This is a genomic window from Nonomuraea sp. NPDC049400 (assembly GCF_044466425.1).
In the GTDB taxonomy this organism is placed as follows: Bacteria; Actinomycetota; Actinomycetes; order Streptosporangiales; family Streptosporangiaceae; genus Nonomuraea.
Window position 1 is genome coordinate 1 of the sequence record NZ_JBITMP010000052.1, and the last position, 53329, is coordinate 53329.

Sequence of the window (53329 nt, forward strand, 5' to 3'; positions counted from 1 at the left end):
CCTCGGTGGGCAGGTTGAGCTTGAACAGGTCAGGCGCTGGCACGGCTTCTACCCCCTCTCTGGGTCATCAGGTGTGCGTGGTGCTGGTCGTTGAGGCCGCGGGCGAACGCCGCGAGTTGCTCGGCCAAGGCGAGTCCCTGCTCGTGCGCCTTCGCCGCGTCCCGGCGGCTCAGGTGCTTGAGTTCGGCTGCCGCCCACCAGGCCGCCCACCAGAACCGCATGACGCCGTTCTTCTCGCGTCCGATGCGGTTCTCGTGGAAGTCGCGGCGGGCCTGCGGGCCGGTCTGGCGCTTCTCGGACAACGACTCTCCTTGGTCACAGATGGTGAACTTGACTTGTGGGGTTACACTCGCGCGCGTGTTACGGAGGCGTGCGCGTTACGTAACACTGGGCGCGTAGAGCGCCCCAATCGCGGTCCTCTCTCTCAGAGGGCGACGCTGCGGCTTCGGGCCAGCCGACAACACGTTCCGTGACGAGAATGGGTTCTCACTGACGGTTCGTTGAGAGACGATGCGCTCATGCGACCGCGACGGATAGCCGCATGGATCCGCCGAGTCTTCCGCCGCAGGGCGGACTCGCTGACACGCCAGTTCCACGATCTCGAGGTGCCGCCTCACGGCTGGGATGCTCCTCTCGCCCGCCGGCGTCTGCATGCAGCCATGTCGCTTCTCGCGAAGGCCGCCAAGGACGTGTACGCGGAAGCTCGGGAGCGAGGCGACGACGACATGATCAGGCGCGTCGATGCTCTGCACGAGGAGTTGACCTACGAGGTGCTTCGCATCCGCGCCAAGATTCAAAACCATGCGGACGTTCGCGGGTACGGCGACGAACTGAGCTAGGAGAGCATGCATCACGCCGACACCTCCGCCCGGCCTGAAGCGTCCGTGTCGGCGACCGATCGCGTCGGTGCGTTGACCGTCCCATCGGACTCGAATGTGTAGCCCTGAGCCGTCATCCGCTCCTGCACTTCCTGGATGCGGCTGAAGGCCCACGTTTCGCTGAATCCGAAGCGCTTCGAGACCTCGGTTTTCGACGGCTTACGACCGACGCCGTTTCGACCACGGCACCGGACACGGATCCACTCCCGAGCCTCGCGATTGTCCTGCTCATCGGGCCTTTCACGGTCGCCGTCCTGGTCGCCGTCTCGGTCGCGGGTTCGGTCGCCGAAATCGTCGTCGTCCGCGACTGGGATCGCGACCGGATTGACGACCGTGAGGGGGGCAGCCGGAGCGGCCATTTCCGGTCGCGTGATCGGTCGCGTCTCGGTCGCGCCGAAGGCCGGGGAAGCGACCGTCGGCGCGACCGAAGTTGTCGGCGCAGGCTCCGCCATGTCGGGGACGGGACGGCCTTCCATCTGCGCGATGTAGGCGGCCATCGACGTGACCGCGGCGGACACTTCGGGGTCGCGCTGCTGCTTGAGGGTGTCGCTCCACTCGCGCATCGCCTCGGCCAGCTGGACGGCTTCGTGGTGCTTGGCGGCGCCGGTCACGAGCGGGTGGTCTGTGAGAGCCCACGGCCCTTGGGCGGTCTCGAGGAGGTTGCACAGCGACTCGGCGCCGCCCAGGGTGCCGACCTGGTCGAGGAGCGCCCACTTCATACGGTGGTCGCGGGCGAGCCCGGTGTGCTCGACGGCCTGGTCCAGGCGCTTGTCGAGCTTGGCGGCGGCCTTGCGGATCTTTCGCTCGGATGCGTTCACGGCGCGAAGCATGTGGACCTGCTTGGCGGCGAGGGCGACTCTGGTCAGCCGGCGGTGTGCGTCCACTTCGGAAGCGGTCCGGTCGGTCGCCTCGGCCAGGCCGATCCTGACGAGCAGCCGTTCGGGTGTGAGACGCCAGTGGATGCCGGACAGGCCGCGGAGCTTGCGACGCTCGAGCCGCATGCCGCGCTCCCACAGCCAGGCTGCGACCATCGGGGCGGCGAGCCGGAACACGACCTCGCCGGGGTGGGCGGCGTCCAGGCTCGCCAGGACAGCGGTCAACGCTGCGAGCGCCCACACGGCGATCCCGTCGACGCCGGCGGTGTAGTTCTCCCGCATGCTGCGGCGGGCGCGAAGTGCGGAGATGACGATGGCGCCTTCGATGAACGCGAAGAACAGGACGCGGAAGAAGCCGTCAAGGCCGAGGACGTCGCCGGCGAACTTCCACATGCCGGACGCGGACACGCCGGTGGCGATGGCTGCAATCGCCCACGTGAGGACGTCTTCGAGCTCGGTAGGGCGGCGGTTCGTGTCGCTCTCGCCGTTGGTTCTGCCGTGCAGCGCCTTGAAGGCGTAGCGGACGCCCGCGACGGCGGCCCGCGTGGTGATCCACGTGGCGACCAGTGAGCAGGCTCCGCCCACGAGCCACCACACCCATGTGGGCGGTAGGTAGTCGGTGAGATTGTCGATGCTCACGGGGTGCTCCTGGGGTTCTGCTCGTCGCCCTCATCGGGCTCGTCCTCTTCGTCGGTGGGTTGCATGGCGGCGTGCATCGCGGCGGCTTGGCGGTTGAGTTCCGCCATGATCCGGTCGAGGCGTCTGCGGCGCCGCTCCTCGGGGGTCATGACGGCGGTGTCTCGTCGTCCTCGGCCGCGTTGTCGTGCTCGCTGGCGGCCAGCGCGAGACGGCGGATGAGGTCGGCGATCACACCGTCGATGGTTTGCCTCACGCTGCTCATCGCGGTCTCCTCTGATGGTTGGAGTGCTGTCGTGCCCGCTCAGGGCTTGCTCCCTGAGATGCCGGCGGCCCATGCGGGTCCGGTCGGGCTGGTGGGCTACTTGTGCTTGCTTGCTGGGTCATCCATCAGGCGGCGGGCTTTGGCTGCAGCAGCATCGAACGCCTCGTTGTCGTCCGTGATCAAGGCTTGGAGTAGTCGGCCGATCTCTCCGGCGATGCTTCTGGCGGCGTCGTCAGTCCAGGTGCCGGGCTGCACGTTGTCGCTCATGTCGTTCTCCTCGGGGGTGTCGTTGTGAGCCCCGTCCGGGGGCGAGTCGGGTCGCGATTCGGGGATGTCCCCCGGACGGGGAGAGTGGTGGGCCCGGCCGCCGCAGACGGCGCTCGCACGGCAGCCGGGCCAGCTCATGCGATCACCGCGGGGTGAACCGAGTAGTGCAGGACGATGCCGTCGCGGCGGTGCTCGGGTACGCACTCCGTCATCACGTAGTAGAGGAGGTCGACGTGCTTCGTCCCTGCCGGGACGGTGAGCTCGTGCGAGGTCGTCCCGGCGTCCCCGTCGGCGTTCTGCGTGGTGATGACGATGAAGAGGCTGCGCTTGTCGGTCACCGCTGGCTCCCCTGAGAGCAGGAGCAGCGGCGGTCAGAGCAGGACGGGTTGGTGCAGACGCTCGTGTCGATCCGGGGGCGGTCCGCGAAGCCTCGAAGGGCGGGCTGGTGAGTCATCCTGCTGTTCACTTCGGCGGTCACGGCCTGGATCTCGGCAAGGGTGCGGGTCTTCATCGGGACGACACCGCCTGACGGGGGAGCAGGTACGCGTACAGCTGGGACGCCTCGGCCGGCAAGGGCAGGCCCGCGGCCTCCCGCAACCGGTCCGCGCTGCGCAGCTGGAGCAGGCACTCCTGATACACGTTGCCGACGATCTGGACGACCTGGGCGCGATCCGCGTCGGAGAAGGTGATGGAGTCCAGGGCGTGTGACATCATGAAGGGGCTCCTGTCTTTTGGGTGGGAGCGCGTGGAGCGGCCGGAGTCTTGGCGGATGAGGGCCGCTTTTGCGCTGTCTGGGCCGGTATTCGCAAACATCAGACCGCTACCTCGACGTCGGCAGCGGTGTCGTCCTTCAGCAGTGCGTCTACCTCGACGGGGTCGAAGCGGTAGTGGCCGCCCGGGGTCCTCTTGGCGCTGAGCTTGCCCGCCTTCCTCCAGTCGCGGACCGTTTCATCGGTAACGCCACACCGGCGCGCGACGGCCCTGGTTGACATCCAGGGCCCACGATCCATCAGGTCCGTGTGACTGGCCGTCAAAGCAAACCTCCCGAAAGCGGACATTCGTGAGTTGGTGCGGGATCCCCGGGAATACCAGGGAAAGCATCCTATGATGAACCATCCTATGATGCTTGAGAGCTGTCAAGAAGATTGGCCTAGGATGCTTAAAGAATCTTGAAATTGGCGTACGACAATTTGTTATCGTTGGCCCATGAGTCCTGAGCCGCAGACTGGTTCTGCCAGTCGTATCGCCGCAGACCTCCGCGCAGCCATCGCCGACGGGCGGTTCGGTCCTGGCGCGAAGCTGCCCACCGTGCGAGATCTCACTGAGCAGTACGGCGTGAGCCGCAACACCGCATCAAAGGCCATTGCCCAACTCGCCGCCGAGGGGCTGATCACCACCCGCTACGGCTCCGGTGCGTACGTCCGCGAGACCCACCAGGTGCGGCACGTGGGCCCGCACCGCTACGCGCGGTCACGCTGGGCCGCCACCACGACCGAGGCCCACCAGGACGAGAGCAACAATGGCGACACGATTACGCGCCAGGGCGGACAGACTCAGACAGTCAATCGGGTACCCGCCGATGAACGAGTCGCGGCAGCACTCGGTGTTGAAGTGGGAGCCGAGGTGGTCGAGCGTGACCGTTTGATGACCAGCGATGACACACCCACCCACACCATGACCAGCTACTACCGACCCGAAGACGTCGATGGCACAGCCATCGTCGACCCTCGTCCCGGGATCGCAGGGCGGGGAGGTGGGTACGCGATTCTCGCGGAGCGGGGCCTTGAGCCCCAGCGGATGGTTGAGGACCTGTTCGCCCGCATGCCGACCACCGAGGAGGCCGAACGCTTGAAGCTTCCGCCCGGCGAGCCCGTCGTGGAGGTGCATCGCATTACCCGGACGGCCGAAGGCAGGGTGGTCGAGTATGCGGAGGGCGTTCACGCGGCGTCGCGGTTCGTATGGTCCTACCCGTTCGACATCCCAGACTGACGGGTCGCGTCAGAGCTTCCGGCCGAGGAGTCGCGCACCGTAACGCAGGTGGTGGCCGATGCCTTTGCAGGCTGGGCATGGACCGAACGCACCCTTAAAGAGGGTGGAGTGCGACTCCTTCGTTCTGTGGCAGGCCTTGCATGCTCGGTACGGCTTGACGATGCATGAGCCCATATAGACGATCGCGGCGCCGACTAAGAGCGACAAGACCGCCGCGTTGCTGAGGATTGCGCCGATCAGGTTGATCAGGGCGTCGGCCACGGGGTCCTCCCGGCTATGGCTGCACTCTGCGGTTGAGCTGTGCGCGATATTCGGCCATGAGCCGCTCATTGCGGTTGCGCCTCGTCCACTGCTGCGCCAAATCCTCGATGGTGCCGCCGGCCTCCTCGATCGCTGCCTTCAACTTGCGGTCCAGCATGCGACGGTTACCGCCAGCGGCGACGGCATCCTTTATGGCGAGCCTGATGTCTTCTGGCGTGACCGTGTCCTCGTCGAGCCACGACGGGTCATGATCGTTGCTCACGGCTTGTCCTCCAGGTCGGGCACGATCTGCGGTACTGAATGCGGACGGCCAGTGCGAGGGCACGTCGTCGAGCCATCGGGGCCTGCCCAGCCGTCCGGGGTGAGCTCCAGCTCGTCAGCACACGTGAGACAAAAGGGAGCGGTCACCGTAGGTCTCCCGTCTTGAACTCAGGCCCTCGTGGTGCAGGCGTGCGGCCACGCAGACGCTCCTGGTCTATGACGAGGTGTTCCAGCTCGTCCGCGGTGTCGGCGTCGACAGCTATGCGGCACTCGGCCGGTACGCGCTCGTCGCGGCTGGTTGCCCAGACGCGGCCAATGTCGGACAGCCAGAAGATCCAATGCGGGTAGCGACTGGTCAGCATCTCGACGGCTGTCGTTGGATCCACAGGAAGAGCCATATGCGCAGGCTACTGGACTTGTTATTACAGGTAAACAGATAGCCTGAAAGCATAGGTAGACAGCTTTACAAGATCACAGGATACTTAGCTTTCGTCTACCTTGAGCGTGTGGAGATCAACCCGAGGAGCTACGTGCCCGTCTATCAGCAGCTCGCTGACGTGCTCCGAGAGAAGATCCGCGCCGGAGAACTGGCGCCCGAGACTGCGCTGCCAGCCGAAGACAAGCTGGCCCAGCAGTACCGCGTGAGCCGCCCGGCAGTGCGCCAAGCCTTGGGAGTCCTAAGGGCAGAAGCCCTCATCGTCACTCAACGAGGAGAAGGCACAAAGGTGCGCACGCAGCCACAGCGGCGGGAGATCAAGGTCGGACCCGAGACGAAGGTTTGGTTCCGGCAGCCGACGCCGGCAGAGCGGGTAGATCTCCGGATCGACGATGGCGTGGGCTTGGTTGTCGTCGAGACCGAAGGGGAGGAACCCCGCCTGCTGCCCAGTGATGAGGTCATCATCACCGGCAAGAAGACATCACGGGGGAGCGGGTCCTCCTGATGGGACTGCGGCCGGCTCGTGCTTAGAGGCCGATCCCGTACAGCGGGTTGTCCTCCCATTCGTCGATGACCTGCATGTAGCCGAGCATCTCGCGGCTGTGCTTGGTCCAGCCGCCCTGGCGGGCGATGGCCACGGCGTCGTGCTTGGCTCGGCGGCCTTCGGTGGCCATGCCAGAGCGCAGCCCATGTGCGGTCCGCTTGCCGAGGCCGGCGCGGGCGGCGAGTTCGGTGATGGCGTCACCGACACCTTCGGGGGTGATGGATGCGCCCAGGTTGCCGTGCCTGTCGATGCGGCGGAACGCGGGCCCCTCGGTGATGCCGGCCGCGGCTAGCCATGCCTTCCATGCGCGCACGGGACAGGTCTCCAAGTGCTGCCCGTATGGAACCTTGGGCCGACGCTCCTCGCCGACTTTCGACCAGCGAATATGTACCTCCAGTCCGGCGGCGACGTCGGTCACGTCGGCCACGTGCAGGTTGGAGAGCTCGCTGCGGCGGGCGCCGATGGCGAAGCCGAGCAGTGTCAGGGCGCGGTCGCGGACGCCTCGGAGGGTGTCGGGGCAGGCGTCGGACATGGCACGCAGCTCTGGCACGGTGAAGGCGCGCGCCTTGCCGTTGCCGCGGGTGCCTGGCTCTTTCATGATGCGCTTGCGAGCGACTGTAAGGGCGGTTTGGGCTGCTTCGACCGTTTCGGGGGAGAACGGGTATCCTACGGCCTTCATCGCCGCGCGTAGCCCGTTCACGCGCCTCTGGATGGTGCTGAGTGCTCTGCCCTCGTCTACGAGGTATTCGATGTAATTGACGATCGTCACGTCATCCACTGGATACGTGCCGAGTCCATAGGTGCGGCAGTAACGCTCCCAGGCATTGCAGTCGTCCCGATAGGCACGTTTCGTGTTGTCTTCGAGCTTCTCGGAGAGGAATGCGGTTTTTGCCCGTATACGCTGCTCGAGCGTTATTGGGCTGATCATCTGACGACCGGATGAGGGGATTAAAGCGCCTGATTCCTCGTTCTGGCTCCGCATAAGGCGATGCTATCGGGAGTTAGCGTCCTCATGGGTACGTAGCCATGATCCGTACGTACCCATGTCACTCCTACGCTCGCTTCCATGATCGATCCGGACTCGGGTGTGCCCGTCTACCGCCAGCTGGTGGACGCTGTCCGAGCCGCGATCGAAAGTGGCGAACTCCGCCCAGGCCAGCGGTTGATGACCGAACCTGAGTATGTGGACGTGCTCGGCATCAGCCGGGAATCGGTCCGCAAGGCCATGGCCGCTCTACGCGCGGAGGGGTTGATCGTCACGACCAAGCAGGGATCCCGCGTGCGTCCGAAAGTGGACGTGGCGGAAGTGGTTGTCGAGGGGGACACTCGGGTCAGCAGTCGCATGCCGACCCTGCAAGAGCGGCGAGCGCTCGGCATTCCCGAGGGAGTTCCGGTGTTCGTCCTTGAGAAGCCAGGAAATGATCCACAATTGCTTGCGGCCGACAGGACGACTCTCGTTGTCCGGTAGTGCCGCGCGGAACAGGGGACCTCGGCAATTGTCCTGTCGAGGTCCCCGCCCCCTCCGAGGAGGGGCCGCACCGGCCCGGACTTGCCGAGCCTCGGGAGGGACTCTCCGGGCCGGTGCGGCGATCGTGCCCCACGCCCTCGCCTAGAGAGTGCCGATCTCGGATCGTAATCGACTAACCGCCTGCTGTCACTGGGGTATGGCAGGAATTTTCGGGATTCGGGAAAGACCGAAATCTGGCGCCAGGCCAACCCCTGAGACGGCCGCCTACACCCGATCCGACGGTGAGAACCGTGCGTGCGCCGATCTCGCCCGTTCATCGCCGAGTTCTTCGGTGTAGTGCCGCAACATCGAATCCGACAGCCACCCGAGGATCCGCTTCACATCGTCCGGCGACGCCCCGGCCGCCAGCAGCTGGTGCGCGCTCGACCCTCTGAACCGGTGAGGGTGCAACCCCTTGATCCCGGCCTGCTCGCCTCGCCGCTTGACCATGCCCTGGACGCCGTCAATCCCCAACCGTGTGGGGTGTCGGGCGGCGAGCCACAACCACGGCGACTCTGCCAGATTGTGCCGGGCTCGCACACGTAGGTATCGGTCGATTGCCTGCGCCGTACGGTTGCCGATCGGTACCCACTTCTCCATCCCGCCCTTGAGCCTGATGCGGAGCCGGTGGCCTTGCAGGTCCACATCGTCGAGGCGCAATCCGGTGAGCCCGCCCACGCGCATACCGTTGTCGAACAGCACGTAGAAGATCGCTGTGTCACGGCGAGATGTGAAGTCCGAGCCCTTGCAGACCTCTATGAGAAGGCGCATCTCCTCCACGGAGACATACGTGCGTGCCTTCGTGGGTATCTTTGGCCGGTCCTTCGCTAGAACGGGGGAGACTGTGGTGCGCTCGTTCTCGTCGATGAGCCACGAGAAAAAGACGCCAAGGTAGGCGTGTGCCGACTTCGCGGTCGATAGGCCGCGCTTCTCCTGTTCGTGCACCAGGAAGGCGCGTACCTGTTCGGCGGCCACGCTTTCGGCGTCGGCCGGCTCGCCATGCTCTGCGAGGTAGGCGACGAAGCGGTCGGCGGTGCGGAGGTACATGGTGATGGTGTTCAGGCTCTTGTTCGCCGATTGGAGTGCCAGCTTCCATGACGGGATGAGGTCGGCGAGAGGGATGCCGGCCGGGATGGCGGGCGCGCGACGGCGGCCTGCGGCTCGCCGGCGGCCGGTTCCTGCGGTGATGGGGACGACGTTGGTTTCGGACATGCGGATGCCTCCGTGCTCGATCGATGGCGCCCAATCGTGTTATGCCGGACGGGACCGATTAAACGGCCAATCACCTGTGTACAAAGCTTGGGAAGATCTGTTAAGATGCCTCGGTTGCGGCGATGGCCCCCTTCACCTGCGGTGATAAGCGATCCGTGAACGGCTTCATGCGACACCGATCAACGGCTTAACCAGCTCTTACGCGAGTCTTGGCACCCTTGAGTCATCGGGATTCGAGGGAGATGACAGATGAACGCCAATGAGCCTCACGAGCAGGGCACCGGCGGGTGGAGCCAGTTCGGCAGCACCCCGCCGGCCCCCGGGGGCTTCCCCCGCAGAGACACACAGATCCTCGGACAGCCGCTTCCTCCGCCCCCGCCACCGAGGAAGCCCGGCTTCTCCTCCATGGGGCGCAAGGCCATCGCCGGCCTCGCCCTGGCGGCCACGGCCATCGGCGGCGGCGTCGTGGGGGCCGTCGTCGCCAACGCGTTCCAGCCCGAGCCGCTCGCCAGCAGCGCCACGCCGAGCCCCGTCTTCAAGTCGGCCTCCAACCAGCTCACCATCGCGCAGGTGGCCGCCAAGGTGCAGCCCAGCGTCGTGATGATCCAGGGTCAGACCGGCGAGGGCTCCGGCGTCGTGCTGTCGGAGGACGGTCTCATCCTCACCAACAACCACGTGGTCGAGGGCGCCGGCCAGGGCGGCGGGCAGATGACCGTCAAGTTCAACGACGGCAAGACCGCCAAGGCCACCGTCGTCGGCACCGACCCGGCCACCGACCTCGCCGTCATCAGGGCCGAGGGCGTGTCCGGGCTGACCAAGGCCACACTCGGCGACAGCGACATCGTCAAGGTCGGCGACCCCGTACTCGCCATCGGAAGCCCGCTCGGTCTGGACGGATCCGTCACCGCCGGCATCGTCAGCGCCCTCGACCGCACGCTCACCGTCGGCGGCGAGCAGCGCCAGCAGATCCCGCCGGGCTGGGGCATGGAGCAGCAGAGCCAGGGGAGCGGGACCACCACGATCGGCGGCGCCATCCAGACCGACGCCTCCATCAACCCCGGCAACTCCGGCGGCGCGCTGGTGAACGCCGCGGGCGAGCTGATCGGCATCAACACCGCCATCGCCTCGGACGCCGCGGGCGGCGGCGTCGGCTTCGCGATCCCGGTCAACACCGCCAAGCAGGTCTCCGAGCAGCTCATCAGCAACGGCAAGGTCAGCCACGCGTTCCTCGGCGTGAGTGTCACCGACGCGACGGGCGACGTGCCGGGCGCACTCATCCGGCAGGTCACCGACGGAAGCCCGGCGGCGAAGGCGGGACTTCAGCAGGGCGACCTGATCACCAGGATCGGCGACAAGGCGGTTGACGGGGGGGATACTGTAGTTGGGCAGGTCAGAGGTTTTAAACCGGGCCAACAGGTCAAGATCACATATATGAGGGACGGCAAAACCCACGACGTCGCCGTGACTCTCGAAGAGAAGAAATAACAGGACCCCCTCCCGGACGGGTGTGCCGTCGAGATCGCTGCGGACTCGGCGGCACACCCCCCATATTTTTGGGAGAAGCTTTAGACACCTAGAGCTCGGCGGCGATGGCGGCGATCGCGCCGAAGTGGCGCGAGCGCCAGCCGCCGCCCATGATCCGCCGCGAGAGCTGCTGCAGCTCGTCGTCGGGGTCGAAGCCCTCGTGGTCGAGGAACAGCCTGGTGCCCTTGCCTTCGGGCTCCAGCCGCCAGGTGACCGTCCAGTCGGCCCGCTTGCGGTCGCTCCAGCTGATCTTCAGCAGCTTCTCCGGCTCCAGCTCCAGCACCTCGCAGTGGACGATCCCGTCGAAGCCCACCTGCGGCTTGGGCTCCGTGGTGAACGTGAACCGGTGCCCCACCTCCGGCTTGAAGTCGTTGGGCATGAGCCAGCGCGCGACCAGCTCGGGCTCGGTGAGCGCCCGCCAGACCTTCGCGGGCGGGTGCGCGATGAACTGGTCGAGCCTGATCGCGCGCAGGTCTTCAGCCGTCTTGTCGTGGGGCATGATCGTCGTCTTCCATCTCGTCGAGCAGGGTCGTGAGGTCGGCGAGCTTCTCCCGCCAGAACCGTTCGTACGGGCTGAGCCAGTCGCGGATCTCCATGAGCGGCGCCGCCTCCAGCCGGTAGTGCCGTTCCCGCCCCTTGCGGGTCTCGGCGACCAGCCCCGCGTCCCTGAGCACCTTGAGATGCTCCGACACGCTGGGCCTGCTCATGTCGAACCGCTCGGCCAGCCGGCCGGCGGGCTGGGCGCCCTCGTCGAGCAGCAGGCGCAGCAGCTCCCGCCTGGCCGGGCTGGCCAGCGCGGTGAACACGTGGTCGGCGGTCATCCCTGGCTGACCACGAACCCGTTGCCGAACGGGTCGTGGAACAGCAGCTGCCGGCCCCACGGCTCGTCGCTCGGCCCGTCGAAGGCGATCTCGTGCTCGCGCAGCCGCGCGGCGAGCGCGTCGAGGTCGGGTGCGGCCACCACCATGCCGCCGATCGGCGCCATGTCGGGGAACCAGGAGGCCAGCAGCAACGTGGTCTCGGCCCCCTTGGGGGCGACGGTGAGCCAGCGGCCCATCGGGAAGGGGTTGTCGGTGCGTACCTCGAAGTCGAGCACGCCGGTGTAGAAGGCCAGCGCCCGCTCCTGGTCGGCGACGGGCACGGTGACGGTGAGGATCTGGGATATCGGCATGCCGTCCACTATATGTAGGATTTTTCCTACACATCAACCTGGCCCCCCGAAAAATCGGGGAATTCCCCGATGGGACCCCGAGATCGGTCTCCGTAAACTGGGTCTCATGCGTATCGACGACTACGTGGCCGAGCTCGACCGTGCCCTGGCCGGGCCCCACGGGCCGAAGCGTGACCTGGTCGTCGAGGCGCGCGACAGCCTGACCGACACCGCCGACGCGCTGGAGGCCGAGGGGCTGGACCGGGCGGAGGCGGAGCGGGCCGCGGTGGCGGAGTTCGGAGAGATCGCTGAGGTCGCCCCCGGCTACCAGTCCGAGTTGACCGCCGTGGCGGGGCGCCGCCTGGGCTTCCTGCTCTTCATCAGTGTGCCGATCACCACCCTGATGTGGTCGGTGATGTGGCGCGTCTATCCCGGCGACGCGGACGCCTGGCGGCACGCGCCCGTCTGGTTCGTGGCGGTCGCGCGGCTGCTCGACATCCTCCAGCTCTGCGTCGGGCTGTACGGCGGGCTCGCGCTGTTCGCCCTGAGCCGGGGGGCCCGGTGGATCCGCCGGCCGCGGCTGGTGACCAGGTCGCTGGGCGTGCTCGTGTGGGCCATGCTGCCGGTCACCGGGGCGCTGGGCGTGGTGCTGACCTTGGGTGCGAACGGGGCGAGCCGGCTGGACGCCCTGCCCGCGCTGCTCGCCAACATGGTGACCTCCGCCTTCTGGGGCATGCAGATCTACGGCGCCACGCGCTGCCTGCGCGTCAGCCGTTCGCGGCTCGTGCGGCGCTGACCTCGGCGGTCTCGGCGCGCAGCACGCCCCCGATCACGGTGGCGAACTCGCGCCATGCCGAGCGCTCCCCTTCGAGGTGCTTCCTGCCCGAGTCGGTCAGTCGGTAGGTGCGGCGCCTGCGCCCGCCCACCGTCGCCCACTCGCTGGACAGGTAGCCGATGCGCTCCAGCCTGCGCAGGGCCGGATAGACGGTGCCGGTGGGCACGTTGAGCGCGCCTCCGCTGCGCTCCAGCAGCGCCTCGATGATGGCGTAGCCGTGCAGCGGCTCCCGCTCCAGCACGGAGAGCAGGAGCGCGTCCATGTGCCCGCGCAACGCGTCCGGATTCATGACTTCGATCCTAGAACCCGCGCCACAGAAGCGGCCCGCCCCTCCCGGAGGGGCCCGGCCCAAGTGCGGAGGTGTGCTCGCATGTAGACAGTCTACATGTAGGCTGTCTATATGTAGATAGGCATAACAACCCACGGAGTCGTGATGGATGTACTCGAACTGGCACGCGCGCAGTTCGCGGTGACGGGCAGCCTGCACTTCCTGTTCGTCGTGCTCACCCTGGGCCTGGCGCCGCTGGTGGCGATCATGAACACGCGCTGGGTGATCTCCGGCAAACCGCTGCACGAGGCGATGACCCGCTTCTGGGGGCAGGTCTACGTCGTCAACTACGCGCTGGGCATCGTGACCGGGCTGGTGATGGAGTTCCAGTTCGGCCTGTCGTGGAGCGGCCTGTCCCACTATGCGGGCGACGTGTTCGGCGCGCCGCTGGCCATGGAGACGCTGGTGGCCTTCTTCCTGGAGTCCACCTTCCTGGGCCTGTGGATCTTCGGCTGGGGGCGGCTGCCCAGGCGGCTGCACCTGGCGTGCATCTGGCTCGTGACGCTGACGGCGTACGCGAGCGCGTTCTACATCATGGTCGCCAACTCGTTCCTGCAGAACCCGGTCGGCTCCGTCGCCCGCGGCGGCCGCCTGGAGCTGGTGGACTTCGGCGCCCTGCTCACGAACAAGGCGCTGATCTTCTCCTTCCCGCACGTCATCGGGGCGGGCCTGTTCACGGGGGCCATGGTGCTGGTGGGCGCGAGCGCGTACCAGCTGAGGCGCCGCACCGAGCACGTGGAGTTCTTCACCAGGTCGCTGCGGACCGGCGTGGTCGCCGCGGCCATCGGGATCTTCCTCACGATCGGGTTCGGGTACGCGCAGTTCGCCGGGGTCCAGGAGGGCAAGTGGGACGGCAACCTGGGTGCGGCGCTCCCGCTCGGGATCATGATCGAGTTCGGGCACCTGCTCGCGCTGGTCGTGCTGTTCGTGATGCTCCCGATGGTCCGGGTGCTGCACAAGTGGCGGTGGACGCATCCGCTGCTCATGCTGATGACGCCGCTGCCGTTCATCCTCGCGATCATGGGCTGGATGGCGCGGGAGGTCGGCCGGCAGCCGTGGATGATCTGGGAGAAGCTCACCGTGGCCGACGCCATGTCGCCCGGGCTGACCTCGGGCATGATCACGGGCTCTTTCGTGGCGTTCGCCGGCGTGCTGGGGCTGCTGGCGGTCGTCGACTACGTGCTCATCGCCAAGATCATCCGGCGCGGGCCGCGCGACCTCGCCCTGGGCGCCGCTCCCGCCGATGAGTCCCGTTCCCCCGCGCTGAGCTACTGAGGTGTGCTGACATGGAAATGATCTGGTTCGTCCTCTTCGCGCTCCTGCTGGCCGGATATTTCGCCCTCGAGGGGTTCGACCTGGGGGTGGGGCTGCTGCTGCCGCTGCTGGGCAGGACCCGCGAGGGCCGCGACCGCATGGTGGCCGCGATCGCGCCGTACGTGCTGGCCAACGAGGTGTGGCTGGTGGCGGTCGCCGGCGCGCTGTTCGGGGTCTATCCGCTGCTCGAGGGCGAGGTGCTGTTCGAGCTGTACCCGCTGGTGGTGGCCATGCTGCTGAGCTGGGTCGTACGGGACGCGGGGCTGTGGTTCAGGCGCCGGCTGGACGGGTTCAGGTGGCGGGGGTTCTGGGACGCGATGATCGCGTTCGGGTCTCTCGGGCTGTCGTTCGGCTGGGGCATGGCGATCTACGCGGCGGCCACGGGGTTCGATGCGCCTGCCGTGCACCCGGTGGGGGTGATGCTGGGGGCGGTCGTGACGCTGCTGTTCGCCTTCCACGGGTGGATGTTCCTGGCGTGGCGGACGCCCGGCGCCTTCGGCGCGTCCAGGTCGGGGCGTGCCCTGGCGGTGTCGGCGTTCGTGGCGGCGCTCCCGGCGCTGGGGGTGCTCGTTGGTGCGATGCCGTACCTGCTGGACCACAGCGCGCCCCCGGCTACGTTGAATGTGCTCAGTGTCATGGCGCTGCCGTGCGCGCCCATCGTGCTGGGCGCGCAAATATGGGTATGGCGCACTTTCCGCCCAGGGAAGGACGCCTTCCGGCTCCCGTCGTTCTTCTGAGGTCAAGTGCATAAGGATCTCCTCCGGCTCATGCGGGCCGAGCGGTCGGTTCGCCGCCATCTGGCCGTGACCATGGTCGCGGCGGTGCTCGCGGGGCTGCTCGTACTGGTGCAGGCCGAGCTGCTCGCCGGGGTGCTGTCCGGCAGGTTCACCGCCGCCGCCCTGGCCGGGCTGGCGGCGGTGGTGGGCGTGCGGGCGCTGCTCGCCTGGACGCAGGGCGTCTTCGCGGGGCGCACCGCGACCGGCGTCAAGTCGGCGCTGCGCCACCGGCTGCTGGGCCGCCTGCGGGATCTCGGGCCAGGGCGGCTCACCGCCCACCGCTCCGGCGAGCTGGTCACGCTCGCCGGGCGCGGCCTGGACGGGCTCGACGCCTACCTCACGGGCTACCTGCCGTCGATCGCGGTGGCCGGGGTGGTGCCGCTCGCGGTGCTGGTCCGGCTGTTCGCCGCCGACCTGGCCAGCGCGGTCATCGTCCTGGTCACGCTGCCCCTGATCCCGATCTTCGGCGCGCTGGTGGGCATGACCACCAAGGCGGTTACAGAGCGCCAGTTCCTGGCCCTGTCGCGGCTCGGCGGCCACTTCCTGGACGTGGTGCGCGGGCTGCCCACGCTGCGGGCGTTCGGGCGCGCCCGATACCAGGCGGGCGTCATCCAGCAGGTCGCGGACGCGCACCGGAGCGCGACCATGCGGACCTTGCGGGTGGCGTTCCTGTCGTCGCTGGTGCTGGAGCTGTGCGCGTCGCTGTCGCTGGCGCTGGTGGCGGTGCCGATCGGGCTGCGGCTGCTCGGGGGGTCGCTGGATCTGACGACGGCGCTGCTGGTGCTGCTGCTGGCGCCGGAGGCGTACCTGCCGCTGCGGGCGATGGGGACGCGCTTCCACGCCTCGATGGAGGGGGTGGCCGCCGCCGACGCGGCCTTCGCCGTACTCGACGAGTCCGGCTCCGACCCGGCCGATCCGGTACGGCGGCCCGCCCCGGCGCCGTCGGGCAGGGCGCTCCAGGCCGGGGCCCCGGAGATCCGCTTGGAGAACGTGACTGTCCGCTACCCCGGCCGGGACGGCGCCGCGCTGGAGGACGTCTCCCTGACCATCGGCCCGCGCGAACGGGTGGCGCTGGTCGGCGAGAGCGGCGGGGGCAAGAGCACCCTGCTCCACCTCATCCTCGGCTTCATCCACCCGTCGCAGGGCCGGGTCCTCATCGACGGGACGGACCTGCGCGAGCTGGAGCTCGGGAGCTGGCGGGCGCGGCTGGCGTTCGTGGCGCAGCGGCCGCACCTGTTCGCCACGTCGGTGGCCGACAACATCCGGCTCGGGGCCCCCTCGGCCACTCTGGACGAGGTCCGCGGGGCGGCCGCCGCCGCGCACGCCGACTTCGTGGACGGGCTGCCGCAGGGGTTCGACACGGTGGTGGGCGAGCGCGGGACCAACTTCTCGGCCGGTCAGCGGCAGCGGATCGCGCTCGCGCGGGCCTTCTGCCGGCCGAACGCCTCGGCGCTGCTGCTCGACGAGCCCACGGCCCGCCTGGACGGCCGCAGCGAGGCGGCCGTGGTGGCGGCCACCTCGGACCTGGCCCAGGACCGCACGGCCGTCATCGTCGCCCACCGGCCCGCCATGATCGAGCTCGCCGACCGCGTCATCCGCATCCACGAGGGCCGTGTCGTCTCCGACACCGCCACGGAGGGGGCCGCGGCAGTGGAAGGCAGTGGTGTCACCGTGGGAGGTGCGCCGGACTCAGCCCCGCACCATCAACAGCCACCTGATCAGGTGGCAGTGATAAGGCCTGGCGATGGGAGCGGACAGTGAACCGGCGCATGGGGACGCGGCTGGTCTGGGCCGTGCTGTCCGGGGCGGCGGCCGACCTGGCCGGGCTCGGGCTCATCGCCGCCGCCGCATGGCTGATCACCAGGGCTGCCCAGCAGCCGCCCCTGGCCGCCCTGAGCGTGGCGATCGTGGCGACCAGGGCGTTCGCCACCAGCAAGGGCGTCTTCCGCTACGCCGAACGCCTCACCGGCCACGACGTCGCGCTCCGCGCCCAGGCGGGCACCCGGGAACGCCTCTTCCAGGCGCTCATCCCGCCCCAGCAGCCGCGGCACGGCGGCGCCGACCTGCTCAGCCGCATGGTCGACGACACCGAGGCCGTACAGGACCTCCTCGTACGCTGCCTGCTTCCCGCCGCCGCGGCCGCGGCGGCGGGGCTGGCGGCCGTGGCCATCGGGCTGACCGTCCTGCCGGTGACGGCGCTGGTGCTGGTGGCCGGGCTCGTGCTGGCCGGGGTGGTGCTGCCCGCCGGCACGGCCGCCGCCGCCCGCCGCTGGTCGGCCAGGATCGCACCCGCCAGGGCGGCCCTGGCGGGCCGGGTGGCGGACCTGGTGCACGGCTCCGCCGACCTGGCTGCCTACGGCGCCGACGACGACGCGCTGGCCAAGGCGCTGTCCGCCGACGAGTCCCTGGCCGCGCTGGAACGCCGCCAGGCCCGTGTCCACGCCACCGCCCTGGCCGGGGGCACGCTGGTGCAGGGGCTGACGGTGGCGGCCGTCGTACTGCTCGCCCAGGGCGCGGGCGCCGGCTCGGTCGCCACGGCCGTGCTCGCGCTGACCGCCCTGGTGTCGTTCGAGCCGGTGCTGCCGCTGGCCGCGGCGGGCGAGCGCCTGGCCGGGATCACGGCCGCGCTCCGGCGCCTCCGCGACGTCCGCTCCGCCACCCCCGCCGTCACGGAACCCGCGGCTGACGGTCGCGCGCCGCTGCCCGCCTCCCCGCTGACCGTAGATATCGGCGACCTGGTGGTCCGCCACCCCGCCGCCGCCGCGCCGGACGGAACCGCGCCCCGCGGCGACGCGCCGCGCGCTGCGCTGGACGGAGTGTCGTTGATGCTCACCCCCGGCAAGCGGGTCGCGATCGTCGGGCCCAGCGGGGCGGGGAAGAGCACGTTGCTGGCCGCCCTGATGCGGCTGGTCGAGCCCGAGTCCGGCCACATCCGCGTCAACGGCGTCGACGTACGCGACCTCGCCGGCGACGACGTGCGGACGCTCATGACCGGGCTCACCCAGGACCCGTACATCTTCCGCACCACCCTGCGCGACAACCTCCGCCTCGCGGGCCCCGAGGCCGACGACGAGACGCTCGAGCGGGCCGTACGGGATGCCCGGCTCGACGGGTGGGTCGAGCGGACCGGGTGGGACGCGGAGCTGGGCGAGGACGGCAGGACCGTGTCCGGCGGGCAGTTGCAGCGGCTGGCCCTGGCCAGGGCGTTGCTGTACGACCCGCCCGTGCTGCTGCTCGACGAGCCCGCCGAGGCGCTCGACGAGGAGACGGCCGACCGGCTGATGAGCGACCTGCTCGACGTCACCAGGGACCGCACCACGCTCCTCGTCACCCACCGCCTCAGAGGGCTGGAGAACGTGGACGAGATCGTCGTGCTCGACGAGGGCCGGGTCGTCCAGAGAGGGCGGCATGACGAGCTCGTCGCCGTGCCCGGTTACTACCGCGACCTGTGGGAGTCCGAGGTCCTGACCAGGCGCTGAACCACCGCCCGAAGGGAGGGGTTGAGTTGGCGCGGCAATCTGGTTTAAAGTACAAACCAGTTTGAGAGAGTGAGGGGTTTGTGATGGCGAGCGACGACGATCACGTGGCGAGTCCCGAGGAGATGCTGCGTGTCATCGAGGAGCAGAGCGTCGCCACCGCGAGGTGGCTGCACGGAGATCCGCTCCTGCTCTACGTCCCCTGGGGTGTCGCCTGGCTGCTCGGCTTCACCGCGTTCTTCCTGCACTACGGCCTCGACGGCCACCCGTACGCGCCGATCTCCCAGATGCAGGCGCTGGCGGTGCTGATGGGCGCGCAGATCGTGTCCGGGTCGATAGCCGCGTTCGGGATCGTGCGGATGAACAGGGGAGTCCGCGGCGACAGCACGGCCAAGGGCACGATGTACGGGTACGCGTGGTTCGCCGGGATGATGCTCGTCGTCGTCATCGCCACCAGGGTGAGCGCCCTGCTGCCCCCCGAGGAAAGCGGCCTCGTCTGGGGAGGCGCGTCACTCCTGGTCGTCGCGGTCATGCACATGGCAGGGGGCGCGATCTGGCTCAACTGGCCGATGTTCTTCGTCGGCGCGTGGGTCGCGGGCGTCGACGCCGTGGGGGTGCTGCTCGGCGCCGGCTGGCACGCGCTGCTGACGGCCGTGCTGCTGGGCGGCGGCTTCATCGTCGCGGGCCTGTGGCTTAGGCGCTGCCGGTGACCGCGGACAAGTCGCCGCCCGAGCTGGACCCGGTGATCCACGCGCAGGCCAGGCTCCGGGTGGTCGCCGCGCTGAACGTGCTCGGCGAGGGGAGCGAGATGGCGTTCCCGGCGCTGAAGGACCTGCTGGGCATGACCGCGGGCAACCTGTCGGTGCACCTCAGCAAGCTGGAGGACGCCGGATACGTCCAGATCACCAAGACGCACAAGGGCCGCACCCCGGTCACGTTCGTGGCTCTCACCAAGCGTGGACGGCTGGCCTTCGAGGACTACAACAAGGCGATTCGCGCCTTGCTCGACAACGCAGGAGGAATGTCATGACGGTCCTCGCCAGGGCCATCGAGGTCACCCGCCGCTACGGCGACGTGCTCGCGCTCGACGGCGTCTCGCTCGACATCAGGGCAGGCGAGCTGGTCGGGCTGCTCGGCCCGAACGGCGCGGGCAAGTCCACCCTGATCAACCTGTTCGTGGGGCTGCGCCGCCCGACGTCCGGCACGGTCGAGCTGCTCGGCGGCTCGCCCCAGGACCCGGCCGCACGGCGCGGCATCGGCGTGACCCCGCAGGAGACAGGGCTGCCGGAGACGTTACGGGTCGGCGAGATCGTCGACTTCGTGTCCGCGCATTTCCCGAAAAAAGCGGAAAAAGGGGAGCTGCTCGCGCGCTTCGGCCTCGGCGACCTGGTCAAGCGGCAGGTCGGCGGCCTGTCCGGCGGCCAGAAGCGGCGGCTGGCCGTGGCGCTGGCGTTCGCGGGCGACCCGAAGCTGGTCTTCCTGGACGAGCCCACGACCGGCCTCGACGTCGAGGCCAGGCGCTCGCTGTGGGACGGCGTCAGGGCCTTCCACGAGGGCGGCGGCACCGTCCTGCTCACCAGCCACTACCTGGAGGAGATCGAGGCCCTGGCCGAGCGGGTCGTGGTGGTGGGCCACGGCCGCGTGCTGGCCGACGACACCGTACGGGCCGTACGCGACATCGTGGGCGTGCGGCGCGTCTCGCTCGCCGCGGCGGACCTGCCCGAGCTGCCCGGAGTGATCGGCTCCGAACGCGAGGACGGCCGGATCCACCTGATGACCGCCGATCCCGACCGGCTGGTCGTCGAGCTGGTGCGGAGCGGCACGCCGTTCTCCGGGCTCGAGATCAGACCGACCACCCTCGAGGAGGCCTTCCTCGCCATCACCTCGAAGGAGTCCGCGCATGTCTAGTCTGGTCCTCGCGCACACCCGCTACCTCATGCTGGAGCAGATCAGGGTGCCCATCAGCATCCTGGCCAGCGCGTTCTTCCCGGCCGTTTCGATGCTGGCGTTCGTGGTGCCGTTCGCGGGCGGCGATCCCGCGGCCGCCACGACGGCGACGGCGTCCCTGATGTTCTTCGGCGCGATGTCGGGCGCCCTGATCGGGCTCGCCATCAGCGTCGCCCAGGACCGCGAGCAGCCCTGGAACCCCTATCTGCGCACGCTCCCCGCGGGCCCGTTCCCCCGCTTCGCCGGGCGGATCCTCACCACGGTGGCCGTCATGCTGGTCTCGGTGATCCCCGTGCTGCTGCTGGCGGCGTTCTTCACGCAGGCCACGATCACGCCGCCGCGGCTGCTGCTCGGGCTGGTCGCGCTGGTGGTGGGCGGGATCCCGTTCATGCTGCTGGGACTGCTGATCGGCTTCCTGCTGAGCTCGAAGGGCGCCATCGCGGTGTCGCAGATCCTGTTCTTCCCGCTGGCGGTGGTCGGCGGGCTGCTGCTGCCGCCCTCGGTGCTGCCCGGGTTCATCGAGGTCATCTCGCCTTACACGCCGGCCAGGGGCGCGGCGGAGCTGCTCTGGGCGATGACCGCGGGGCACAGCCCGGACCCGGTCGCCCTCGTCATGCTGGCCGTGTGGACCGTCGCCCTGGCGCTCGCGGCCGGCTGGGCCTACCGGCGCGACGAGGGGCGGCGCTTCTCCTGATCGCTTGCTCCCCGGCCCTAAGGCCGAGGCTGTCAGCGGAACATCGGTAAGGCCGGTTGGGGCAGCTCGGCCTGGTGGTCGGCGTGCGAGGCGGACGTCCACAGCACGGCGGCCGCGGTGACCGCCAGCAGCACCGCGAACCAGCCCGCCGCCCGCCCCATGCGCAGGCCGTACCCGCACAGGAGCCAGGAGACCGACAACCACCAGCGGTGGCCGGCCTGGCGGCGCATCTCCATGGCCGCGAACGCGAAGTCGGCCGAGGTGGCGCGGTCGCTGGGCCGCAGCCCGGCGTAGAGCGCGGCCAGCCCGTCGGGCGTGGCGCCGGGCTCGCCCTGCGCCGCCCAGCCGCGCATGGTGTGCTCGTCGGCCAGCGCCCGGCGGCGGGAGAACCAGCGCAGCATCGGCCAGCGCAGGCTCACCCGCACGCCGCGCGGCGTGAGCGCGAACGTGCACTCCTTGACCCGCACCCCCGAGGGATGGGCCAGGCCGGCGAACCTGCACACCGACAGGTCCAGCCCGAACAGCTCCAGACTGCCCGCCTCCACCAGCCGCAGCGACGTCAGCATGGACCTGCCCCGGCCGGTCACGGTGGCGGGGCCGCGCAGCACCGCGCCCTCGAGGTCGGCCTGCGAGTCGGTCAGCCGCAGCGTCGTCGAGCCCGCCACCTCGACGCCGCGCAGATTTACGCCGCACCGCGCCACCGCCACGTCCAGGAGCCCGTCGGCGCGCGCCCTGGCCGCCGACAACCTGCCGGTGGCCGAGAGGTAGGCGTCGGCGGCGAAGTGCGCGCCATCGAACCCGGCGTGCCCGCTGACCTTGCGAAAGGACACGGTACGGCCGAAGCGCGTCCCCCTGAAGGTGGCCCCGTCGCCCAGCCTGGCGCCGTCGAAGGTGGCGTACCCGTCGAACCTGGCCCGCTCGCACGACAGCCCGTGACCGAAGACGGCCTGGCTGAACAGCGCGTCACGGGACATCACAGCCCGGTCGAGCGAGACGTGCCCGCGCACGGTGACGCCGTGGAAGGACAGCTCGCGGGTGAACCTGGCGCCGGCCAGCGACACGTTTCCCTCGAAGCGGGCGCCGAAGAACGAGGCCAGCCGCTCGAACCTGGCCCCGTCGAGGGACACGTCGCCCGCGAACGTCACGCCCGCGAGCCGCACGTCGCCGGTGAACCTGACCCGATCGAGCCGGGCCCTGCCCGGCCTGCCCCCGGTGGCTTCGACGACTCTGGACAGTAGCTCGTTGTTGACAGTCGTGCCGCGCAGGTCGAGCAGGCGGCTCGGGTCCATCTCGTCAAGGGCCTCGGAGAGCTGGTCGGGAGTGAGGTGTGCGAGGCAGAAGCCCGTCGGCCGGCTAGCGATCCCGGTGCAGGCAGCCGAATGCGCGCAGGTGACCCAGTCCATGCACTGGTCATACCCGCGCGATGCCGGTGTCAAGGTTCGATGTTTTAATGTTCTATCCACCTTTATGTGGAAATATGCTGCCCATATAGCCCGTAAAGTGCCGGGCATGCGCGCTTTATCCCGAGCATCCCTGGCTGCCCTGGTTGTGGTGGCCCTATCGGCCTCACCTGCGGCGGCGGACCCGGCGACTCCCTGCGACACCCCGGCCTCCCATCGCATCGCCCAGGTGCAGGGCGGCGGTGAGGCCACCCCGCTGTCCGGCCAGACCGTACGGGTCGAGGGCGTCGTCACCGGCGACTTCCAGCGGACCGACCAGCTCAGCGGTTTCTTCCTGCAGGATCCGCGGCCCGACTCCGACCCCGCGACCTCCGAGGGGCTGTTCGCGTTCGCCAGGGAGTCACTCAAGAACGTCAAGGTCGGCGACCGGGTCCTGGTCACCGGCCGGGCGACCGAGTTCAACGGCTGGACCGAGCTGTCGCCGGTCACCGCCGTGGACGTGTGCGGCACGGGGAGCGTGGCGGCGCAGCCGTACCAGCTGCCCTCCGGCGGCCTTGAGCCGGTCGAGAACATGCTGCTCACGTTCCCGCAGCCGCTGACCGTCAGCGAGCACTACAACCTGGGCCGCTACGGCGAGGTCACGCTCTCCTCCCAGGGGCGGCTCTTCCAGCCGACCGACCGGCCGGGCGTGGACCCCGCACTGAACCAGCGCCGCTCGCTGCTGATCGACGACGGCTCGAGCCGGGAGAACCCGGCGACGCTGCCGCCCGTCGTGCGCACCGGCGATGTCGCGTTCGGGGTCACGGGCGTGCTCGGGTACGGCTTCGGAAAGTACCGGCTCCAGCCCACCCAGCCGATCGACTACAAGAACGCCAACCCGCGCCTGCCCAAGCCGTTCCCGGTGATCGGCAACGTCAAGGTGGCCTCGCTCAACACCCTCAACTGGTTCACCACGCTCGGCTCGCGCGGCGCCACCAACGCCGAGGAGCAGCGGCGTCAGCTCGCCAAGCTGGTGGCCGCCCTCAAGGGGCTCGACGCCGACGCGGTCGCGCTCATGGAGGTCGAGAACAACGGCCAGACCGCGCTCCAGGCGCTGGTGGACGCGCTCAACGCCGAGGTCGGAGCCGGTACGTACGCCGCGCTCACGCACCCGTACCCCGGCACCGACGCCATCCAGGTCGCCCTGATCTACAAGCCCGGCAAGCTCACCCCGGTCGGCGAGCCGAAGGCGTCGCAGGACCCGGTGTTCAGCCGCCCGCCGCTGATCCAGACCTTCCACCGCAAGGGCGGCGGCCAGCCGTTCACCATGCTGGTCAACCACCTCAAGTCCAAGGGCACCTGCCCGTCCGGCGGACCCGACGCCGACCAGGGCGACGGCCAGAGCTGCTGGAACGCCACCCGCGTCAAGCAGGCCCAGGCCCTGCTGGGCATCGTCGAGGACCAGGACCTGCCGAACCCGATCGTGCTCGGCGACCTCAACGCCTACGGCGAGGAGGACCCGATCGACACCCTCGAGGCGGGCGGCCTGACCAGCGTGACCAAGCGGTTCGTGCCCGCGCCGCTGCGCTACAGCTACCTGTTCGACGGGCTGGCCGGCGAGCTCGACCACGCCCTGGTCGGCCGGCAACTGCTCAAGCGGGTGACGAGCGCGACCATCTGGCACATCAACTCCGACGAGCCGCGCATCCGCGACTACAACATGGAGTACAACCCGCCCGGCCTCTACCAGCCGGACGCGTACCGCTCCTCCGACCACGATCCCCTGATCATCGGCCTGACCCTGCCGGGAGGCAAGGGATAAGTCTGAAGAGAGGGGACGGTTTCACGACGTTTCGTTAACTGTCGGCAGGAGAGCAGGCGGCCAAGGGGATCGAGTAGGCCCTGCTGCCCCTCACCTTGGTGGGCGGAGACCTCAACACCCCCCGGCACGATCTCCTGGACCTGCCCCTGCTCCCGTCCCACCGGGACGAGGTGGACACCATCCTCCACACCCCGCCGGTCCCCAGCCGGCCGTCGAGCTCGATCCCGACGTTCTCCGACCATCCCTGTCAGGTGGCGGAGTCCGCGGTGGCATGATCCGTGGCATAGTCAGTGGAATGCCCCGGAGCGGGTAGGGGTTCATACCCATGGATAATTTTCAGCGACGAACGAGGAGCCACTTGTGGCGACCATCGAAGTAACCGAGAAGAACTTCAACGACATCGCCGACAAGGGGATCGTGCTGCTTGATTTCTGGGCGGAGTGGTGCCCGCCGTGCAAGAAGTTCGGGCCGATTTTCGAGCAGGCGTCTGACAAGCATGACGACATCACGTTCGGCAAGATCGACACGGATGCCGAGCAGGGGCTCGCTCAGGGCTTCGACATCACCTCGATTCCGACGCTCATGGCCATCCGTGACGGCATCGTCGTCTTCGCCCAGGCCGGCGCCATCCCGGCGCCCGCGCTCGAGGACCTGATCCGGCAGGTGCGGGCGCTCGACATGGACGCCATCAGGGCCGAGCTCGCCGAGGAGCTCAAGCAGAACTAGGCGTTTCCCGGTTTCCGGCCGACTCCGACGTACCCGAACGTGATCCCGTTGCCCGGCGCGTCCGGGTGGTCGGGGCGCCAGCCGTTCGGGTACGTCAGCCCGGGCTCCTCCAGTTCGTAGCCGTCGAAGAAGCGCAGGATCTCCTCGCGGGTCCTGAGGCTGAGCGCGGCCGTGGCCCTGCGGTAGATCTCGATGGCCTGCGGGGTGGTGTCCGGCGTGTCGTCGATGGCGTGGCTGATCACCAGCCGGCTGCCGGGCGCGCTCACCGCGCGCGCCTTGGCCACCAGGTCGTAGGCCAGGTCGTCCGGGACGAAGTGCAGGATGGCCAGCATCAGGAACGCCACCGGCCGGTCGAAGTCCACCAGGCCGCCCAGCTTGTCCAGCAGCGCGTCGGGCTCGCGCACGTCGGCCTGCAGGACGTCCACGTCGTCGGTCCTGGCCAGCAGGGCTCTGCCGTGCACGCAGACCACGGGGTCGTTGTCCACGTAGATGACGCGCGCCTCAGGGGCGATCTCGTGCGTGTTCCCCTGGGTCGGCAGCCCCGCGCCGAGGTCCACGATCTGCCGCACGCCGGACTCGACCACGTGCCGCACGGCGCGGCGCAGGAACGCCCTGTTCGCGCGGGCGCCCTCCTTGGTGTGGGGGAACGTCTGCAGGATCTGCTCGGCGGCTGCCCGGTCGGCCGCGAAATTGTCCTTGCCGTCGAGGTAATAGTCGTACATACGCGCGACGTTGGGGACGTCGGGGTCCACCCCCTCAGGGGCACTGTCCACGGTTTCTCCCGAAATTTCGCCCTATTTGTGGGCGATCATATCCGCGGAACCCCAAATTTCTGCCGAATTCGATTCTTTTTCGCGTCTCAATGAGACGCACATCACCCCTGCTCAGCGCTTTGTATCGGGCCCGCTCCATTCCGTCCCGCCGTGACGCGTGACCCGCCCTGTGGCGGCCCTGTCAGGGGTGGCAGGCAGGCGGTCGCGCGGCTCCACGACGCCGGGTCGGCGGGGTGCGGTGGTGTGGCGGTGCTCGCCCCGAGCGGTGCGTCCGCTCGGGGCGGGTCGGTCAGCCGCGGTAGTCAGCCGGGTCTTGCCGTGGGGTGGGCCGGGTCAGCCGCGGTAGAGCTCGGCGACGCGGAAGGCGAGGTCGAGGGACTGGCTGCGGTTGAGCCGGGGGTCGCAGGCTGTCTCGTAGCGGGTCGCGAGGTCGCCCTCCACGATCTCGTGCCCGCCGCCGACGCACTCCGTCACGTCGTCGCCGGTGAACTCGATGTGGATGCCGCCGGGATGCGTCCCCAGCGACCGGTGCACCTCGAAGAAGCCCGCCACCTCGTCCAGCACGTCGTCGAGCCGGCGCGTCTTGTGCCCGCTGGGCGCCTCGAACGTGTTGCCGTGCATCGGGTCGCAGATCCAGGCCACCTGTGCCCCCGTGGCCGTGACCTCCTTGACCAGGGCAGGCAGGTGCTCGCGGATCTTGGCGGCCCCCATCCGGGTGATGAAGGTGAGCCGCCCCGCCTCGTTGCTCGGGTTGAGCTTGTCGATGAGGGCGAGCGCCTCCTCAGGCGTCGTGGTGGGACCGAGCTTGACGCCGATCGGGTTGCGGATCTTGGCGAAGAAGTCGACGTGCGCCCCGTCGAGCTGGCGGGTGCGCTCGCCGATCCAGACCATGTGCGCCGACACGTCGTACGGCCGCCCCGTACGGGAGTCGATCCGGGTGAGCGCCCTGTCGTAGTCGAGGATGAGTGCCTCGTGCGAGGAGTAGAACTCCACGGTGTGGAACTCCTCGGGATCGGCGCCGCAGGCCCGCATGAACGCGAGGGCCTGGTCGATCTCCCTGGCCAGCTGCTCGTAGCGGCGCCCGGCGGGCGACTCGGCCACGAAGTCCTGGTTCCAGGCGTGCACCTGGCGCAGGTCCGCGTAGCCGCCCTTGGTGAACGCGCGCGCGAGGTTGAGGGTCACGGCCGAGGAGTGGTACGCCTTGAGCAGCCGCCACGGATCGGGCCTGCGCGCCTCGGCGGTGAAGTCGAACCCGTTGACCATGTCGCCCCGGTAGGCCGGCAGCTCGACCCCCTCGCGGGTCTCGGTGCCCTTGGAGCGCGGCTTGGCGAACTGTCCCGCGACCCGGCCGATCTTCACGACCGGCACCTTGCCCGCGTACGTCAGCACGATCGCCATCTGCAGCAGCGTCTTGAGCTTGTTGCGCACGTTGTCGGCGGTCGCGCCGGAGAAGGTCTCCGCGCAGTCGCCGCCCTGCAGGACGAAGGCCTCACCGCGGGCGACCGCGGCCAGCTGCTCCTTGAGCTGGTCGCACTCCCCGGCGAAGACCAGTGGGGGCAGACTGCCCAGCTCGGCGACGACCTTGTCGAGCTCGCCGCGGTCGGGCCAGTCTGGCTGCTGCGCCGCGGGGAGGGCTCGCCAGGAATCGAGATCCACGAGATTGCTGCTCACGAGATACGAGGGTAATCCACTGGCTCCGCCCTGCCGACCGTGTTGTCCACGTTTTGGCACACCCCGGCGGGTGAGAACGGTGTTTCCCGGCCGAAGCCGGGCCATACGAGGTCAGGCCTCCCGCACCATCACGTGCTCGGGCCGGATCCCCAGCCCGACGAACCGCCGTGCCATCCGGTTCGCCAGCGGGATCTTCGTGAGATCGCGCGGCAGCCGCGACGGGTCGAACTCGCGCATCAGCGCCCTCTTGATCACCAGGTTCTGGAACACCCGCTGGGCCGCCTGCGTGACCCTGGTGGGCAACATCCGCCGCTTCTGCAGCAGGTGCAGGGTCGACTCGGGGATCGGCGCGCCGGACCTGAGCGAGCCCGCCAGCAGGTTGGCGGCGGCGACCGCGTCCTGCACCGCCAGGTTGATCCCCACCCCGAACACCGGCGACATGGCGTGCGCGGCGTCCCCGATGCACACGAACCCGGGCCGATGCCAGCGCCGCAGCCGGTTGATCGCGACCGTGAGCACGCTGACGTCGTCGTAGCTGCTGATCTGCCCGACCCGGTCGGCCAGCCACGGCACCAGCGACGCGACCGGCTCGCGGAGTGCGTCGATGCCTTCGCCGGCGAGCTCGTCGAAGCCGCCCTTGGGGATCACGTACGCGAGCTGCCAGTAGCTCTCCCGGTTGATCGCGACCATGAGCCGGCCGCTGGAGATCCGCAGGAACGGGTCGTCCCGGTCGGACGGGTGCCTGGGCAGCCGGAACCACACCACGTCCATGGGCGCGCCGAGCTCCTCGGGCACGAGCGCCGCCCGTTCGCGCAGGATCGAGTGCCGCCCGTCGGCGGCGACCGTCAGGTCGGCCCTGATCTCGTGCTCGCCGGACCCGTCCCGGTAGCGCAGCCCGCGTACGGCCCGGCCCTCGCGGATCAGGTCGCGCGCCTCGGCGTTCATGAGCAGCCGGAAGCCGGGGTACCGCTCGGCGGCCGACGTGATGAGCTTGAGGAAGTCCCATTGCGGGACCCACGCGATGTAGTCGTACTTGCCGGGCAGTCCGCGCAGGCTCGCCAGGCTGATGTCCCCGGCGTCGGTCACCATGGTCATCCCGTACGCCTTGCGGTGCGGGATCTTCAGGAACTCCTCGGCCAGCCCGAGCTCGTCGAGCACCTGCAACGTGGACGGATGGATCGTGTCGCCCCGGAAGTCCCGCAGGAAATCGCCGTGCTTCTCCAGCAGCGTCACCTCGACGCCCGCCCTGGCCAGCAGCAGCGCGAGCATCGCGCCTGCCGGGCCGCCTCCCGCGATTACGCAGTCCATAATTCATCACCCGATGAGATCGTCTCACGTCATGAGAAAAGAGCAACCCCTCATGGCAATCCGACATGCCCGAGCAGCCGAAGTACATGCGTGAGCCGCCTCTCACAAAGGGAGTGGAAATGACCGACGAACTCCACACCCTCTCTGGCGCCTACGCCGTGCACGCACTGCCGTACGCCGAGTGGGTGCTGTTCGACAAGCACCTGCCGGCCTGCCGGCCTTGCGAGGCCGAGGTACGGCGGCTGCGGGAGACGGCGGCCAGGCTGGCGGGGACGGTGGCCGAGCCGCCGCCCGCCGCGCTCCGCGGGCGCCTGCTCGCCGCCGCGCACGAGTCGCGGCACCCCGGCATCCAGCCGGAGCAGCCGCCCGACGACAGCCCCACCGTCTGGCGCCGCGCGGAGGGCCCGCCGGCGATCCGTATCCCGCCCGAGCCGGGGCAGCCCGCGGCCGTCGACACCGGCCGGGTCGTGCCGCTCAGGCGTGGGCGGGCGAAGGTGCTGGCGGGCCTGGCGGCAGTGGCCGCGGCGGCCGCGGTCGCGCTCGGCGCGGTCGCCGTCGACGCCCGCCGCGACCTGGGCGAACTGGCCGCCAGGAACGACGAGGTGATCGCCGTGCTGGCCGCGCCCGACGCCGAGACGGTACGCCGGCCCGTCACCTCAGGCGGCACCGCCACGGTGGTGATCTCCCGGTCGAGGGGACGCATGGTGTTCGCCTCGTCCGGCCTGCCGGAACTGCCCGGATCCAAGGGCTACGAGCTGTGGCTGATGGGCCGCGACGGCCCGCGCCCCGCCGGGATGCTGGACCGCGCCGCGCACGGCGTGACCACGCCCCTGCTGGTCACGCCGGAGCGAGGGGACGACCGGGTGGCGCTGACGGTCGAGCCCGCGTCCGGGTCGGAGAAGCCGACGACCAAGCCCATCCTCCTGGCCGATCTTCCCGAGGCCTGACTCTTGGTCGTGCGGCCATGATCGGCGATAGTGCAGGGCATGCGTATATTCGTGGCTCTGGTGCTGGCCGCCGCACTGTTACACACTCCCTCAGCGATCGCCGAGCCGGGCGCGGCCACGGTGGTGCCTGTGCAGGTCACGGGCGCCCCGTCCAAGAGGTTCAACCTGATCGTCATGGGGGACGGCTACACCGAGGCGGAACAGGCCAAGTTCAGGGCCGACGTCGACCGGCACCTCAACGTGATGTGGTCGATCGAGCCGTTCAAGACGTACCGGAACTACCTCAACGTCTACCGCGTCGACATCGTCTCGGGCGAGTCGGGCATCAGCTGCGACCCGGGGCTGGACTCGCCGAGGAAGACGACCCCGCTCGGCATGGGCTTCTGGGGCCGCTGCAACCCGAGCAGCGTCCAGCGCCTGATCACCATGGACAACGCCGCCGCCACCCGCTACGCCGACCTGGTCACCGGCACCTCGTCCGGCAACCGGCAGATCCTCGCGCTCGGCAACAGCGGCACGTACGGCGGCGCGGGCGGCTCGTACGCCACCGCCTCGGGCAGCAACAGCATGTCCGCCCTGATCAGCCCGCACGAGCTGGGCCACTCCCTGGGCGGCCTGCAGGACGAGTACGACTACTACCAGCGCGGCGTCCCCGGCGGCGCCTACGCGGGACCAGAGCCGTCCAGCGCCCACCACACGCTGCTGACCGAGCAGCAGATGAAGGACCAGCAGAAGAAGTGGTGGCGCTGGCTCGGCGAGCCCAGCGAGTCGGGCGGCCCCATCGGCCGTTACGAGGGCGGCCTGTACTACACGACCGGCGTCTGGCGCCCCAGCCGGCACTCCATGATGAAGACCCTCGGCTACTACTTCGACCAGGTCAGCCGCGAGATCATGGTGCAGCGCATCACCGCCAAGACCACGCTCATCCAGGACGCCACGCCCAACCAGCAGCCCGTCGGCGCCGACCGGGTGCTGTGGGCCGAGCCGATGCGCCCCGTCGGCCACGCGCTCGCGATCACCTGGAACGTGGACGGCAAGGACCTGCAGACCCACGAGCAGACCCTGGACCTGCGTACCCTCGGCCTCTCCCCGGGAACCCACACGGTCACCGTCGCCGTCTCGGACCCGACCGGGTTCGTCAGGGATCCGGCGATCAAGGCGGCCCTCAGCAGATCGCGCACCTGGACGGTGGACACGTCGCTGACCACCCCGCCGGACGGCGTCAAGCCTGCCATCGTCTCCGCCACGCCGACGGACCGGCCGCTCGGCCGCGCGGACGTCGCGTACGTGGAGACCACCCACCCTGCCGCGACCGTCCCAGAGGTCGCCTGGACCCTGGACGGCCGGCCCGCCGGCACCGGCACCGACCTCGACCTGGGCGAGCTGGACCTGAAGCCGGGCGCCCACACCCTCACCGCGGCCCTCGGCGGCAAGACCCTCACCTGGCAGATCGACGCCGACCGGCCCACGACCCGGTACGAGCTGTCCGAGCCGCTCGCCAGGTCCGGCGACACCTACGTCTACAACGGCCCGTTCTCCATGCGGCTCACCGGCAAGGACGACCGCGACGGCTACGTGGTCTCGGAGTCCAGGGTGGACGGCGACGGCTGGTTCAACTACTTCGGCTGGCCCACCTCGCCGGAGCTGCCGTGGACGTTCAGCGAGGACGGCACGGTCATCGACTCCCTCGTGTACGGCAAGCTGCCGCGCGGCCGGCACACCATCGAGTACCGCTCGATCGACGCCGCCGGCAACTACGGCGCGCCGAAGAGCTTCACCGTCACCACGATCGCGCCGCCGCCCGCCTGCACCAGCACGGTCACCGGCGCGCACCGCGGCCCGCTCACCGCCGCCTCCGGCGTCACCTGCCTCGACCGCGCCGAGGTCACCGGGCCCGTGACGGTCAAGCCGGGCGCGTCGCTGGTGGTCACCGGCGGCCGGATCACCGGCACGCTGACCGCGGTCGAGCCCGCTTCCGTGCACCTGCTCAAGGCGTCCGTCACCGGCGCGCTCAGCGTCCGCGGCGCCAAGGCGCTGACCGTCGTGGGCGCCGACCTGCGCGGCGCCGCGCTGCTGGCCGGCAACACGGCGCCGATCCTGTCGGGCACCACGGTCAGGGGCGCTCTGGTGTGCACCGGAGAGCAGCCCGTGGACCTGGGCGTGCCCAACAAGGGCACGGGGCCGTGCGTCCGGCTATCCGCGGGGGCCGGGGGAGAAGCGTACGAGGCGGTCGAGCACCCGGTCCAGTGAGCCGAACGCGGCGTCGCGGAGCCGGGCGTACTCGTCCTCGGGATACTGCCGGGGCCCGTTCTCCACCAGCAGGATCAGGTAGAGGTAGGCGCGGTAGAGGTCGAGCCGGGTGCGTGCCGCGGGCGTCAGCTCCAGCGGCGTCACCTCGCGGTAGCCCGCCAGCAGCGGGTCGTCCTCCGTCAGCTCGCCGAAGATCGTCGGCGTGACGAACTCGGCGAGCGGGTCGCCCCAGAAGGCCCGCTCGTGGTCGATGATGGCCTGGATCCGCGGCGGGCCGCTGAGGTCGAGGAAGACGTTGCCCTGCCACACGTCGAAGTGCACCAGCCGCGGCGTCGTCACCTCGTCGAGCACGGGCGAGGCCGCCTCGATCACGGCCAGGATCTCCCCGGCGGGGCGCGGCAGCGGCGTCGGCCAGCGCTCGGTGTCGCCGAGCAGCGCCCCGGTCATCGCCAGGAACGCCTCCCGCCAGGTGGCGCCCACGATCCCGGCGTGCGGGTAGCCGAACACCTCGCCGGTCACCGCGTTGAACCTGGCCAGGTGGCGGCCCAGCTCCCGGCGCAGCGCGTCCCCGCCCTCGGGCTTGACGTCGTTCCAGGACACCCCGTCGAGCGCGCTGAGCAGGAGGTAGTCGCCGCCCAGCACCGGGTCGTCGAACCCGGCGCGCAGCAGCGTCGCCACCGGCACCCCGGCCTGCGCCGCCAGCTCGTACGCGGCGGCCTCCATGCGCAGCAGGTTGCGCTCGTAGCTGAGCTGGTCGAGGTCGGGCGGCGGCGACAGCTTGAGCACCACCTCGCGCCCGTCGTCCAGCTTCAGCCGCCAGACGGCGTTGGCGTAGCCGTCGGTCAGCTCGGTGACGGCCGTCACCCCCGTGCCCAGCGCGCGCCGCACCAGGGCGTCCAGCTCGGCCTCCGATAAACGGCGCTTCGTTCTGCTGTCCACGGGAGCCTCTCATGCGGATTGACGGCGGACGAGGTGGGTGTCCAGGATCACGACGGGCTGGCGCAGCTCCTCGCCGTTGATGCGGGCCACCAGCAACTGCGCCATCTGCCGGCCCATCTGCTCGGTCGGCTGGTGGACGGTGGTCAGCGGCGGGTCGGCGTGCAGCGCGGCCTTGGAGTCGTCGAACCCGATCACGGCCACGTCCTCCGGGATGGACCGGCCCGCGGCCTTGAGCACGCGCATCGCACCCAGCGCCATCGGGTCGGACGCGGCGAACACCGCGTCGAGATCGGGATGCGCCGCCAGCAGCCCGGTCATCGCCGCGGAGCCGCTCTCCTCCGAGAAGTCGCCGTACGCCACCAGCTCCGGCAGCCCCGCGGGCAGCAGCGCGTCGCGGTAACCCGCCAGGCGGTCGACGCCCACGCCCATGTCCTGGTGACCGGCGATGGTGGCGATACAGGTGCGGCCGAGGCCCAGCAGGTGTTTGACCGCCTGCCGGGCCCCTGCCCTGTTGTCCATGTCGACGTAGCTGTAGGGGTCGAGGCCGACGGGGCGGCCGCCGAGCACGGTCGGCACGCCCATCTCCTCCAGCCGGCCCGGCAACGGGTCGGCGCCGTGCAGCGACAGCAGCAGCACGCCGTCGACGTGCTGCCCCGTCAGGTAGTGCTCCAGCCGGTCGTACTCCTCGGTGGTGCGGGCCATCGCCAGGATGAGCTGCAGCCCTGTCTCCGAGAGCGCCGAGCCGATGCCGCGGATGGTGCCCGCGAAGAACGGGTCGTCGAACACCCGCAGCTGCGACTCGGACACCACCAGGGCGACAGCGTCCGTGCGGCGCGTCACCAGGGCGCGCGCCGCACGGTTGGGCACGTAGCCCAGCTCGCGGATGGCCAGCTCAACGGCCTCGCGGGCCTTGGCGCTGACATTCGGCGAGCCATTGATGACTCTCGACACCGTGCCCCGGCCCACCCCGGCCCGAGCCGCGACTGCCTCAAGAGTCGGTCGGTTCATGGCGCCTATTCTGCCGGATGATCTCCGAGTACCAGAGCGCGCTGTCCTTGAGCAGCCGTTCCTGGGTCTCGAAGTCCACGCGCACCAGGCCGAACCGCTTGCCGTAGCCCCACGCCCACTCGAAGTTGTCCATCAGTGACCAGGCGAAATAGCCCTCCAGGGGCACGCCGGCCTCGATCGCCTCCTTGCAGGCGCCGAGGTGCGCCTCCACGTACTCCTGCCGCTCCCTGTCGTGGATCCGGCCGTCCTCGAGCACGTCGTCGAAGGCGGCGCCGTTCTCGGAGACCACCATGGGGATCGGCGGGTACTCCCGCGCCACCCTCGTGAGGACCTCCACCAGGCCGCTCTCGTCGATCTCCCAGCCCATCGCGGTCACCGGAAGCCCGGCGGTGACGAACGACACGTGCTCGCTGCCCACCCACGGCGAGGCCGTGTCCGTGGGGGCCGCCGCCGCCGACTGCTTGCCGCCTGGTGCTCCCGAGACCGTGAAGCGGCTGTAGTAGTTGACGAGCAGCACGTCGATGGGTGCGCCGATGGTCTTCATGTCGCCCGGCTCGATGAAGTCGATCTCGACGGGCAGGTCGGCCAGCACGTCCTCCGGGTAGCGCCCGGTGAGCAGCGCGTCCAGGAAGAACCTGTTCTGCAGCCCGTCGATGCGCCGGGCCGCCTCCAGGTCCTCCGCGCTGTCGGTGGCGGGGGTGACCGCGTACAGGTTCACGCAGCCGCCGACCCGCCTGGCGTCCATCGCCTGGACGGCCAGCCCATGCGCCAGGTTGAGATGATGCGCGCCCCTGATCGCGTTCTGCGGCTCGCGCCTGCCCGGGGCGTGCTCGCCCGAGGCGTAGCCGAGGAACGCGGCGCACCATGGCTCATTGACGGTGCTGAAGGTGTGTACGTGGTCCTTCAGCGCCTCGTGCACGGCCGCTGCGTATTCGGCGAAGCGGTATGCCGTGTCACGGTTGGGCCAGCCGCCCTTGTCCTCCAGCTCCTGGGGCAGGTCCCAGTGGTAGAGGGTCAGCCAGGGATCGATGGCATGCGCGTGCAGCTCGTCGAGGAGCCGCTTGTAGAAGTCCAGGCCCTTCTGGTTGACCTGGCCGGAGCCGGTCGGCTGGATGCGGGGCCAGGAGACCGAGAAGCGGTAGGCCGACAGGCCCAGCTCCGCCATGATCCCGACGTCCTCCCGGTAGCGGTGGTAGTGGTCGATGGCCACGTCCGCGTTGTGCCCGTTGAGAATCCGGCCCGGCGTCCTGGTGAACGTGTCCCAGATGGAGACGCCGCGCCCGTCTTCCGCGACCGCCCCTTCGATCTGGTACGCCGAGGTCGCCGCGCCCCACGCGAAACCCGCAGGGAAGCGCAGCCCGGCAAGCGTCTGTTCCTCTTGTGTCGTCACGCCTTGACCGCACCTTCCATGAGACCGCCGACGATTTGACGGCCGAATGCGACGAATACTGCGATGAGGGGGATGATGGACAGCGCTGTCCCCGCGAAGATCAGCGTGTAGTTCGTGGAGAACCTGGCGTTCAGCGAGGTGATCGCGATCTGCACGGTGGGGTTGTCCGGGGTCAGCACGATCAGCGGCCACATGAAGTCGTTCCACATGAGCATGAACGTGTTGATGCCGAGCACCGCCATGCCGGGACGCACCGCGGGCAGCACGACGTTCCACCAGATCCGCAGCGTGGCGGCGCCGTCCACCCTGGCCGCCTCGACCAGCTCCATCGGCACGGCCTGCCGCGTGTACTGCGTCATCAGGAACACGCCGAACCCGTTGAGCAGGTACGGCAGGATGACCGCCTTGAGGGTGCCGGTCCACTCCAGGCTCACCATGAGCCGGTAGAGGGGCACCACGCCCATCTGCTGCAACGGCACCGCCATCGTCAGCAGCACGAGCACCAGCAGCAGGTTCCTGCCCTTGAAGGACAGGTTCGCGAACGCGAAGCCGGCCAGCGTCGAGATGATCACCACGGAGACGGTGACGACGCTCGACACGATGAACGAGTTCGTCAGGCCCAGCAGGAACTTGGCGTCCTCGTTGTTGAGCACCGCGACGATGTTCTCGCCCAGGTTCCCGCCCGGCAGGAACGGCGGCGGCACCGCGACCGCGTCGGCGTTCGTACGGGAGGCGATGACCAGCATCCAGTACAGCGGGAACGCCGACAGCAGGACGGCCAGGGCCAGCATGAGCCGGGTGGCGAGGGTCGGGGAGAAGTGGTTCATTTCGCGCCCCCGATCCGGCGCACGACCAGGAAGTTGATCGCCGCTCCGATGAGAATGAGCAGGAACAGCAGCCAGGCGGCCGCGGCGGCGTAGCCGTAGTCGAACTCGCGGAAGCCCTGCTTGACGATGAACATGGCCACCGTCTGGAACTGGCCCTGCGATCCGCCGTCGACGTTGCCGTTGTAGAACGTGGTCGGCTCGGAGAACAGCGTCAGGCCGCCGATCGTGGAGTTGAGCACCACGAAGATCATGGTCGGGCGCAGCATCGGCAGCGTGATCTGCCAGAACTGCCTGCGCCGGGACGCGCCGTCGATCGCGGCGGCCTCGTACAGGTCGCGGGGGATCGTCTGCATGCCGGCCAGGAAGATGATCGCGTTGTAGCCGGTCCAGCGCCAGTCGACCATGGTGGCGATGGCGATCCACGACGGGATGCGCTCGGCCCGCCAGTTCGTCTGGTCCACGCCGAACCAGCTCAGGACCCAGTTCACCAGGCCCCAGTCGCGGGCGTACAGCTGCGTGAACACCACGGCGACCGCGACCACCGACGTCACCAGCGGCAGCAGCACGCTCATGCGGATCGGCAGGCGGAACCTGAACCGCTTGTTCAGCGCGTTGGCCAGCAGCAGGGCGAACAGCATCTGGGGGACGGTGGCGATGACGAACATGCCGACCGTGTTGACCACGGCGTTCCAGAAGTCCTCATCGCCCAGCAGCGCGGTGTAGTTGCCCAGCCCGGTCCATTCCACGGTGCCGGCCAGGTCGTAGTCGTAGAGCGAGTAGTAGAGGGTGAAGGCCAACGGGAACAGCCCGAAGGCGGCGAACAGCAGGAAATACGGAGACACCAGGGCGTACGGCATCGCCTTGACGTCCAGTCGGGAACGCCAGCGGCTGCCGGGCGGGCGGTCGCGGCGATGGTTGTTCCGCACCGCCCGCGGAAGGGTGTCGAGGCTCATAGCAGACCTTTCGGCGGCGACAAGCCCGGCCCGCTCCTGGCGGGCCGGGCGGAGAAACTAACCCGCGGCCTTGACCGCGTCGTCGACCAGCTGCTGCCAGGCCTTGTCGTACGGGACGGAGCCGTCGTCCATGCCCTGGATGACGGACTCGATGGCGTTCTTGACCTGGGCGTGCTTCACGCCGAGGAAGACCGGCTGCAGGCTCGAAGCGGACTTGGCGAAGATGTCACCGATGGGGGCGTTGTTGAAGAACTCGTTCTTCGCGCCCTGCACGGCCGCGTCCTGCTGGGCCTTCGTGTTGCTCGGCATGTTGCCGAAGTCCTTGAAGATGCTGGCCTCGGTCTCCGCGTTGGTCAGGTAGTCGGCGACCATCGCGGCTTCCTTCGGGTGCTTCGACTGCTTGGGCACGGCCAGCCAGGAGCCGCCCCAGTTGCCGCCGCCGCCCGGCACCGAGGCCACGTCCCACTTGCCCTTGCCGCCGTCGCCGGCGTTGCCGCTGACCACGCCGAGCATCCAGGACGGGCAGCCGACCGTGGCGAACGCGCCCTTCTGGGTGCCCGCCGCCCACTCGTCGGTGAAGTTGCGCAGCTTGGCGGTCAGCCCCTGCTGGCTCATCTTCGTGGCGAAGTCGAAGCCCGCCTTCACCGCCGGGTTCTTGTCGACGATGAGGTTGTTGTCCTTGTCGAAGTACGTGACGTTGCCGTTCTTGGCCGCCTCCTGGTAGAGGACGACCTGGTAGAGCGTGTTCGTGCCGTCGGCGAACTTCGTGTCCTTGACCTTCGACTGGAACGTCTTGCCGACGTTCATGAACTCGTCCCAGGTCGGCCAGAGCGCACTGACCTTCTCACGGTCGGTGGGCAATCCGGCCTTCTTGAACAGGTCCGTGCGGTAGCAGATGCTCATGCCGCCGATGTCGGTGCCGAGGCCGAACAGCTTGCCGTCGGCCGTGACGCCGTTCTCCCACTTCCAGGCGGGGAAGTCCGCCTTGCGGGACTCCAGGCCGTGCTCCTTCAGATCGGCCCACCACTCGGGGTGCGCCTTGGCCAGGCCCATGCCGCCCTCGTCGATGCCGACCACGTCGCCCGCGCCGTTGCCGGCCTGCAGCCACTGGATCATCTGGGGCCAGTACTGCTGCTCGAACTGGTCAGTGAGGTGCTCCTCCTTGATCTGGATGTCCTTGTGCTCGGCGTTCCACTTCGCGATCGCGTTCTTGTAGCCGAAGTTCGTGCCGCCGCCGAACGTCTGGACACGGATCGTGACCGGCTCGGCCGCCGAGGAAGCGGGAGCGCTGCTGGACCCCGTACCGGTGCTGCCTGAGCTACAGGACGCGACGGTCAGCGCCGCCGCGGCCAGGGCCGAGGCCGCGGCTAGACCGCCGCGACGCTTGCTGATCATCATGGTGGACCCCTTCTCGGGTGAATGTTGGGGGAGTGCACCGCGGCACGCGCTCCGCCGCGGTGGGATCTTTGGGAGCGCTCCCACAAAGGGTGCACTTACGTGGTCTGCGCGTCAATCCACCGAAACGCAACCGTTACCAATGGGGCGGTTTGTCACGTTGAAACCGGATTTATAGCGTTATACTGCGCAAAGAGCGTCTTGGGAGCGCTCCCACCACAAGAGGCATCTTTTGTGTCGCATCAAGGGCATGTCACCCGCACCGACCACGCTTTCTCCCCGTCACACGACCAGTGAGAGCGTGCCCATCAGTCTTGGTGACGCCAGGGGAGCTCCAGAGTCCCCCAAGGGGGTTCCGGGCGAAAGGCACGGTCCTCCGCAACGGGGCGCTACGCGCGGGGCGCTCCGGGCAGCGCCTCCCAAGGGGCTCCGCCCCTTTCGATCCCCGAAAACCCCGCTCGCTCCGCTCGCCAGGCACCCGCCCGTTGCCCGATTACCGGCTTGGCCTGCTGGATCCCACCCCGAGCGGTCCTCGCTGCGCTCGTGCGTACTCATCGGTCTCGGGGCTGTGCCCCGAGCCCCGGCAGGCGGCCACCCGCCTCCTGCGCACCCCGGCTGGCCGCACACCATACGGACGCTTCGTTATCCGCGTGACCTCGTTTGTTAGCCACTTTGGGCGGCGGAACGCGCCTATCGGCCGCCATGCTGCGGGTAGGCCCGCTTTGGATGCGGGACGGAGTCAACGGGCAAGTGCGTATGGCTCTGGCGCAAAGTGCGCCATGTCACCATGAAGGGGTCATCTCGGCATGGGCGCGTGGCACTCTTTTGGGAAGCGCACCTATGCGACCTTCCATGTCCGGTCACCCAACTTGGCTACCACCTCAACGGTGCCGCCGAGCGCCATGACGTAGGCGCGGACGGCCTCGATCCCCGAAACCTCGCCGCTCTCGATCCTTGACACCCGTGCCTGGCTCACGCCGAGGGCCTCAGCCAGTTCGGCCTGGGTGACCCCCATCGACTTACGCATTTCGCTGAGCTGATAACCGCGCTGGTACGCCTCCCGCCGTGCACGCGCTGCCTCCTGGCCGGCTTCGCGCTCGGCGTCACTTCGGGAGTCGAGTTTGCGCGCCTTTGCCTTGACCTCGCTCCACTTCGCGAATTCGGCGCTCATGGCTCCTCCTGCTCCTTCAACGCGATCAGATGCTCGGCGAACCGTTCGTCGGCCAGAGGGATCGCCTTGGCATACCAGTCGCTCCAGTGCCCCGATTTGTCGCCTGCAACCAGGAAGATCGCTTCCCTGGCCGGATCGAACGCGAAGATCATACGAATCTCGGTAGTTCCGGACGAAGGTGGCCGCAACTCTTTCATATTGTGATAGCGGCTGCCTTTAAGGCGATCCACCAGCGGTCGCCGTGCGGCCGGCCCCTCCTCGGCAAGTTGGTCGATGGCGTCGCGGATGAGATCCGCGGTCACCGGATCGGTGGCGCAGATTTCCAGATACCACGCTTCCACTGCAGGATGCAGACTGATCTCCCAGCTCACGTAGCGAATATAACCAAATTATCATATCCCTGTACGGTGTTCATGAGTAGTAGGGCTGGGCTTGCAGACGGACGCTTCCTGAATCGGCGTCATCTCCGAGAGGGCTCGAGAGTCGAGTCCACGCGTGCGCTGTGCTACCTGAAGCTTGCGGTCTGCAATCCGAGGGCGAGCACGCCGCTTGCGGTCAACGCCATCCACGGGTCCGCCAGCCTCCAGACCGCCGCGGGAGGCGTCATCGTCTAGGCGGGCATGCCGGTTCCGGCGATGGCCGAGCCCAGCGTTGCAGGTTCCCCCTTAAGCCTCATCAGGCTCCATGACATCACGATCCCGGAGTTGGCGAGGGCGTAGGCGCTCAGTAGCAGCAGCCGGGCGAAGGTCAGGGGGAGGACCGCGGCATCCGAGGTGTATACCCCGAGCCACCTCGCCGAGCAGGAGCAGCACGAGCGCGCGGTAAGCACTCCGGTAGCCGGATCGTCGCGGCCGCTCGGTTGATCGGCGGGCTCACCAGGGGAGGCGGCTTTGGCGATCTTCGGTGTCACGGCCTGCGCGACGGCGAACGCGGCCAACTCGAGGAATCCCTTCAGCGACGTGAGGATCGCGCGGGCAGCGGCCCCTTGGGCTCCTGTCCGTGCGGTGGCGTAGGTCACGCCGCCCATGATCGTGAACTTGATGACCAGTGTGGCGGACATCGGGCTGCCTACCGTGGCGATGCCTACGATTTCCCGTGGCCGGGGACGTTTAGGCCACAGAGACTGCATCGAGGAGGTCACTACCCGCTTCCGGCGGCGGCGCTTTGTCTTTCGGCCAGTTTGTGCCGCTGGCGATCCGACCTCATCACGGCTCTGGCTGGGCACGTTGTCCTTGACAACCTGCCGGCCAACAAGACCCTCGCGATTCGCGCCTGTGCCGCTGAGAACAAGGTCGCGAACGCGCCCGCATCTGCAGCGAAAACCAGCGTCGCTGGGGGAAAGGCCAGCCACCTCGGCAGCATGACCCGCTGACCCGGCCAACAGTCGTGGTCACTCCGCTAGACAAAGGCCGTGACGCCCTCGTATTCCCCCACCGGGGCGGTGCCGACAGTCTCGTACTGGAGCAGCAGCAGGTCGTTCGCCGTCACCTCGTGGCGGACGAGTCGGAGGCCGACGGGCCGGCTCGGGTGGTCGAGCAGCCGCCGCCCGGAACCGATCACGGTTGGGGCGACGACGAGCCGGAGCGTGTCGACGAGGCCCGCCGCCAACAAGGCGTTGCCGAGTCGCGCGCTCCCGTGGATCTGGAGTTCCCGTCCTGGCTGCGCCTTGAGCTCTCCGACCGTCTGGATCGGGTCGCCGCGGAGCACGGTCGTCGGGTGCCAGCTCCCCTCCGTGAGGGTGCTGGTCACCACGTACTTCGGTAGTGCGTTCATCCGCTCGGTGAACGGGTCGTCCGGGTCGGTGATCTGCGGCCAGTCCCGGGCGAACGCCTCGTAGGTTCGCCGCCCGAACAGCAGGCCGTCGGCGAGATCCAGCCAGTCCGAGGTGCGCCGGACGAACAGCTCGTCCAGGTAGGGCACGAGCCAACCGCCCCCGGTGAAGCCGTCGCTCGTGTCCTCGGTCGGCGAGCCGGGACCTTGGCTGACCCCGTCGAGGGTGACGAACTCTGTGAGCGCGATTTTCACTGTGCGGCCTGGCTCTCCGCGACCGCGGCGAGCTGCTTGGTGACCGCGCCCCAGCCTGCGGAGAAGCCGGCCTCCTCGTGGCGGGCGCGGGCGGCCGGATCGCCGTGCCGGACGATGACCCGGTATTTCGTGCCGCCCGGATGATCGCTCAGCGTGATCTCGGCCGTCATGGGCGCCGGCAGGGGATTGACGGGGCGCCAGGCGCTGTCAATCGCGTTCGTGAACACGATCCGCTCGAGTTCGTCGACGACGAGGAAAGTCGCATCGACGTGCGGGACGAACTCCACCCCGTCCTCACTCAGCCGTGTCACGAGTGCGCCGCCGGGCCGGACGTCCAGGCGGTCGACCCGGCACACGGTCGGAGCTGGGACCCACCACTTCTCGAAGCGGGACGGAACGGTCCATGCGCTCCACACAACGGCGCGGGGGGCGTGGATGACCCGCTCCAGGGCCAGGTCGAGATCGGGGTTCATGGTTGCTGCTCCTTCGGATCGGTGACGAGGCGTTCGAGCCGGTCGGTGCGCTCTTCCCAGATCCGGCGCTGCTCGGCGAGCCAGCCGTCGACGAGAGCGAGACGGTCGCGGTTGAGCACGCAGGTGCGCACCCGGCCGAGCTTGGTCGTGCGGATCAGGCCGTTCGCCTCGAGCATCCGCACGTGTTTCATGAAGGAGGGAAGGGTCATCGGGAACTCGCGGGCGAGATCGCCCACGCTCGTCGGGCCGCGGCCGAGGCGCCGGATGACGCCGCGCCGAGTCGGGTCGGCGAGGGCGACGAACACACCGTCGAGCTCCGCCGAATACTGTGCCATGCGGCTAAGTATTGTTCGCCGAAACACTTAGCGCAAGGGCAAAGTATTGGGGCCGTTCTGACGGCGCTCGGGCATGGCAGTGGCGGGCTGGAGCGCCAGGCGGCCATGATGTGCTTGGTGCACGCCGAGCGCCTCGGCCGGTTCTGCTCGAGCGGCCCCGACCGACTTGCGTAGCTCGCTGAGCTGGTGTCGGCGCCGGCACGCCGCTTGTCGCGTACTCCCCTTAGCGCCTCGAGACCACCGCTGACCAGGTCATCTGACCAAGCCGGGCTCGGTGGTGTCCAGATCCGAGACAGACAGGAATGATTGATGAAGCGCTACATCCTGACCGGCGCCCCTGGAGCCGGGAAGACGGCGATCCTTCGCTGGCTGGAGCGCGACGGCTACACCGTCGTCGAGGAGGCGGCGACCGATGTCATCGCCCTGCAACAGGCCCAGGGCGAGCCCGAGCCATGGACGAAGCCGTCCTTCGTGGAGGCGATCGTCGCCTTGCAGCGTACGCGGCAGGAACAGGCCGCGGCGCTTCCCGGCGCTGTGCAGATCTACGATCGATCACCTGTCTGCACCTACGCCCTGGCCACGTATCTCGGCCATGACGTCTCTCCGGCCCTGTCCCGCGAATTGGAACGCATCCGAGCCCGGCAGGTTTACGAGAAGAAGGTGTTCTTCGTCCAGAACCTCGGGTTCGTCACGCCGACCGACGCTCGGCGGATCACCTTCGAGGAGTCGCTGCGCTTCGAGCGGGTCCACCAGGACGCCTACGCCTCACTCGGCTACGAGTGCGTGCCGATCGCTCCGGGCACGCTGCCGGACCGGGTGGCGGCGGTCAAGAAGCAGCTCGAAGCCGCGCCGACCGGCTGGTGAGTGATCGTCGCGCATGGCGCCGGCGTGCGCGCTCGATGCGGCGGCCCGGACCGGTTTCAGCAGGCGGCGGCGCGTTCCTCGAGGAGTTCGCGTTCGCGGGCGTTGCGGGTCATCGTGGCCGCCCGTTCGAACTCGGCGCGCGCCTCCTCCCGCCGGCCCAGTTTGAAGAGCAGGTCTCCTCGTACGCTCGGCAGCAGGTGGTAGCCCTTGAGCGCGGGCTCGTCCACGATCTGGTCCAGGAGCTGGAGCCCTACCGCGGGGCCGTAGGCCATGGCGAGGGCGACGGCCCGGTTGAGCTCCACGATGGGGGAGCGGGACAGCTTGGCCAGTGCCTCGTACAGGCTCGCGATGCGTTCCCAGTCGGTGTCCTCCGGGGCGAGGGCCCTGGCGTGGCAGGCGGCGATGGCGGCCTGGAGGGTGTACGGGCCGGGCTCGGCCCCCAACTGCTCGGCCTTGTCGAGGGCGGCCAGGCCGCGCCGGATGAGCAGTTGGTCCCAGCGTGCTCTGTTCTGCTCCAGGAGGAGGATCGGCTCGCCTGACGGGCCCACGCGGGCGGCGGATCTGGATGCCTGGATCTCCATGAGCGCGACCAGGCCGTGGACCTCGGGCTCCTTGGGCATCAGGCCGGCCAGGACGCGGCCCAGCCTGAGGGCGTCCTCGCACAGGGCGGGGCGCATCCAGTCGTCCCCGGCGGTCGCCGAATAGCCTTCGTTGAAGATCAGGTAGATGACTTCGAGCACGGACGCCAGGCGGGCCGACAGCTCGGAGGCCTGGGGCACCTCGAAGGGGATCTTCTTGTCGGCCAGGGTCCGCTTGGCCCGGACGATCCGCTGCGCCACCGTCGGCTCGGAGACCAGGAACGCCCGCGCTATCTCGTCGGTGGTCAGGCCGCCGAGCACGCGCAGGGTCAGGGCCACCCGCGCCTCCATGGAGAGCGTGGGATGGCAGGCCGTGAACACCAGGCGCAGGAGATCGTCCTCGATCTCGTCGACCTCGGGGAGGTCCTCCTCCGTGTCGAGGCGGTGGCCGAGCTCGATCAGGTTTCGCTCGAGGCGTTCGTTCCTGCGGATCAGGTCGATGGCGCGGCGCTTCGCCACGGTCATCAGCCAGGCGCCCGGGTTGCGGGGCACGCCGGTCTCCGGCCACTGCTCCAGCGCGGCGACCAGCGCGTCCTGCGCCAGCTCCTCGGCCAGGCCGACGTCGCGCACGAACCGGGCGAGCCCGGCGATGAGCCGGGCCGCCTCGATCCGCCACACCGCCTCGATCGCCCGGTTAGCGGCCTGCGGGTGCGGGTTGGTGTCCGAAGCCATCACCGGCCCATGAGAGCAGTACGAGGCCACCGCTGGCAACACCGTCCCCACTGCCGCCGCCGGCCCGCCGCTCCCGGCCCGCCGCCGCTGTCGGCCGGTGTGTCGCCCTTCTCTTCCGACAGAGGGCAGTTGCCCTTCTTCCCCGCACAGGGACGCCATCCGACGTGCTGTCCGTCCGGTGGCACATGGCCTCGGGTGGCCGCTGGAGACGGTGCAGGGCAGCGCGGGTCGGGTCAGGCGTCGGGCTGGTCGACGCCGAGGCGCTCGCGTAGCGCCAGCTCGCGTTCCCGCTCCTCCGCCGGCAACGAGTCGTCCGGTACGTCCGAGGCGTCGAACACGCGCCACACGTCCAGCCCGATCCCTTCATGCCCCGGAGGCACCGGCACCCGCAGGGCCCACTCGATCGCCTCCTCCCGCGACTTCACCTGGATCAGCCAGAAGCCGGCGATGAGCTCCTTGGCCTCGGCGAACGGCCCGTCGATCACCGTGGCCTTGCCGCCGCTGTAGGCGATCTGCGCGCCCTGCGAGCTGGGGTAGAGCCCCTCGCCCGCCAGCAGCACCCCCGCCTTGGCCAGCGACTCGTTGTAGGCGTGCATGTTGTCCACGAGCTCCTGGCTGGGCAGCACCCCGGCCTCGGTGTCCGCGTTCGCCTTGCCCACGATCATGAACTTCATCGGTGTCGCTCCTCGTCGCTCGTATCGGGTCTCATTGAACGCGTCGAACGGCGACGGGCGGGATCGACACGTACCGGAGAATTTATTCGCCGAACAGCCGGGCCGCGATGCCGTCCAGAACGTACTCGAGGCCGGTCTCGAACTGCCAGCCCGGATCGTCCTTACGCCTGCCCTTGTAGATGTACTGCTCGAAGGCAGGGTAGCGGCCGGTGTCGAGCAGGTACGAGAGCTGCGGGGCCAGGCTGGTGAAGACCTGCTGCTCGCTGGACCAGCCCTGGCCGGCCATGAGCAGGCGCATCGCGATCTCCGCGCCGATGACGCCGTGCGTGTAGGAGTTGACGGTGTTGACGACGGCCATCGCGGTGTCGGGGTCGAGGTCCAGGCCCTCGACCGCGCGCAGCGAGCGTTCCGACACTGCCACCCGGTTGGGTGTGAGCGCGAGCATGGCACTCGGCGGGAGCTGGGCGAGCCACAGGTGCCTCAGCATCAGCTCGCGCGTCTTGACGGCGATCTCTCTGAGCGTCTCGCGCCAGCCCGACGTGTCGCCGGGCAGCTTCAGCTCGCCATAGACGTGGTCGACCATCAGCTCCACCAGCTCGTCCTTGCCCGACACGTACCGGTAGGCGGCCATCGGGGCGACGCCCAGCTCGGTGGCCAGCCGCCGCATGGTGATGGCGTCGAGCCCTTCCGCGTCCGCGACCCCGACCGCGGCGGTGGCGATGCGGTGCGGCGACAGGGTCTGGCGGGGAGCGGGCGCGGGGCGTTCGAGCCGGGCCCACAGCGGGGTCTCGTCCTTGCCCGCGCCGTCCTTGCGAGCGGCAGCCATGGACCGCCCTCCTCTCCACGATTGGTGTACAGCGTATCAGGAGTAGACAACGTACACGGCGATGTGTACGTTGTATCGGCGTAGATACGTTGTACACATCCTTGGAAGGAAGGCCCCTGTCATGGACAGCCCTCTGCGCGTGGCCGTGCTGCTCGGCAGCACCAGGGACGGTCGCTTCGGCCTCGTCGTGGCGAACTGGTTCCGTACCCACCTCGACCGGCGCGACGACATGACCGCCGATCTCATCGACCTGGTCGAGACGCCGCTGCCCACCGTGTTCCCCGTCCTGGGGGAACCACCGGCGTCGGAGGAGCACGTGGAGCTGCTGGCGGCCGTGTCGCCGAGGCTGGCGGCGGCCGACGCGTTCGTGATCGTGACGCCTGAATACAACCGCAGCTTCCCCGCCCCGCTGAAGAACGCCATCGACTGGCACAACCGGGAGTGGAACGCCAAGCCGGTCGGGTTCGTGGCGTACGGCGGCTTCTCGGCCGGGCTGCGGGCCGTCGAGCAGCTCCGTCTGGTGATGGCCGAGCTGCACGCCGTCACCGTGCGAGATGCCGTCGGTCTGCAGGCGCCGTGGGCCCAGATCGGCCACGACGGCGCCGCCGCCAGTCCCGGCGCCGACGCGGCCGCCAAGGCGATGCTCGACCAGCTCGCCTGGTGGGGGCACACGCTGCGCGAGGCCAGGGCCGCGCGCCCGTACGGGGTGTGACGCACGTGAGGTTCCCCGTGTTCGGGCTGATGCTCGGCATGTTCCTGGCCATGCTGGACGGCCTCATCGTGGGCACCGCGCTGCCCACGATCACCGGCGAGCTGGGTGGGGTCGACCGGCTGTCGTGGGTGGTGACCGCGTACCTGCTGGCCACGGCCGCCACCACCCCCATCTGGGGCAAGCTGGGCGACCTGTACGGGCGCAAGGGCATGTTCATGGGCTCGATCGTGATCTTCCTGGCCGGATCCATGCTCGCCGGCCTGGCGCGGGACATCGATCAGCTCATCGCCTTCCGTGCCCTCCAGGGGCTGGGCGCGGGCGGGCTGATGGTCGGCGCCCTGTCGATCATCGGCGTGCTGGTGCCGCCCCGCGAAAGCGGCAAAGTGCAGTCGATGGTCGGGGTCATGATGCCGGTCGCGTTCATCGGCGGGCCGCTGCTCGGCGGCCTGCTCACCGACCAGCTGAGCTGGCGGTGGACGTTCTACGTGAACGTGCCGGTCGGCGCCGTCGCCCTGCTGGTCGTGGGCTTCGGGATCCGGCTCAGGAGCGAGCGGGTCAGGGCCAGGATCGACTACCTCGGCGCGATGCTGCTGACCACCGGCATCGTGGCCCTGACCCTGCTGGCGAGCTGGGGCGGCACCGCGTACGACTGGTGGTCGCCGCAGATCCTGGGCCTGGGCGTGGTCTCCGCCGTGACCCTGGTGGCGTTCGTGCGCGTCGAGCGGCGGGCCGAGGAGCCGGTCATCCCACCCAGGCTGTTCCGTGACCGCAACTTCGCGCTCGCGCAGGTCGTCAGCTTCCTGGTCGGCGCGGTGATGATGGCCGTGATGTCCTACCTGCCGCAGTACATGCAGTACGTCCAGGGCGCCTCGCCCACGGCCGGCGGGATGCTGCTGCTGCCGCTGATGTTCGGCATGCTCGGGGCGCAGCTCGTCACCGGCCGCCTCATCAGCCGCGACGGCCGGTACCGCAGATATCCGATCCTCGGCGGCGGCGTGCTCGTGGCGGGCGTTGTCGTGCTCACCTGGCTGGGGGCGAGCACGGGGACGGCGCTGGCCTCCGCGCTCACGCTGGTCTCGGGGGTGGGGATGGGACTGCTCACGCAGAGCACCCTGCTGCTCACCTTGAACAGCGCCGAGCCGCGCGACATGGGCGCGGCCGGCGGGACCGTCACGCTGCTGCGGACCATCGGCGGATCGCTGGGGATCGCTCTGCTGGGCGCGATCTACGGGAGCCGCATGGAGGCCGGGCTGGCCGGTCGGCTCGGAGCCGGGACCGCCGAGCGGCTGGCCGGGGGCGGCGGGCTCACGCCCGAGCTGGTGTCCACGATGCCGGGAGCCGTACGGGACGCCGTGCGCGAGGCGGTCAGCGGCGGGCTGCGGGGTGTGCTGGCGGGGGCCGCGGTCCTGGCCGTGATCGCGTTCGCCGCCGCGTGGTTCGTGCGGGAGGTGCCACTCCGTACGGAATCTACAACGTAAAGGCGGCCAGCTGGTCGAGAAAGGCCCGGGCCGCCGGGGCGCAGTCGGCCGCCGACGGGACGGCCAGGGCCAGGGAGCGGGTCATCGCCGGTTCGAGCGGTCGCGTGACGACGGCGCCCAGGTCGGCGGGCAGGCCCAGGGTGGGGACGATGCTGACGCCCAGCCCCGCGGCCACCATCTCCAGGATGGCGGCGGGGCCGCTGGCCTCGAAGGCGATGTCGAGCCGGACCTGGGCGGCCAGCGCCGCTCCCATGATCAGCGGGCGGCAGCCCGCGGTGGTGAGGATGAACGGCCGACCGGCCAGGTCGGCGAGGGTGATGGCCGGGCGGGTGGTCAGGGGGTGGCCGGCGGGCAGCACGGCGACCATGTCGTGGGTGCTGAGGTGGACGGTGTGCAGGCCGGGGGCGGGGAGGGTGACCACGCCCACCTCGGCGGCGCCGCGGTGCAGCCATTCGCGGATGTCGTCGTCCACCCCCTCGAACAGGCGGACCCGTACCTGGGGGTAGCGGTCGGTGAAGGCGCGCAGGAGCCTGGCGATGAGCGTGCCGGTGGCGCTGGGGAGGCTGGCCAGGCGCAGCTCGCCGGTGATCTGGCCGGCGGCGGCGGCCACGTCGGCGCGGATGAGGTCGAAGTGGCGCAGGGTCTCGCGGGCCCGGGCGAGCGCTGCCTGGCCGGCCTCGGTGAGGGCGATGCCGTCGCGGTGGCGTACGAACAGGGCGGCGCCGAGCTCGCGCTCCAGGGTGGCGATGGCGCGGCTGACGGCGGGCTGGGACATGCCGGTGTAATCGGCGGCGGCGGTGAAGCCGCCGTGCTCGGCGACCGCGACGAGCACCCGGAGCTGCGCCAATGTCATACCGGCATACCTTAGTTGGTATTTGACCGTGAGGGTGGCAGAACATCATGGTTATGGCATGTCCAAGCGAATGACGGTCGAGGTCGACGGCCGGATGGCCAGTTATCTGACGGCGGGCGAGCGGGGCCCGGTGGTGTTGCTGCTGCACGGCACGTATTGGAGCCGGGTCTGGGAGCCGGTGATCGACGATCTGGCGGCGGCGGGTTTGCGGCCGGTGGCGGTCGATCTGCCGGGGCTGGGGCGTTCCGAGGGGGAGCTCACGGCGGAGACGGCGGCGGTGCCCGCGCTGGCGGCGTGGGCGGGGCGGTTCGCGGCCGCGGTGGGTGCGCGGGCGCCGCTGCTGGTGGCGGGGCACGACATCGGGGGCGCCGTCGCGCAGCACCTGCTGGTCGAGTCGGAGGTGGCGCGGCTGGCTCTGGTCAATTCGGTCACGTACGACTCGTGGCCGGTGTCCAGCGTGGCCCGTTACCGGGATCCCGCCATGGTGGCGGCCACGACCGTGGAGGAGTTGCTGGCCGCGCGCCGCAAGGCCGTCACGATCGCGCTGGGCCGGCCCGCCTCCGAGGCGGAGCTGGCCGATTACCTGGATCCGTGGCGTGACCTGCGGGTGGGCCGGTCGTGGATGGCTCTGGCGGGCGCGGCCGACAGCCGCTACACGCTGGACCTCGTCCCCGCGCTGAAGGCGGATGAGACGCCGAAGCTGCTGGTGTGGGGTGCGGATGACCCGTTCCAGGAGGTCCGGTACGCCGAGCGCTTCGTCGCGGAGATCCCGAACTGCACGCTCGTGCGCATTCCCGGGGCGGGCCACATCCCGATGGAGAACGACCCGGCAGGGGTCGCGCGGGCTCTGGCGGACTTCTTCCTCTCGTAAATCCCGCCGGCTCAGCTCGTGCGGCGGGCGCGCCTGCGGGCCACGACGGCGACGACCGCCAGGAGGGTCAGGGCGGCGGCCAGCGGCAGTGCGGGGCCGACGTGCAGGTGGAGTGCGGCGCCGGTGAGGGCGCCGAGGAACATCGCCACGACCGACGCGGACCTGCGCAGGGCCGCCCGGCCCGGGGTGTCGGCGGCCAGGCCCGTGAGGGTGGTGGTGAGGACGTTGGTGACCAGGTCGGGGACCGCCAGCGCGCGTACGGACGCGTTCTGCAGGCCCATGCCGTACGCGAGCAGCCCGATGAGCGCCGCCCTTGCACCGGTGTGATCGTGTCCTGCCACCAGGGCCACGGTGAGGGCGGCGGCGACCAGCAGGGCATGTGCGGCGGTGGCGGCGGCGAACGCGCGCCGGGCTTCGCTCGTCCGTCTGGTCACACGCCCGGCGGTCCAGGCGCCCGCCCCGAACGCCGCGAGGGCCAGGAGGGAGGCCCATGTCGACAGCTCCTGGTCTCCGGCCAGGGCGAAGCCGAGGAAGACGATGTTGCCGGTCATGTTGCCCACGAAGACGCGGCCCAGACCGAGGAAGCTGATGGCGTCCACGAGGCCGGTGACGAGGGCCAGGAGGATCAGCAGGGCGGGCAGGACGCCGTGCGGGTTCCCGCCGCGGGGGAACAGCCCGTCGGCGACCCACCGGAGCCCGCCACTCACGGGCGCCCCGCGGTCTCGGCTCCCGGGCGGGGGCTGGGTCTCATGGCCGGCTCCTTGGCGAGGTTCGCGCGTGGCTGCCCCAACCCCCTTCCCCCGGAGGATGGCGGGATGCGAAGAGCGCGCGCCCCCGGAGGGGACGCGCGCTCGTGTGGTGAAACGGGGTCAGCCGGCGTACTCCGGGTAGCCGTAGCCGACGACCTGGGACTTCGGACGGACGCGCTCCTCGACCTTGCCGTTGCCGGTGTTGCCCTCGACGGTCGAGATGGTGCCGTCGCCGTTGTCCTTCTCGACGAACCCGACGTGCTCGATGTCGTCGAGACTCTTGCTGCCCTTGAAGGAGAAGAACACGACGGCGCCGGGCTTGGCCTCGGTGCCGAAGCGGTGGTTGGCCTGGAACCACTTGGCGTGGGCGACGGTCCAGGCGTCCCAGCCGATCTGCGGGCGGGCGCCGGTCTGCTCGCCGACCCAGGAGATGAACATCGCACACCACGGGGCGTTGATGTAGTCGGCGCGCTTGCCGCCGTCACGGGCGATGGTCTCCGCGGCGCGCGGCGAGTTGGCGTACCACTTCTGGAACTTGGTGCCGCCGCCGTAGGCGTTCTCGGAGATGCCGACCTGGGCCTTGGCGAGGTCCAGGACCTGGGAGGCGGTGACGTTGACCTTGGTCTCCCTGGACTTGGCGTGGTCGTCTTGCGTGGCCGCGGTGGCCGGCTGCTGCTCTGTGGCGGCGGCCGTGCCCATGTGGGCGCCGAGCCCGGAGGCCAGGACGGACGCGCCGAGCACGGCGCGGGCGATGTTGGTCTTCGTGGCAGCGGTAAAGCGGAACTTGGCCATCGAGGCGGTTACTCCTTGCTTCCATGCCGCTTACCGGGTTAGCTGACGGATTCGGGCGTGGAAGCTGCCCTACGGCACCGAAGTGCCGATTCACCCCATTAGGACGTGGGTCCCCGGTTCCGCCCGGAGGCGGATTCAGCGGTCACAGGACGGTCCTGTGATGTGTGTCGCGATGGTCGGACATTGCCGGACAAACCGGACGAATGTCTCAAGAATGCCTCAAATGTAATGCATAAGGCAAGAGGCTACAAATCTGTAACGACCCAGCTAGGCGAGTTGCCCCCGGGCCGCGGCCAGGAGCCCCATCATGGCGAGGGACTCATCAAGCGGCATGACCGAGCTTTCGGTCCTGCCTTCGGCCGTTGCGGCGCGGACTTCGCGGAGCTCCCCGGCGTAACCGTTGTCCGCCGGATCGAGCACATGCTCCTCCGGCTCCATGGAGGGCCCGGAGAGCAGAATCCGCTGCGGCGCCCAGAACGGTGCCTGGATGTCCGCCCGCATCTGAGTACCTACAACACAGGCATGGTTCGGGTAATTCCCGAGCAACGAGGTTTCTACGAGAGCCCGCCTGCCGCCGGGGTAGAGCAAGATCCCGCCCGCCTCCGCGTCCACGCCGTTGGGCGCGAGGGAGCCGGTGATCCGCAGGTCAGAGGGCATGCCGAGGAGCAGCTGAGCCAGGCCGAACGGATAGATCCCGAGGTCGAGCAGGGCCCCGCCGCCGAGCTCCGGCGCCCACAGCCGGTGGACCGGATCGTAAGGTTTGGCAAAGCCGAAAGTGGCTTGCACGGAGCGGATGTCGCCGAAGCGCTCGTCGGCCGCGATCTTCTGGATGAGGGGGTTGAAGCGCATCCACATGGCCTCCATGAGGAACACGCCTGCCTCACGTGCCAGCCGTACCATCTTCTCCGCGTCGTCCACGGTGGCGGCCAGCGGCTTCTCGCACAGCACGGCCTTGCCCGCGGCGATGGCGGCCTCGGCCACCTGCAGATGCTGGGCGTGCGGCGTCGCGACGTAGACGGCGTCCACGGCCGGATCGGCGCACATCTGCTCATAGGAGCCGTACGCCGACTCCGCGCCCAACGTGGCGGCCAGCGCCTGCGCCCGGCCTAAGTCCCTGGACCCGACGGCGGCCACCCGCATCCCGGGCTCGGCCACGATGGCCGCTCCCACGGTCCGCGCTATACCGCCTGTCGCCGCGATGCCCCACGCAAAATCCCGCACGTGGGAGATCGTAGACGAATCACGTCATGTTGAACGTGTCGGGATCGGGGCCGAAGCGCCGGCCCCTGTTCAGCGCGCCGATGGCGGCCATGTCCTCGGGATCGAGGATGAAGTCGAAAACGGCGATGTTCTCGGCGATCCGCGACGGGGTCACGGACTTGGGGATGACGACGTTGCCGAGCTGCAGGTGCCAGCGGAGCACGATCTGCGCGGGCGTCTTGCCGTACTTGCCGGACAGCACGGCCAGCGCCGGGTCGTCCAGCAGCCCCTGGCCCTGGCCCAGCGGGCTCCACGCCTCGGTGAGGATGCCGTTGGCCTCGTGGAAGGCGCGCATCTCGCGCTGCTGCAGGTACGGGTGGAGCTCGATCTGGTTGATCGACGGGACGATGTCGGTCTCGTTCATCAGCCGGGT

Annotated in this window: 63 protein-coding genes and 1 riboswitch (1 of these 64 cut by a window edge); of the genes, 23 read left to right on the plus strand and 40 right to left on the minus strand. The window is 69.4% G+C overall.

What is annotated here, in order from left to right:
* Window positions 1-29: 29 nt before the first annotated feature.
* Window positions 30-302, minus strand: a complete 273-nt coding sequence (locus tag ACIBVN_RS48440) for a hypothetical protein (protein WP_397147555.1) — start codon at window positions 300-302, stop codon at window positions 30-32.
* Window positions 303-659: 357 nt separating this feature from the next.
* Between ACIBVN_RS48440 and ACIBVN_RS48445 the strand changes: the two genes are divergently transcribed.
* A complete protein-coding gene (locus tag ACIBVN_RS48445) occupies window positions 660-839 on the plus strand; it encodes a hypothetical protein (RefSeq protein WP_397147557.1) in 180 nt (59 codons plus the stop codon).
* 11 nt (window positions 840-850) lie between these two features.
* On the opposite strand, the gene ACIBVN_RS48450 is transcribed toward ACIBVN_RS48445, so the two are convergent.
* From ACIBVN_RS48450 to ACIBVN_RS48475, 6 genes are all read right to left on the minus strand, one after another.
* Window positions 851-2392 carry a hypothetical protein gene (locus tag ACIBVN_RS48450; RefSeq protein WP_397147559.1) on the minus strand — a complete coding sequence of 514 codons (1542 nt, stop codon included), beginning with the start codon at window positions 2390-2392 and terminating at the stop codon, window positions 851-853.
* Complete coding sequence (locus ACIBVN_RS48455) at window positions 2389-2541, minus strand: hypothetical protein (protein ID WP_397147561.1); 153 nt, start codon at window positions 2539-2541, stop codon at window positions 2389-2391. The genes ACIBVN_RS48450 and ACIBVN_RS48455 overlap by 4 nt, the downstream gene beginning before the upstream one ends.
* Window positions 2542-2750: 209 nt before the next feature.
* Window positions 2751-2921, minus strand: a complete 171-nt coding sequence (locus tag ACIBVN_RS48460; protein ID WP_397147563.1) for a hypothetical protein — start codon at window positions 2919-2921, stop codon at window positions 2751-2753.
* 134 nt (window positions 2922-3055) lie between these two features.
* A complete protein-coding gene (locus ACIBVN_RS48465; protein ID WP_397147565.1) occupies window positions 3056-3259 on the minus strand; it encodes a hypothetical protein in 204 nt (67 codons plus the stop codon).
* Between the two features lie 169 nt (window positions 3260-3428).
* Complete coding sequence (locus tag ACIBVN_RS48470) at window positions 3429-3635, minus strand: hypothetical protein (RefSeq protein ID WP_397147566.1); 207 nt, start codon at window positions 3633-3635, stop codon at window positions 3429-3431.
* Between the two features lie 98 nt (window positions 3636-3733).
* The gene (locus ACIBVN_RS48475; protein WP_397147568.1) at window positions 3734-3913 is read right to left on the minus strand and encodes a helix-turn-helix domain-containing protein; all 180 of its coding nucleotides are present in this window, start codon (window positions 3911-3913) and stop codon (window positions 3734-3736) included.
* A gap of 214 nt (window positions 3914-4127) precedes the next feature.
* Between ACIBVN_RS48475 and ACIBVN_RS48480 the strand changes: the two genes are divergently transcribed.
* Window positions 4128-4910 (plus strand): GntR family transcriptional regulator, encoded by a 783-nt coding sequence (locus ACIBVN_RS48480; protein ID WP_397147570.1) that lies wholly within the window; start codon window positions 4128-4130, stop codon window positions 4908-4910.
* A gap of 9 nt (window positions 4911-4919) precedes the next feature.
* Here the strand turns inward: ACIBVN_RS48480 and ACIBVN_RS48485 are convergent, their stop codons facing one another.
* The 3 genes from ACIBVN_RS48485 to ACIBVN_RS48495 all read right to left on the minus strand — a co-directional run bounded on the left by ACIBVN_RS48485 (window position 4920) and on the right by ACIBVN_RS48495 (window position 5818).
* The gene (locus ACIBVN_RS48485) at window positions 4920-5171 is read right to left on the minus strand and encodes a hypothetical protein (RefSeq protein WP_397147572.1); all 252 of its coding nucleotides are present in this window, start codon (window positions 5169-5171) and stop codon (window positions 4920-4922) included.
* A gap of 13 nt (window positions 5172-5184) precedes the next feature.
* Entirely contained in the window at window positions 5185-5433 is a 249-nt protein-coding gene (locus ACIBVN_RS48490) for a hypothetical protein (RefSeq protein WP_397147574.1), read from the minus strand.
* Between the two features lie 142 nt (window positions 5434-5575).
* Window positions 5576-5818, minus strand: coding sequence for a hypothetical protein (locus ACIBVN_RS48495; protein ID WP_397147576.1), 243 nt, complete (start codon window positions 5816-5818; stop codon window positions 5576-5578).
* 120 nt (window positions 5819-5938) lie between these two features.
* Between ACIBVN_RS48495 and ACIBVN_RS48500 the strand changes: the two genes are divergently transcribed.
* Window positions 5939-6373, plus strand: a complete 435-nt coding sequence (locus tag ACIBVN_RS48500; protein ID WP_397147578.1) for a GntR family transcriptional regulator — start codon at window positions 5939-5941, stop codon at window positions 6371-6373.
* 22 nt (window positions 6374-6395) lie between these two features.
* Here ACIBVN_RS48500 and ACIBVN_RS48505 read toward each other — a convergent pair whose 3' ends face one another.
* Window positions 6396-7394 carry a tyrosine-type recombinase/integrase gene (locus ACIBVN_RS48505; RefSeq protein WP_397147580.1) on the minus strand — a complete coding sequence of 333 codons (999 nt, stop codon included), beginning with the start codon at window positions 7392-7394 and terminating at the stop codon, window positions 6396-6398.
* A gap of 84 nt (window positions 7395-7478) precedes the next feature.
* On the opposite strand from ACIBVN_RS48505, the gene ACIBVN_RS48510 reads away from it, so the two are divergent.
* Complete coding sequence (locus ACIBVN_RS48510) at window positions 7479-7880, plus strand: GntR family transcriptional regulator (RefSeq protein WP_397147582.1); 402 nt, start codon at window positions 7479-7481, stop codon at window positions 7878-7880.
* 264 nt (window positions 7881-8144) lie between these two features.
* Here ACIBVN_RS48510 and ACIBVN_RS48515 read toward each other — a convergent pair whose 3' ends face one another.
* Window positions 8145-9131, minus strand: a complete 987-nt coding sequence (locus ACIBVN_RS48515; protein ID WP_397147584.1) for a tyrosine-type recombinase/integrase — start codon at window positions 9129-9131, stop codon at window positions 8145-8147.
* A 249-nt stretch (window positions 9132-9380) separates the two neighbouring features.
* Between ACIBVN_RS48515 and ACIBVN_RS48520 the strand changes: the two genes are divergently transcribed.
* A complete protein-coding gene (locus ACIBVN_RS48520; RefSeq protein ID WP_397147586.1) occupies window positions 9381-10616 on the plus strand; it encodes a S1C family serine protease in 1236 nt (411 codons plus the stop codon).
* Between the two features lie 88 nt (window positions 10617-10704).
* On the opposite strand, the gene ACIBVN_RS48525 is transcribed toward ACIBVN_RS48520, so the two are convergent.
* The 3 genes from ACIBVN_RS48525 to ACIBVN_RS48535 are packed head-to-tail and all read right to left on the minus strand — an operon-like array spanning window position 10705 to window position 11826.
* Window positions 10705-11154, minus strand: coding sequence for an SRPBCC domain-containing protein (locus ACIBVN_RS48525; protein WP_397147588.1), 450 nt, complete (start codon window positions 11152-11154; stop codon window positions 10705-10707).
* A complete protein-coding gene (locus tag ACIBVN_RS48530) occupies window positions 11132-11476 on the minus strand; it encodes an ArsR/SmtB family transcription factor (protein ID WP_397147590.1) in 345 nt (114 codons plus the stop codon). The genes ACIBVN_RS48525 and ACIBVN_RS48530 overlap by 23 nt, the downstream gene beginning before the upstream one ends.
* Window positions 11473-11826 (minus strand): VOC family protein, encoded by a 354-nt coding sequence (locus ACIBVN_RS48535; RefSeq protein ID WP_397147592.1) that lies wholly within the window; start codon window positions 11824-11826, stop codon window positions 11473-11475. The genes ACIBVN_RS48530 and ACIBVN_RS48535 overlap by 4 nt, the downstream gene beginning before the upstream one ends.
* A 106-nt stretch (window positions 11827-11932) precedes the next feature.
* On the opposite strand from ACIBVN_RS48535, the gene ACIBVN_RS48540 reads away from it, so the two are divergent.
* Complete coding sequence (locus tag ACIBVN_RS48540; protein ID WP_397147594.1) at window positions 11933-12601, plus strand: permease prefix domain 1-containing protein; 669 nt, start codon at window positions 11933-11935, stop codon at window positions 12599-12601.
* On the opposite strand, the gene ACIBVN_RS48545 is transcribed toward ACIBVN_RS48540, so the two are convergent.
* On the minus strand, window positions 12573-12929 hold the full coding sequence (locus ACIBVN_RS48545) for a PadR family transcriptional regulator (protein ID WP_397147596.1): 357 nt from the start codon (window positions 12927-12929) through the stop codon (window positions 12573-12575). The genes ACIBVN_RS48540 and ACIBVN_RS48545 overlap by 29 nt on opposite strands.
* A 144-nt stretch (window positions 12930-13073) precedes the next feature.
* On the opposite strand from ACIBVN_RS48545, the gene ACIBVN_RS48550 reads away from it, so the two are divergent.
* The 8 genes from ACIBVN_RS48550 to ACIBVN_RS48585 all read left to right on the plus strand — a co-directional run bounded on the left by ACIBVN_RS48550 (window position 13074) and on the right by ACIBVN_RS48585 (window position 21175).
* Entirely contained in the window at window positions 13074-14243 is a 1170-nt protein-coding gene (locus ACIBVN_RS48550) for a cytochrome ubiquinol oxidase subunit I (RefSeq protein WP_397147598.1), read from the plus strand.
* A gap of 11 nt (window positions 14244-14254) precedes the next feature.
* Complete coding sequence (locus tag ACIBVN_RS48555; protein WP_397147600.1) at window positions 14255-15019, plus strand: cytochrome d ubiquinol oxidase subunit II; 765 nt, start codon at window positions 14255-14257, stop codon at window positions 15017-15019.
* 6 nt (window positions 15020-15025) lie between these two features.
* Window positions 15026-16819 carry a thiol reductant ABC exporter subunit CydD gene (gene cydD / locus ACIBVN_RS48560; protein ID WP_397147602.1) on the plus strand — a complete coding sequence of 598 codons (1794 nt, stop codon included), beginning with the start codon at window positions 15026-15028 and terminating at the stop codon, window positions 16817-16819.
* The gene (gene cydC / locus ACIBVN_RS48565; protein ID WP_397147604.1) at window positions 16816-18537 is read left to right on the plus strand and encodes a thiol reductant ABC exporter subunit CydC; all 1722 of its coding nucleotides are present in this window, start codon (window positions 16816-16818) and stop codon (window positions 18535-18537) included. Before cydD ends, cydC begins: the two co-directional genes overlap by 4 nt.
* An 83-nt stretch (window positions 18538-18620) precedes the next feature.
* Window positions 18621-19244: a hypothetical protein gene (locus tag ACIBVN_RS48570; protein WP_397147606.1), complete on the plus strand. Its 624-nt coding sequence runs from the start codon at window positions 18621-18623 to the stop codon at window positions 19242-19244.
* Window positions 19241-19564 (plus strand): transcriptional regulator, encoded by a 324-nt coding sequence (locus ACIBVN_RS48575; protein WP_397147608.1) that lies wholly within the window; start codon window positions 19241-19243, stop codon window positions 19562-19564. Before ACIBVN_RS48570 ends, ACIBVN_RS48575 begins: the two co-directional genes overlap by 4 nt.
* Window positions 19561-20442, plus strand: a complete 882-nt coding sequence (locus ACIBVN_RS48580) for an ABC transporter ATP-binding protein (RefSeq protein WP_397147610.1) — start codon at window positions 19561-19563, stop codon at window positions 20440-20442. The genes ACIBVN_RS48575 and ACIBVN_RS48580 overlap by 4 nt, the downstream gene beginning before the upstream one ends.
* Entirely contained in the window at window positions 20435-21175 is a 741-nt protein-coding gene (locus ACIBVN_RS48585; RefSeq protein ID WP_397147612.1) for an ABC transporter permease, read from the plus strand. Before ACIBVN_RS48580 ends, ACIBVN_RS48585 begins: the two co-directional genes overlap by 8 nt.
* A 32-nt stretch (window positions 21176-21207) precedes the next feature.
* Here ACIBVN_RS48585 and ACIBVN_RS48590 read toward each other — a convergent pair whose 3' ends face one another.
* A complete protein-coding gene (locus tag ACIBVN_RS48590) occupies window positions 21208-22578 on the minus strand; it encodes a pentapeptide repeat-containing protein (RefSeq protein WP_397147614.1) in 1371 nt (456 codons plus the stop codon).
* 106 nt (window positions 22579-22684) lie between these two features.
* Here ACIBVN_RS48590 and ACIBVN_RS48595 point away from each other — a divergent pair, with 106 nt between their 5' ends.
* From ACIBVN_RS48595 to ACIBVN_RS48605, 3 genes are all read left to right on the plus strand, one after another.
* Window positions 22685-24376: an ExeM/NucH family extracellular endonuclease gene (locus ACIBVN_RS48595; protein WP_397147616.1), complete on the plus strand. Its 1692-nt coding sequence runs from the start codon at window positions 22685-22687 to the stop codon at window positions 24374-24376.
* A gap of 98 nt (window positions 24377-24474) precedes the next feature.
* The gene (locus ACIBVN_RS48600; protein WP_397147618.1) at window positions 24475-24651 is read left to right on the plus strand and encodes a hypothetical protein; all 177 of its coding nucleotides are present in this window, start codon (window positions 24475-24477) and stop codon (window positions 24649-24651) included.
* Between the two features lie 85 nt (window positions 24652-24736).
* Window positions 24737-25102, plus strand: a complete 366-nt coding sequence (locus ACIBVN_RS48605) for a thioredoxin family protein (RefSeq protein ID WP_349450233.1) — start codon at window positions 24737-24739, stop codon at window positions 25100-25102.
* Here the strand turns inward: ACIBVN_RS48605 and ACIBVN_RS48610 are convergent.
* The 3 genes from ACIBVN_RS48610 to ACIBVN_RS48620 form a co-directional block, all read right to left on the minus strand.
* Window positions 25099-25875: an SAM-dependent methyltransferase gene (locus ACIBVN_RS48610; RefSeq protein WP_397147620.1), complete on the minus strand. Its 777-nt coding sequence runs from the start codon at window positions 25873-25875 to the stop codon at window positions 25099-25101. The genes ACIBVN_RS48605 and ACIBVN_RS48610 overlap by 4 nt on opposite strands.
* A 333-nt stretch (window positions 25876-26208) precedes the next feature.
* Entirely contained in the window at window positions 26209-27546 is a 1338-nt protein-coding gene (locus ACIBVN_RS48615) for a class II 3-deoxy-7-phosphoheptulonate synthase (RefSeq protein WP_397147622.1), read from the minus strand.
* 111 nt (window positions 27547-27657) lie between these two features.
* Window positions 27658-28854: an FAD-dependent oxidoreductase gene (locus ACIBVN_RS48620; protein ID WP_397147624.1), complete on the minus strand. Its 1197-nt coding sequence runs from the start codon at window positions 28852-28854 to the stop codon at window positions 27658-27660.
* Window positions 28855-28973: 119 nt separating this feature from the next.
* Here ACIBVN_RS48620 and ACIBVN_RS48625 point away from each other — a divergent pair, with 119 nt between their 5' ends.
* The gene (locus tag ACIBVN_RS48625) at window positions 28974-29801 is read left to right on the plus strand and encodes an anti-sigma factor domain-containing protein (RefSeq protein ID WP_397147626.1); all 828 of its coding nucleotides are present in this window, start codon (window positions 28974-28976) and stop codon (window positions 29799-29801) included.
* Between the two features lie 39 nt (window positions 29802-29840).
* Window positions 29841-32051: a M64 family metallopeptidase gene (locus ACIBVN_RS48630; RefSeq protein WP_397147628.1), complete on the plus strand. Its 2211-nt coding sequence runs from the start codon at window positions 29841-29843 to the stop codon at window positions 32049-32051.
* On the opposite strand, the gene ACIBVN_RS48635 is transcribed toward ACIBVN_RS48630, so the two are convergent.
* The 12 genes from ACIBVN_RS48635 to ACIBVN_RS48690 all read right to left on the minus strand — a co-directional run bounded on the left by ACIBVN_RS48635 (window position 31995) and on the right by ACIBVN_RS48690 (window position 42567).
* A complete protein-coding gene (locus ACIBVN_RS48635; RefSeq protein WP_397147630.1) occupies window positions 31995-32990 on the minus strand; it encodes a phosphotransferase family protein in 996 nt (331 codons plus the stop codon). The two genes, ACIBVN_RS48630 and ACIBVN_RS48635, sit on opposite strands and share 57 nt — an antisense overlap.
* Before the next feature lie 9 nt (window positions 32991-32999).
* On the minus strand, window positions 33000-33998 hold the full coding sequence (locus ACIBVN_RS48640; RefSeq protein WP_397147632.1) for a LacI family DNA-binding transcriptional regulator: 999 nt from the start codon (window positions 33996-33998) through the stop codon (window positions 33000-33002).
* Window positions 33979-35388: a GH1 family beta-glucosidase gene (locus tag ACIBVN_RS48645; RefSeq protein WP_397147634.1), complete on the minus strand. Its 1410-nt coding sequence runs from the start codon at window positions 35386-35388 to the stop codon at window positions 33979-33981. Before ACIBVN_RS48645 ends, ACIBVN_RS48640 begins: the two co-directional genes overlap by 20 nt.
* Entirely contained in the window at window positions 35385-36215 is an 831-nt protein-coding gene (locus ACIBVN_RS48650) for a carbohydrate ABC transporter permease (protein WP_397147636.1), read from the minus strand. The genes ACIBVN_RS48645 and ACIBVN_RS48650 overlap by 4 nt, the downstream gene beginning before the upstream one ends.
* A complete protein-coding gene (locus tag ACIBVN_RS48655; RefSeq protein ID WP_397147638.1) occupies window positions 36212-37168 on the minus strand; it encodes a carbohydrate ABC transporter permease in 957 nt (318 codons plus the stop codon). The genes ACIBVN_RS48650 and ACIBVN_RS48655 overlap by 4 nt, the downstream gene beginning before the upstream one ends.
* 57 nt (window positions 37169-37225) lie before the next feature.
* Window positions 37226-38566, minus strand: coding sequence for an ABC transporter substrate-binding protein (locus ACIBVN_RS48660; RefSeq protein ID WP_397147640.1), 1341 nt, complete (start codon window positions 38564-38566; stop codon window positions 37226-37228).
* An 835-nt stretch (window positions 38567-39401) separates the two neighbouring features.
* Window positions 39402-39734 (minus strand): helix-turn-helix domain-containing protein, encoded by a 333-nt coding sequence (locus ACIBVN_RS48665; protein WP_397147642.1) that lies wholly within the window; start codon window positions 39732-39734, stop codon window positions 39402-39404.
* The gene (locus ACIBVN_RS48670; protein WP_397147644.1) at window positions 39731-40105 is read right to left on the minus strand and encodes a type II toxin-antitoxin system RelE/ParE family toxin; all 375 of its coding nucleotides are present in this window, start codon (window positions 40103-40105) and stop codon (window positions 39731-39733) included. The genes ACIBVN_RS48665 and ACIBVN_RS48670 overlap by 4 nt, the downstream gene beginning before the upstream one ends.
* 239 nt (window positions 40106-40344) lie before the next feature.
* Window positions 40345-40794, minus strand: a complete 450-nt coding sequence (locus ACIBVN_RS48675) for a hypothetical protein (protein WP_397147646.1) — start codon at window positions 40792-40794, stop codon at window positions 40345-40347.
* A 338-nt stretch (window positions 40795-41132) separates the two neighbouring features.
* A complete protein-coding gene (locus tag ACIBVN_RS48680) occupies window positions 41133-41759 on the minus strand; it encodes a dihydrofolate reductase family protein (protein WP_397147648.1) in 627 nt (208 codons plus the stop codon).
* Window positions 41756-42232 (minus strand): SRPBCC domain-containing protein, encoded by a 477-nt coding sequence (locus tag ACIBVN_RS48685; protein ID WP_397147650.1) that lies wholly within the window; start codon window positions 42230-42232, stop codon window positions 41756-41758. Before ACIBVN_RS48685 ends, ACIBVN_RS48680 begins: the two co-directional genes overlap by 4 nt.
* The gene (locus tag ACIBVN_RS48690; RefSeq protein ID WP_397147652.1) at window positions 42229-42567 is read right to left on the minus strand and encodes an ArsR/SmtB family transcription factor; all 339 of its coding nucleotides are present in this window, start codon (window positions 42565-42567) and stop codon (window positions 42229-42231) included. Before ACIBVN_RS48690 ends, ACIBVN_RS48685 begins: the two co-directional genes overlap by 4 nt.
* Window positions 42568-42876: 309 nt before the next feature.
* On the opposite strand from ACIBVN_RS48690, the gene ACIBVN_RS48695 reads away from it, so the two are divergent.
* The gene (locus tag ACIBVN_RS48695) at window positions 42877-43431 is read left to right on the plus strand and encodes an AAA family ATPase (protein WP_397147654.1); all 555 of its coding nucleotides are present in this window, start codon (window positions 42877-42879) and stop codon (window positions 43429-43431) included.
* Between the two features lie 56 nt (window positions 43432-43487).
* Here the strand turns inward: ACIBVN_RS48695 and ACIBVN_RS48700 are convergent, their stop codons facing one another.
* The 3 genes from ACIBVN_RS48700 to ACIBVN_RS48710 form a co-directional block, all read right to left on the minus strand.
* Complete coding sequence (locus ACIBVN_RS48700; RefSeq protein WP_397147707.1) at window positions 43488-44741, minus strand: RNA polymerase sigma factor; 1254 nt, start codon at window positions 44739-44741, stop codon at window positions 43488-43490.
* 233 nt (window positions 44742-44974) lie between these two features.
* The gene (locus ACIBVN_RS48705; protein WP_397147656.1) at window positions 44975-45415 is read right to left on the minus strand and encodes a YciI family protein; all 441 of its coding nucleotides are present in this window, start codon (window positions 45413-45415) and stop codon (window positions 44975-44977) included.
* Between the two features lie 82 nt (window positions 45416-45497).
* Complete coding sequence (locus ACIBVN_RS48710) at window positions 45498-46241, minus strand: TetR/AcrR family transcriptional regulator (RefSeq protein WP_397147658.1); 744 nt, start codon at window positions 46239-46241, stop codon at window positions 45498-45500.
* 121 nt (window positions 46242-46362) lie between these two features.
* Here ACIBVN_RS48710 and ACIBVN_RS48715 point away from each other — a divergent pair, with 121 nt between their 5' ends.
* Together ACIBVN_RS48715 and ACIBVN_RS48720 are read left to right on the plus strand one after the other, a co-directional pair.
* Entirely contained in the window at window positions 46363-46953 is a 591-nt protein-coding gene (locus ACIBVN_RS48715; protein ID WP_397147660.1) for an NADPH-dependent FMN reductase, read from the plus strand.
* A gap of 5 nt (window positions 46954-46958) precedes the next feature.
* Window positions 46959-48431: an MDR family MFS transporter gene (locus ACIBVN_RS48720; protein WP_397147662.1), complete on the plus strand. Its 1473-nt coding sequence runs from the start codon at window positions 46959-46961 to the stop codon at window positions 48429-48431.
* On the opposite strand, the gene ACIBVN_RS48725 is transcribed toward ACIBVN_RS48720, so the two are convergent.
* A complete protein-coding gene (locus ACIBVN_RS48725) occupies window positions 48421-49284 on the minus strand; it encodes a LysR family transcriptional regulator (RefSeq protein WP_397147664.1) in 864 nt (287 codons plus the stop codon). The two genes, ACIBVN_RS48720 and ACIBVN_RS48725, sit on opposite strands and share 11 nt — an antisense overlap.
* Before the next feature lie 58 nt (window positions 49285-49342).
* Between ACIBVN_RS48725 and ACIBVN_RS48730 the strand changes: the two genes are divergently transcribed.
* Window positions 49343-50155, plus strand: coding sequence for an alpha/beta fold hydrolase (locus tag ACIBVN_RS48730; RefSeq protein WP_397147666.1), 813 nt, complete (start codon window positions 49343-49345; stop codon window positions 50153-50155).
* Between the two features lie 11 nt (window positions 50156-50166).
* Here ACIBVN_RS48730 and ACIBVN_RS48735 read toward each other — a convergent pair whose 3' ends face one another.
* The 4 genes from ACIBVN_RS48735 to ACIBVN_RS48750 form a co-directional block, all read right to left on the minus strand.
* The gene (locus ACIBVN_RS48735) at window positions 50167-50862 is read right to left on the minus strand and encodes a YoaK family protein (RefSeq protein ID WP_397147668.1); all 696 of its coding nucleotides are present in this window, start codon (window positions 50860-50862) and stop codon (window positions 50167-50169) included.
* A 162-nt stretch (window positions 50863-51024) separates the two neighbouring features.
* A complete protein-coding gene (locus tag ACIBVN_RS48740; protein WP_397147670.1) occupies window positions 51025-51696 on the minus strand; it encodes a CHAP domain-containing protein in 672 nt (223 codons plus the stop codon).
* 12 nt (window positions 51697-51708) lie between these two features.
* Window positions 51709-51847: riboswitch (cyclic di-AMP (ydaO/yuaA leader) on the minus strand.
* A gap of 116 nt (window positions 51848-51963) precedes the next feature.
* Entirely contained in the window at window positions 51964-52917 is a 954-nt protein-coding gene (locus ACIBVN_RS48745; protein WP_397147672.1) for a Gfo/Idh/MocA family protein, read from the minus strand.
* A 19-nt stretch (window positions 52918-52936) separates the two neighbouring features.
* Window positions 52937-53329, minus strand: partial view of an aldo/keto reductase gene (locus ACIBVN_RS48750; protein ID WP_397147675.1) — the 3' portion only. The gene runs 429 nt beyond the window's last position; the window shows 393 of its 822 coding nt (coding positions 430-822); its start codon lies off the right edge, out of view — the gene reads right to left on this strand; its stop codon occupies window positions 52937-52939.

Coding starts and splice junctions, on each gene's coding strand:
- ACIBVN_RS48705 (WP_397147656.1), bottom strand. CDS start 45,415: ATGAAGTTCATGATCGTGGGCAAGGCGAACGCGGACACCGAGGCCGGG.
- ACIBVN_RS48730 (WP_397147666.1), top strand. CDS start 49,343: ATGTCCAAGCGAATGACGGTCGAGGTCGACGGCCGGATGGCCAGTTAT.
- ACIBVN_RS48550 (WP_397147598.1), top strand. CDS start 13,074: ATGGATGTACTCGAACTGGCACGCGCGCAGTTCGCGGTGACGGGCAGC.
- ACIBVN_RS48470 (WP_397147566.1), bottom strand. CDS start 3,635: ATGATGTCACACGCCCTGGACTCCATCACCTTCTCCGACGCGGATCGC.
- ACIBVN_RS48725 (WP_397147664.1), bottom strand. CDS start 49,284: ATGACATTGGCGCAGCTCCGGGTGCTCGTCGCGGTCGCCGAGCACGGC.
- ACIBVN_RS48620 (WP_397147624.1), bottom strand. CDS start 28,854: ATGGACTGCGTAATCGCGGGAGGCGGCCCGGCAGGCGCGATGCTCGCG.
- ACIBVN_RS48520 (WP_397147586.1), top strand. CDS start 9,381: ATGAACGCCAATGAGCCTCACGAGCAGGGCACCGGCGGGTGGAGCCAG.
- ACIBVN_RS48515 (WP_397147584.1), bottom strand. CDS start 9,131: ATGTCCGAAACCAACGTCGTCCCCATCACCGCAGGAACCGGCCGCCGG.
- ACIBVN_RS48510 (WP_397147582.1), top strand. CDS start 7,479: ATGATCGATCCGGACTCGGGTGTGCCCGTCTACCGCCAGCTGGTGGAC.
- ACIBVN_RS48665 (WP_397147642.1), bottom strand. CDS start 39,734: ATGAGCGCCGAATTCGCGAAGTGGAGCGAGGTCAAGGCAAAGGCGCGC.
- ACIBVN_RS48480 (WP_397147570.1), top strand. CDS start 4,128: ATGAGTCCTGAGCCGCAGACTGGTTCTGCCAGTCGTATCGCCGCAGAC.
- ACIBVN_RS48460 (WP_397147563.1), bottom strand. CDS start 2,921: ATGAGCGACAACGTGCAGCCCGGCACCTGGACTGACGACGCCGCCAGA.
- ACIBVN_RS48640 (WP_397147632.1), bottom strand. CDS start 33,998: ATGAACCGACCGACTCTTGAGGCAGTCGCGGCTCGGGCCGGGGTGGGC.
- ACIBVN_RS48455 (WP_397147561.1), bottom strand. CDS start 2,541: ATGACCCCCGAGGAGCGGCGCCGCAGACGCCTCGACCGGATCATGGCG.
- ACIBVN_RS48570 (WP_397147606.1), top strand. CDS start 18,621: ATGGCGAGCGACGACGATCACGTGGCGAGTCCCGAGGAGATGCTGCGT.
- ACIBVN_RS48505 (WP_397147580.1), bottom strand. CDS start 7,394: ATGCGGAGCCAGAACGAGGAATCAGGCGCTTTAATCCCCTCATCCGGT.
- ACIBVN_RS48655 (WP_397147638.1), bottom strand. CDS start 37,168: ATGAGCCTCGACACCCTTCCGCGGGCGGTGCGGAACAACCATCGCCGC.
- ACIBVN_RS48545 (WP_397147596.1), bottom strand. CDS start 12,929: ATGAATCCGGACGCGTTGCGCGGGCACATGGACGCGCTCCTGCTCTCC.
- ACIBVN_RS48535 (WP_397147592.1), bottom strand. CDS start 11,826: ATGCCGATATCCCAGATCCTCACCGTCACCGTGCCCGTCGCCGACCAG.
- ACIBVN_RS48530 (WP_397147590.1), bottom strand. CDS start 11,476: ATGACCGCCGACCACGTGTTCACCGCGCTGGCCAGCCCGGCCAGGCGG.
- ACIBVN_RS48555 (WP_397147600.1), top strand. CDS start 14,255: ATGGAAATGATCTGGTTCGTCCTCTTCGCGCTCCTGCTGGCCGGATAT.
- ACIBVN_RS48445 (WP_397147557.1), top strand. CDS start 660: ATGTCGCTTCTCGCGAAGGCCGCCAAGGACGTGTACGCGGAAGCTCGG.
- ACIBVN_RS48585 (WP_397147612.1), top strand. CDS start 20,435: ATGTCTAGTCTGGTCCTCGCGCACACCCGCTACCTCATGCTGGAGCAG.
- ACIBVN_RS48475 (WP_397147568.1), bottom strand. CDS start 3,913: ATGTCAACCAGGGCCGTCGCGCGCCGGTGTGGCGTTACCGATGAAACG.
- ACIBVN_RS48740 (WP_397147670.1), bottom strand. CDS start 51,696: ATGGCCAAGTTCCGCTTTACCGCTGCCACGAAGACCAACATCGCCCGC.
- ACIBVN_RS48695 (WP_397147654.1), top strand. CDS start 42,877: ATGAAGCGCTACATCCTGACCGGCGCCCCTGGAGCCGGGAAGACGGCG.
- ACIBVN_RS48650 (WP_397147636.1), bottom strand. CDS start 36,215: ATGAACCACTTCTCCCCGACCCTCGCCACCCGGCTCATGCTGGCCCTG.
- ACIBVN_RS48660 (WP_397147640.1), bottom strand. CDS start 38,566: ATGATGATCAGCAAGCGTCGCGGCGGTCTAGCCGCGGCCTCGGCCCTG.
- ACIBVN_RS48710 (WP_397147658.1), bottom strand. CDS start 46,241: ATGGCTGCCGCTCGCAAGGACGGCGCGGGCAAGGACGAGACCCCGCTG.
- ACIBVN_RS48580 (WP_397147610.1), top strand. CDS start 19,561: ATGACGGTCCTCGCCAGGGCCATCGAGGTCACCCGCCGCTACGGCGAC.
- ACIBVN_RS48690 (WP_397147652.1), bottom strand. CDS start 42,567: ATGGCACAGTATTCGGCGGAGCTCGACGGTGTGTTCGTCGCCCTCGCC.
- ACIBVN_RS48590 (WP_397147614.1), bottom strand. CDS start 22,578: ATGGACTGGGTCACCTGCGCGCATTCGGCTGCCTGCACCGGGATCGCT.
- ACIBVN_RS48675 (WP_397147646.1), bottom strand. CDS start 40,794: ATGTCCGCCACACTGGTCATCAAGTTCACGATCATGGGCGGCGTGACC.
- ACIBVN_RS48625 (WP_397147626.1), top strand. CDS start 28,974: ATGACCGACGAACTCCACACCCTCTCTGGCGCCTACGCCGTGCACGCA.
- ACIBVN_RS48685 (WP_397147650.1), bottom strand. CDS start 42,232: ATGAACCCCGATCTCGACCTGGCCCTGGAGCGGGTCATCCACGCCCCC.
- ACIBVN_RS48700 (WP_397147707.1), bottom strand. CDS start 44,741: ATGGCTTCGGACACCAACCCGCACCCGCAGGCCGCTAACCGGGCGATC.
- ACIBVN_RS48595 (WP_397147616.1), top strand. CDS start 22,685: ATGCGCGCTTTATCCCGAGCATCCCTGGCTGCCCTGGTTGTGGTGGCC.
- ACIBVN_RS48715 (WP_397147660.1), top strand. CDS start 46,363: ATGGACAGCCCTCTGCGCGTGGCCGTGCTGCTCGGCAGCACCAGGGAC.
- ACIBVN_RS48525 (WP_397147588.1), bottom strand. CDS start 11,154: ATGCCCCACGACAAGACGGCTGAAGACCTGCGCGCGATCAGGCTCGAC.
- ACIBVN_RS48630 (WP_397147628.1), top strand. CDS start 29,841: ATGCGTATATTCGTGGCTCTGGTGCTGGCCGCCGCACTGTTACACACT.
- ACIBVN_RS48540 (WP_397147594.1), top strand. CDS start 11,933: ATGCGTATCGACGACTACGTGGCCGAGCTCGACCGTGCCCTGGCCGGG.